This window comes from Rhodococcus sp. Leaf233 (genome assembly GCF_001426165.1).
Classification (GTDB): domain Bacteria; phylum Actinomycetota; class Actinomycetes; order Mycobacteriales; family Mycobacteriaceae; genus Rhodococcoides; species Rhodococcoides fascians.
Genome location: NZ_LMRO01000008.1, coordinates 339,644 through 397,314 on the forward strand (window position 1 = coordinate 339,644; position 57,671 = coordinate 397,314).

At 64.6% G+C, this 57,671-nt stretch carries 53 protein-coding genes, 1 tRNA gene and 1 other RNA gene (2 of these 55 running past the window's edge); 25 read left to right on the top strand and 30 right to left on the bottom strand.

All coding sequences use genetic code 11. The features are described from left to right. The 6 genes from ASH04_RS09535 to aceE all read right to left on the bottom strand — a co-directional run. On the bottom strand, positions 1-1,263 hold the 5' portion of the coding sequence (locus ASH04_RS09535) for an acyl-CoA carboxylase subunit beta (RefSeq protein WP_057473382.1). 171 nt of this gene lie to the left of the window's left edge; the window shows 1,263 of its 1,434 coding nt (coding positions 1-1,263); its start codon is at positions 1,261-1,263; the stop codon falls past the left edge of the window. 132 nt (positions 1,264-1,395) lie between these two features. Continuing rightward, positions 1,396-2,646: a KasA/KasB family beta-ketoacyl-ACP synthase gene (locus ASH04_RS09540; protein WP_027497449.1), complete on the bottom strand. Its 1,251-nt coding sequence runs from the start codon at positions 2,644-2,646 to the stop codon at positions 1,396-1,398. 8 nt (positions 2,647-2,654) lie between these two features. Further along, positions 2,655-2,999 (bottom strand): meromycolate extension acyl carrier protein AcpM, encoded by a 345-nt coding sequence (acpM, locus tag ASH04_RS09545; protein ID WP_045841363.1) that lies wholly within the window; start codon positions 2,997-2,999, stop codon positions 2,655-2,657. Positions 3,000-3,087: 88 nt separating this feature from the next. Beyond that, positions 3,088-3,996 (bottom strand): ACP S-malonyltransferase, encoded by a 909-nt coding sequence (locus ASH04_RS09550; RefSeq protein ID WP_032390974.1) that lies wholly within the window; start codon positions 3,994-3,996, stop codon positions 3,088-3,090. A 128-nt stretch (positions 3,997-4,124) separates the two neighbouring features. Then, the gene (locus tag ASH04_RS09555; protein WP_228139233.1) at positions 4,125-5,549 is read right to left on the bottom strand and encodes a PucR family transcriptional regulator; all 1,425 of its coding nucleotides are present in this window, start codon (positions 5,547-5,549) and stop codon (positions 4,125-4,127) included. Between the two features lie 87 nt (positions 5,550-5,636). Next, entirely contained in the window at positions 5,637-8,471 is a 2,835-nt protein-coding gene (gene aceE / locus ASH04_RS09560) for a pyruvate dehydrogenase (acetyl-transferring), homodimeric type (protein WP_032374556.1), read from the bottom strand. Between the two features lie 256 nt (positions 8,472-8,727). Between aceE and ASH04_RS09565 the strand changes: the two genes are divergently transcribed. The 3 genes from ASH04_RS09565 (at position 8,728) to ASH04_RS09575 (ending at position 9,805) form a co-directional block, all read left to right on the top strand. Then, positions 8,728-9,150 (top strand): DUF3052 domain-containing protein, encoded by a 423-nt coding sequence (locus ASH04_RS09565; RefSeq protein ID WP_027497444.1) that lies wholly within the window; start codon positions 8,728-8,730, stop codon positions 9,148-9,150. A 31-nt stretch (positions 9,151-9,181) separates the two neighbouring features. After that, a complete protein-coding gene (locus ASH04_RS09570) occupies positions 9,182-9,643 on the top strand; it encodes a peroxiredoxin (RefSeq protein WP_027497443.1) in 462 nt (153 codons plus the stop codon). Between the two features lie 87 nt (positions 9,644-9,730). Then, positions 9,731-9,805 (top strand) — tRNA-Val (locus ASH04_RS09575). Here the strand turns inward: ASH04_RS09575 and ASH04_RS09580 are convergent. Further along, positions 9,806-11,197: an LLM class flavin-dependent oxidoreductase gene (locus ASH04_RS09580; RefSeq protein WP_057473383.1), complete on the bottom strand. Its 1,392-nt coding sequence runs from the start codon at positions 11,195-11,197 to the stop codon at positions 9,806-9,808. It lies immediately after the preceding tRNA gene. Positions 11,198-11,367: 170 nt separating this feature from the next. On the opposite strand from ASH04_RS09580, the gene ASH04_RS09585 reads away from it, so the two are divergent. The 4 genes from ASH04_RS09585 to ASH04_RS09600 all read left to right on the top strand — a co-directional run bounded on the left by ASH04_RS09585 (position 11,368) and on the right by ASH04_RS09600 (position 14,758). Beyond that, on the top strand, positions 11,368-12,375 hold the full coding sequence (locus tag ASH04_RS09585; protein WP_057473384.1) for a methionine ABC transporter ATP-binding protein: 1,008 nt from the start codon (positions 11,368-11,370) through the stop codon (positions 12,373-12,375). Continuing rightward, positions 12,372-13,076: a methionine ABC transporter permease gene (locus ASH04_RS09590; RefSeq protein ID WP_057473385.1), complete on the top strand. Its 705-nt coding sequence runs from the start codon at positions 12,372-12,374 to the stop codon at positions 13,074-13,076. The genes ASH04_RS09585 and ASH04_RS09590 overlap by 4 nt, the downstream gene beginning before the upstream one ends. 26 nt (positions 13,077-13,102) lie before the next feature. Next, a complete protein-coding gene (locus ASH04_RS09595; RefSeq protein WP_032390981.1) occupies positions 13,103-13,990 on the top strand; it encodes a MetQ/NlpA family ABC transporter substrate-binding protein in 888 nt (295 codons plus the stop codon). 96 nt (positions 13,991-14,086) lie between these two features. Continuing rightward, positions 14,087-14,758 carry a nitroreductase gene (locus tag ASH04_RS09600; protein ID WP_057473386.1) on the top strand — a complete coding sequence of 224 codons (672 nt, stop codon included), beginning with the start codon at positions 14,087-14,089 and terminating at the stop codon, positions 14,756-14,758. Positions 14,759-14,770: 12 nt separating this feature from the next. Here the strand turns inward: ASH04_RS09600 and ASH04_RS09605 are convergent, their stop codons facing one another. Further along, the gene (locus tag ASH04_RS09605; RefSeq protein ID WP_057473387.1) at positions 14,771-15,712 is read right to left on the bottom strand and encodes an NAD(P)/FAD-dependent oxidoreductase; all 942 of its coding nucleotides are present in this window, start codon (positions 15,710-15,712) and stop codon (positions 14,771-14,773) included. A 113-nt stretch (positions 15,713-15,825) separates the two neighbouring features. On the opposite strand from ASH04_RS09605, the gene ASH04_RS09610 reads away from it, so the two are divergent. Then, a complete protein-coding gene (locus ASH04_RS09610) occupies positions 15,826-17,235 on the top strand; it encodes an amino acid permease (RefSeq protein ID WP_057473388.1) in 1,410 nt (469 codons plus the stop codon). Here the strand turns inward: ASH04_RS09610 and ASH04_RS09615 are convergent. Continuing rightward, a complete protein-coding gene (locus ASH04_RS09615; protein ID WP_057473389.1) occupies positions 17,232-18,398 on the bottom strand; it encodes an iron-containing alcohol dehydrogenase in 1,167 nt (388 codons plus the stop codon). The genes ASH04_RS09610 and ASH04_RS09615 overlap by 4 nt on opposite strands. An 82-nt stretch (positions 18,399-18,480) precedes the next feature. Continuing rightward, positions 18,481-19,974 carry a CoA-acylating methylmalonate-semialdehyde dehydrogenase gene (locus tag ASH04_RS09620; protein ID WP_057473476.1) on the bottom strand — a complete coding sequence of 498 codons (1,494 nt, stop codon included), beginning with the start codon at positions 19,972-19,974 and terminating at the stop codon, positions 18,481-18,483. Positions 19,975-20,085: 111 nt separating this feature from the next. Between ASH04_RS09620 and ASH04_RS09625 the strand changes: the two genes are divergently transcribed. From ASH04_RS09625 to ASH04_RS09630, 3 genes are all read left to right on the top strand, one after another. After that, positions 20,086-20,988, top strand: coding sequence for a LysR family transcriptional regulator (locus tag ASH04_RS09625; RefSeq protein WP_057473390.1), 903 nt, complete (start codon positions 20,086-20,088; stop codon positions 20,986-20,988). A 200-nt stretch (positions 20,989-21,188) separates the two neighbouring features. Further along, a complete protein-coding gene (locus ASH04_RS27440) occupies positions 21,189-21,314 on the top strand; it encodes a hypothetical protein (protein WP_255032530.1) in 126 nt (41 codons plus the stop codon). A gap of 47 nt (positions 21,315-21,361) precedes the next feature. Continuing rightward, positions 21,362-22,330: a cobalamin biosynthesis protein gene (locus tag ASH04_RS09630; RefSeq protein WP_057473391.1), complete on the top strand. Its 969-nt coding sequence runs from the start codon at positions 21,362-21,364 to the stop codon at positions 22,328-22,330. Here ASH04_RS09630 and ASH04_RS09635 read toward each other — a convergent pair. Genes ASH04_RS09635 through ASH04_RS09645 form a run of 3 tightly spaced genes read right to left on the bottom strand, consistent with a single transcriptional unit; the run spans position 22,271 to position 24,357 of the window. Further along, positions 22,271-23,176, bottom strand: a complete 906-nt coding sequence (locus ASH04_RS09635; protein WP_057473392.1) for an SURF1 family cytochrome oxidase biogenesis protein — start codon at positions 23,174-23,176, stop codon at positions 22,271-22,273. The genes ASH04_RS09630 and ASH04_RS09635 overlap by 60 nt on opposite strands. An 18-nt stretch (positions 23,177-23,194) precedes the next feature. Beyond that, positions 23,195-23,668, bottom strand: a complete 474-nt coding sequence (locus ASH04_RS09640) for a low molecular weight protein-tyrosine-phosphatase (protein ID WP_200937304.1) — start codon at positions 23,666-23,668, stop codon at positions 23,195-23,197. Further along, positions 23,665-24,357 (bottom strand): HAD-IA family hydrolase, encoded by a 693-nt coding sequence (locus ASH04_RS09645; protein ID WP_057473393.1) that lies wholly within the window; start codon positions 24,355-24,357, stop codon positions 23,665-23,667. The genes ASH04_RS09640 and ASH04_RS09645 overlap by 4 nt, the downstream gene beginning before the upstream one ends. A 42-nt stretch (positions 24,358-24,399) precedes the next feature. Here ASH04_RS09645 and cobC point away from each other — a divergent pair, with 42 nt between their 5' ends. From cobC to ASH04_RS09665, 4 genes are all read left to right on the top strand, one after another. Beyond that, on the top strand, positions 24,400-25,437 hold the full coding sequence (gene cobC, locus ASH04_RS09650) for an Rv2231c family pyridoxal phosphate-dependent protein CobC (protein WP_032406726.1): 1,038 nt from the start codon (positions 24,400-24,402) through the stop codon (positions 25,435-25,437). 14 nt (positions 25,438-25,451) lie between these two features. Beyond that, entirely contained in the window at positions 25,452-26,573 is a 1,122-nt protein-coding gene (locus tag ASH04_RS09655) for a Nif3-like dinuclear metal center hexameric protein (protein ID WP_032406725.1), read from the top strand. A 106-nt stretch (positions 26,574-26,679) separates the two neighbouring features. Then, positions 26,680-27,417: a zinc ribbon domain-containing protein gene (locus ASH04_RS09660; protein ID WP_027497425.1), complete on the top strand. Its 738-nt coding sequence runs from the start codon at positions 26,680-26,682 to the stop codon at positions 27,415-27,417. Next, positions 27,414-28,526 (top strand): bifunctional RNase H/acid phosphatase, encoded by a 1,113-nt coding sequence (locus ASH04_RS09665; RefSeq protein ID WP_235579976.1) that lies wholly within the window; start codon positions 27,414-27,416, stop codon positions 28,524-28,526. The genes ASH04_RS09660 and ASH04_RS09665 overlap by 4 nt, the downstream gene beginning before the upstream one ends. Positions 28,527-28,545: 19 nt before the next feature. Here ASH04_RS09665 and ASH04_RS09670 read toward each other — a convergent pair whose 3' ends face one another. Beyond that, positions 28,546-29,796 carry an SLC13 family permease gene (locus tag ASH04_RS09670; RefSeq protein WP_057473395.1) on the bottom strand — a complete coding sequence of 417 codons (1,251 nt, stop codon included), beginning with the start codon at positions 29,794-29,796 and terminating at the stop codon, positions 28,546-28,548. Beyond that, on the bottom strand, positions 29,793-30,317 hold the full coding sequence (locus tag ASH04_RS09675; RefSeq protein WP_057473396.1) for a DUF1697 domain-containing protein: 525 nt from the start codon (positions 30,315-30,317) through the stop codon (positions 29,793-29,795). The genes ASH04_RS09670 and ASH04_RS09675 overlap by 4 nt, the downstream gene beginning before the upstream one ends. An 89-nt stretch (positions 30,318-30,406) precedes the next feature. Here ASH04_RS09675 and ASH04_RS09680 point away from each other — a divergent pair, with 89 nt between their 5' ends. The 5 genes from ASH04_RS09680 (at position 30,407) to ASH04_RS09695 (ending at position 34,522) form a co-directional block, all read left to right on the top strand. Then, positions 30,407-30,967, top strand: coding sequence for a TetR/AcrR family transcriptional regulator (locus tag ASH04_RS09680; RefSeq protein WP_057473478.1), 561 nt, complete (start codon positions 30,407-30,409; stop codon positions 30,965-30,967). A gap of 29 nt (positions 30,968-30,996) precedes the next feature. Beyond that, positions 30,997-32,367, top strand: a complete 1,371-nt coding sequence (locus tag ASH04_RS09685; protein ID WP_057473479.1) for an MFS transporter — start codon at positions 30,997-30,999, stop codon at positions 32,365-32,367. A gap of 25 nt (positions 32,368-32,392) precedes the next feature. Then, an RNA gene (gene rnpB / locus ASH04_RS10760) (RNase P RNA component class A) lies at positions 32,393-32,832 on the top strand. A 59-nt stretch (positions 32,833-32,891) separates the two neighbouring features. Further along, positions 32,892-33,074: a hypothetical protein gene (locus tag ASH04_RS09690; RefSeq protein ID WP_027497419.1), complete on the top strand. Its 183-nt coding sequence runs from the start codon at positions 32,892-32,894 to the stop codon at positions 33,072-33,074. A 2-nt stretch (positions 33,075-33,076) separates the two neighbouring features. Next, positions 33,077-34,522, top strand: coding sequence for an RNB domain-containing ribonuclease (locus tag ASH04_RS09695; protein ID WP_057473397.1), 1,446 nt, complete (start codon positions 33,077-33,079; stop codon positions 34,520-34,522). On the opposite strand, the gene pip is transcribed toward ASH04_RS09695, so the two are convergent. The 4 genes from pip to ASH04_RS09715 form a co-directional block, all read right to left on the bottom strand. After that, positions 34,512-35,468, bottom strand: coding sequence for a prolyl aminopeptidase (gene pip, locus ASH04_RS09700; RefSeq protein ID WP_057473398.1), 957 nt, complete (start codon positions 35,466-35,468; stop codon positions 34,512-34,514). The two genes, ASH04_RS09695 and pip, sit on opposite strands and share 11 nt — an antisense overlap. A gap of 1 nt (position 35,469) precedes the next feature. Continuing rightward, a complete protein-coding gene (locus tag ASH04_RS09705; protein WP_200937305.1) occupies positions 35,470-35,919 on the bottom strand; it encodes a hypothetical protein in 450 nt (149 codons plus the stop codon). A 41-nt stretch (positions 35,920-35,960) separates the two neighbouring features. Next, positions 35,961-36,812 carry a 3-methyl-2-oxobutanoate hydroxymethyltransferase gene (gene panB, locus ASH04_RS09710; protein WP_057473399.1) on the bottom strand — a complete coding sequence of 284 codons (852 nt, stop codon included), beginning with the start codon at positions 36,810-36,812 and terminating at the stop codon, positions 35,961-35,963. 143 nt (positions 36,813-36,955) lie between these two features. Next, a complete protein-coding gene (locus tag ASH04_RS09715) occupies positions 36,956-38,680 on the bottom strand; it encodes an NAD+ synthase (protein WP_057473400.1) in 1,725 nt (574 codons plus the stop codon). 83 nt (positions 38,681-38,763) lie between these two features. Between ASH04_RS09715 and ASH04_RS09720 the strand changes: the two genes are divergently transcribed. The 3 genes from ASH04_RS09720 to ASH04_RS09730 all read left to right on the top strand — a co-directional run bounded on the left by ASH04_RS09720 (position 38,764) and on the right by ASH04_RS09730 (position 44,961). Then, positions 38,764-40,329 (top strand): alpha/beta hydrolase, encoded by a 1,566-nt coding sequence (locus tag ASH04_RS09720; protein ID WP_057473481.1) that lies wholly within the window; start codon positions 38,764-38,766, stop codon positions 40,327-40,329. Between the two features lie 101 nt (positions 40,330-40,430). Further along, positions 40,431-41,771, top strand: a complete 1,341-nt coding sequence (gene glnA, locus ASH04_RS09725; RefSeq protein ID WP_027497412.1) for a type I glutamate--ammonia ligase — start codon at positions 40,431-40,433, stop codon at positions 41,769-41,771. Positions 41,772-41,913: 142 nt separating this feature from the next. Continuing rightward, positions 41,914-44,961, top strand: coding sequence for a bifunctional [glutamine synthetase] adenylyltransferase/[glutamine synthetase]-adenylyl-L-tyrosine phosphorylase (locus ASH04_RS09730; protein WP_057473401.1), 3,048 nt, complete (start codon positions 41,914-41,916; stop codon positions 44,959-44,961). On the opposite strand, the gene ASH04_RS09735 is transcribed toward ASH04_RS09730, so the two are convergent. From ASH04_RS09735 to glnA (ASH04_RS09755), 5 genes are all read right to left on the bottom strand, one after another. Then, positions 44,958-45,941, bottom strand: coding sequence for a glycine betaine ABC transporter substrate-binding protein (locus ASH04_RS09735; protein ID WP_027497410.1), 984 nt, complete (start codon positions 45,939-45,941; stop codon positions 44,958-44,960). The genes ASH04_RS09730 and ASH04_RS09735 overlap by 4 nt on opposite strands. Next, positions 45,941-46,726 carry an ABC transporter permease gene (locus ASH04_RS09740; RefSeq protein WP_027497409.1) on the bottom strand — a complete coding sequence of 262 codons (786 nt, stop codon included), beginning with the start codon at positions 46,724-46,726 and terminating at the stop codon, positions 45,941-45,943. Before ASH04_RS09740 ends, ASH04_RS09735 begins: the two co-directional genes overlap by 1 nt. Continuing rightward, positions 46,723-47,919, bottom strand: a complete 1,197-nt coding sequence (locus ASH04_RS09745; protein WP_027497408.1) for an ABC transporter ATP-binding protein — start codon at positions 47,917-47,919, stop codon at positions 46,723-46,725. Before ASH04_RS09745 ends, ASH04_RS09740 begins: the two co-directional genes overlap by 4 nt. Then, the gene (locus ASH04_RS09750; protein ID WP_027497407.1) at positions 47,912-48,562 is read right to left on the bottom strand and encodes an ABC transporter permease; all 651 of its coding nucleotides are present in this window, start codon (positions 48,560-48,562) and stop codon (positions 47,912-47,914) included. The genes ASH04_RS09745 and ASH04_RS09750 overlap by 8 nt, the downstream gene beginning before the upstream one ends. 207 nt (positions 48,563-48,769) lie before the next feature. Beyond that, positions 48,770-50,206 carry a type I glutamate--ammonia ligase gene (gene glnA / locus ASH04_RS09755; protein ID WP_032368128.1) on the bottom strand — a complete coding sequence of 479 codons (1,437 nt, stop codon included), beginning with the start codon at positions 50,204-50,206 and terminating at the stop codon, positions 48,770-48,772. 169 nt (positions 50,207-50,375) lie between these two features. Here glnA (ASH04_RS09755) and ASH04_RS09760 point away from each other — a divergent pair, with 169 nt between their 5' ends. Beyond that, complete coding sequence (locus tag ASH04_RS09760; protein ID WP_032368127.1) at positions 50,376-50,840, top strand: RDD family protein; 465 nt, start codon at positions 50,376-50,378, stop codon at positions 50,838-50,840. A 37-nt stretch (positions 50,841-50,877) separates the two neighbouring features. Here ASH04_RS09760 and ASH04_RS09765 read toward each other — a convergent pair whose 3' ends face one another. The 5 genes from ASH04_RS09765 to sucB form a co-directional block, all read right to left on the bottom strand. Then, complete coding sequence (locus tag ASH04_RS09765; RefSeq protein ID WP_027497404.1) at positions 50,878-51,633, bottom strand: DUF4191 domain-containing protein; 756 nt, start codon at positions 51,631-51,633, stop codon at positions 50,878-50,880. Positions 51,634-51,694: 61 nt separating this feature from the next. Continuing rightward, the gene (lipA, locus tag ASH04_RS09770; protein WP_176457962.1) at positions 51,695-52,708 is read right to left on the bottom strand and encodes a lipoyl synthase; all 1,014 of its coding nucleotides are present in this window, start codon (positions 52,706-52,708) and stop codon (positions 51,695-51,697) included. A 10-nt stretch (positions 52,709-52,718) separates the two neighbouring features. Next, entirely contained in the window at positions 52,719-53,510 is a 792-nt protein-coding gene (gene lipB, locus ASH04_RS09775) for a lipoyl(octanoyl) transferase LipB (RefSeq protein ID WP_057473402.1), read from the bottom strand. Positions 53,511-53,531: 21 nt separating this feature from the next. Beyond that, entirely contained in the window at positions 53,532-54,422 is an 891-nt protein-coding gene (locus ASH04_RS09780; protein WP_027497401.1) for a TIGR01777 family oxidoreductase, read from the bottom strand. Between the two features lie 149 nt (positions 54,423-54,571). Next, entirely contained in the window at positions 54,572-56,365 is a 1,794-nt protein-coding gene (gene sucB, locus ASH04_RS09785; protein ID WP_027497400.1) for a 2-oxoglutarate dehydrogenase, E2 component, dihydrolipoamide succinyltransferase, read from the bottom strand. Between the two features lie 378 nt (positions 56,366-56,743). Here sucB and ASH04_RS09790 point away from each other — a divergent pair, with 378 nt between their 5' ends. Continuing rightward, entirely contained in the window at positions 56,744-57,085 is a 342-nt protein-coding gene (locus ASH04_RS09790; protein WP_027497399.1) for a hypothetical protein, read from the top strand. Between the two features lie 49 nt (positions 57,086-57,134). Here ASH04_RS09790 and ASH04_RS09795 read toward each other — a convergent pair whose 3' ends face one another. After that, positions 57,135-57,671, bottom strand: the end of a protein-coding gene (locus tag ASH04_RS09795; RefSeq protein WP_027497398.1) for a leucyl aminopeptidase. It continues 987 nt past the right edge of the window; the window shows 537 of its 1,524 coding nt (coding positions 988-1,524); its start codon lies beyond the right edge, outside the window — the gene reads right to left on this strand; the stop codon is at positions 57,135-57,137.

Here is a 57,671-nt window from a genome sequence, read left to right on the forward strand (position 1 = left end):
CAGTGCCTCTCGCTCTTCCTCCGGTGCGGCGGCGAGCGCCTTCTTGTGCAGGATGCCGACGGCCGCCTTCGCGCCCATTACGGCGACCTCGGAGCCGGGCCAGGCGTAGACCGCGGTGGCACCGAGTGCGCGGGCATTCATCGCGATGTAGGCACCGCCGTAGATTTTGCGTGTGACCAGCGTGACGCGGGGGACGGTGGCCTCGGCGAACGCGTGCAGCAACTTCGCTCCGCGGCGAACGACGCCTTCCCATTCCATGCTGACGCCCGGCAGGTAGCCCGGCACATCGACGACCACAATGAGCGGTATACCGAAGGCGTCGCACAGGCGAACGAAACGCGCTGCCTTCTCGGCACTTTCGGAGTTCAGGCAACCTCCGAGTCGGATGGGGTTGTTGGCGATCACGCCGACGGTGCGGCCACTGATGCGGCCGAGACCGATGACGATGCTGCGAGCCCAGCCTCCCTGGAACTCCTCGAACGTCGATTCGCCTTCGACGTTGTCGAGCAGTTCGTGAATGATCGGGTGCACGTCGTAGGCACGACGGTTGGATTCGGGCATCAGTGCGCGTAGATCGGTGTCGCCGTGTTCTGCGGCGGCGATGTCGAACACGCCCTGCTCGCAGAACATCGACACCAGACGGCGGGCGCGGGTGAACGCGTCCATCTCGCTGTCGGCGACGATGTGGCAGACCCCGGACTTCTTGTGGTGCGTGTCGGGGCCCCCGAGCGACTCCATATCGACCTGTTCGCCGGTGACGCTGCGAACGACGTCGGGTCCGGTGACGAATACGCGTCCCTCGGGAGCCATGATGACGACGTCGGTCAAAGCGGGACCGTACGCTGCACCACCGGCTGCGAAACCGAGGACGACGGAAATCTGTGGGACGAGGCCGGACGCTCGCACCATGGCCTCGAAGACGAGTCCGACGGCATGGAGAGCCTCGACGCCCTCGGCGAGGCGAGCACCACCCGAGTGCCAGACGCCGACGATCGGGGCGCGCTGTTCGATGGCGGTGTCGATCGCGGCAACGATGTGCTTGCAGCCGTCCACCCCCATGGCACCGCCCATGACGGTGGCGTCGGAGCAGTAGGCGATGGTGTGGACGCCGTCGATTTCGCCCGATGCGGCCAGAATTCCCGACTTGTCCCGATCATGCAGGGGGACAGTGGTTCCGGCGTCGAAGAGCATTTCGAGGCGGGTGAGGGGGTCGCGCGGATCGGTGGAGGTGCCGGATCGTGTGACAGGGGCCAGAATGGTCATCGCGTTGTCCTTCTTCAGGGCCCCTGGCGGGGGCGAGGCCCGAGCCGGGGCCGTCCGTCGAAAGAACGGCCCCAGCTCGGATCATGCACTGCGAGAGCGGGATTCGCTGAGTCGAGAAGTCGACTCAGTGGATCACGCCTTACCGAAGGCGAGCGCTACGTTGTGCCCACCGAATCCGAACGAGTTGTTGATCGCGTAGTCGATCTGTCCGACGCGGGGCTCGCCCTTGACGACATCGAGATCGATTTCGGGATCCTGGTTCTCCAAATTCAGTGTGGGAGGGATGATTCCCTCTCGCACTGCCAGCACCGTCAGTACCGACTCGAGGGCGCCGACAGCGCCGATCGAGTGGCCCAGAGCGGATTTCGGTGCGTACACCGCTGCGTGATTTCCGACTGCCTTGTTGATCGCCAGCGCTTCGGCAGTGTCTCCGATGGGAGTTGCCGTTGCGTGGGCGTTCACGTGGGTGATGTCGGACTTCTGCAGGCCTGCGGTCTCGATGGCGCGCTGCATCGCACGCGCGGCACCCTTGCCCTCGGGGTCGGGGGCCACGAGGTGGAACCCGTCCGAGGTGATTCCGGCACCGAGCAGGCGGGCGTGGATCGTTGCGCCGCGTGCCTTGGCGTGCTCCTCGGTCTCGATGACCATGAGCGCACCCGCTTCACCGAAGACGAAGCCGTCACGATCCTTGTCGAACGGACGTGACGCACCCTTCGGGTTGTCGTTGTTGGTGCTCATCGCCCGCATCATGGAGAAGCTGGCGATCGGAACCGCGTCGATGTATCCCTCGACGCCGCCGGTGACGACCATGTCCGCGTCGCCCATCACGATCATCCGCCATGCATGCGCAATGGCTTCCGATCCCGAGGAGCAGGCGGAGACGGGCGTGATGACGCCGGCTTGTGCTTTGAGCTCGAGCCCGACGACCGCTGCTGGGCCGTTCGGCATGACCATCTGAACGGCGAGCGGGGACACCTTGCGGTAGCCGCCGGCCTTCATCTTGTCGTTGGCGTCGATGAGAGAATCGCCGCCACCGAGTCCGGTACCGATCGACACGCCGAGGCGGAGGGGATCGACGTCGGGCGAGCCGGCGTTCTTCCAGACCTCACGACCGAGCACCGTGGACAACTGCTCCACGTAGCTCAGGCGACGGATCTCGACCCGCGAGAGCAGACTCTGCGGGTTCACCGCGAGGTGTCCGCCGATCCGCACGGGCAGATCGTACTCGGTGACGAAATCGTCTTCCAGAGTGCCGATTCCGCTTTCGCCGTTCAGCAGACCCTTCCACGTGGCATCGACGTCACCCGCGAGTGACGTGGTCGCAGCAAGGCTGGTGACGACGACACTGGGGAAGCGTCCGTTGGCGGTGGATGGGTTGGTCATGGGTCGTGTCACTCGCTCGCGGAGTCGTCGAGCTTGGCCTTGATAGCTTCTGCGGCTTCGGGGTTCTCCGCTTCGAGCTTCTGGATGTAGTTGACGGCGTCGCCGACGGTGCGCAGACCTGCGAGGTCTTCGTCGGGGATCTTCACGCCGTACTTGTCCTCGGTCTGCACTGCGATCTCGACCATGGAGAGCGAGTCGATATCGAGGTCGTCCACGAAGGACTTCTCGATGGTCACCTCGGACGGTTCGATGCCCGTGACCTCCTCGATGATCTCTGCAAGTCCGGCGATGAGGTCTTCCTGGCTGGCCACTGTTGTGGCTCCCTTCTCTTCTGTGTCGAACGCCGAAGTCATGTGCTTCGAGACGCGGTTGTGCATTTCTGCCACTCGGGGAGTGGAAGTCGATCCGCAGTACCGAGACTGCGGTGTGAAGGTGACCGAGCTATCCGAGCTCGGCCAATGCGGAGATGTCCGCCGGTGTCTTCAGGCCGAGGTTGGGCACGCCGCGCAGTTCACGCTTGGCGATGCCGACCAGTGCGCCTGCCGGGGGCAGCTCCGCAAGTCCGGTGACCTGCGCGGTACGCAGGTATGCGCTGCACAGGTCCCACCGCACGGGGCGGGTGACCTGGGCAGCAAGTTTGGTGAGCGCATCGGTGCCCGATGCGACCGGCTGACCGTCCGAGTTGGACAGCAGGGTGTGCGTCGGCTCGGACGGGGTGATGGCGGCTGCGGCCGCGGCGACGGTGTCGCCTGCTGATGCCATGTACTTGGTGTGGAAGGCACCCGCGACCGGGAGTGCTCGGACCCGCGCCTTCTCGGGTGCGCTCTCGGCCAGTTCCGCCAACTTGGTCAGCAGACCTGCAGCAACGATCTGACCGGCAGCGTTGACGTTGGCCGGGGCGAGATCGAGTTCTTCGAGCCGGGCCAGAACTGCGGCTTCGTCGCCGCCGAGTACGGCGGACATGCCGGTCGGTTCGAGGGCGCAGGCCTTGGCCATCGCAGCACCGCGCACCGCCGCCAGAGATACCGCGTCGTCGGAGGAGATCACGCCGGCAATGGCAGCAGCCGCCAGCTCGCCGACCGAGTGGCCGGCCACGATGGCGTCGTCGGGGAACAGTCCACGCGAGGCGATTTCCTCGAAGGCCAGTAGGGCCGACGCCACGACCAGTGGCTGAGTCACCGCAGTGTCGGTGATTTCCTCGGCGGTGGCGGTGGTGCCGAGTCGCACGAGATCCAGGCCGGAGGCCTTGGACCACAAGGCCAGTCGATCGGCCGCGCCCGGGATTTCGAGCCAAGGCAGCAGCATGCCGGGAGTCTGGGAGCCCTGACCGGGCGCAAGCAACGCAATCACAGGGTTAAGAGAACACTGTCGGGCCCTCGATCAGTGATGTCGCGCTCGATGAACTCTCGACAAGCAATTTGTGGGAACCCTACAAATTGCCTCGTGGAGACCCGCTATCGCCGGAAGGCGGTTCGGCGTTACGTGACCACTTCACCAAATGTGACCTGTGTGACATATGGGGCTGGATATGTCGGTTCGTGATGCGTTCGAGCCAACCTACCTACCGTTGCCGCGACCCGAAGGACGTACGCGTCGCGCGGGTGAGTGGGATCACGACCGGTCACCTCAGCAATGCGCTTGAGCCGATACCGGACGGTATTTGGATGAACAAACAGCTGCCGAGCGCAGGTTTCCACGGCACCGCCGCAGTCGAGATACGCATCGAGCGTGTCGGCCAAACCCGAACCTGCCGCGGCCAACGGAACGACGACATGATCGTTGAGAGCCGAGATAGCTGCCCCGTCGTTCAGCAATGCTCGTTCGGGCAGCAACTCGCCGGCGTGAACCGGCCGCGGTGCGCCCCGCCAGCCCGCCACGGCCTGCATGCCGGCAAAGGCCTCCACCGCGCTCGAGTGCGCTGCGCCCAAGGTGCGGGTGGTGGGACCGATGACGACAGGGCCGTCGGAGAAGTTCTGCAACATGTCGTCGATGAACGCGTGATGCGCCGCGGTGTCGTCGAGCTGGCCACTGACCACCATCACCAATCGGGTCCCCTGAACAACCGCCAACGCAGCTCGACCGTGCTTCTGAGCGACGGAGTGCACGGTGCCCACGACGGATACGCCGCGGTCTTCCGGGGGAGTGCCCACCAATACCGTCGCGGGCGCAGTGGCGTCCCAGTTCAACGTGGCAGCACGGGAAAGCATGTCCGATCCCGTGTCGCCGCGGACGACGGCGTCGACGACGAGCGCTTCGAGGCGGGTGTCCCACGCCCCTCGTGACTCGGCTGCACTCGCGTACACGGACGCCGCTGCGAACCCCAGCTCGCGGCCGTACCGCAGCACGGCCTCGGTCAGCGCGACCAACTGCTGGTCGTTGCGGGCGAGCGCAGGGAGCCACTGCTCGAAGAACTCCATCGCCACCCGAACCATGTCGACGGTCTGACGCAATGTGAGGCGTCGGGCAAGGTCTTGCGGGATCACCTGAAAGGCGTCGAGGCTGAATCGAATGTCGCTGTTCGGGTTCTTGAGCCATTCGAGAAAGTTGTCGACGGCCGTCTGGATCAGCAGCTGGACGCTGGCCCGCTGGGCGGCGTCGAGATCGCCGAAGAACGGCAACTGGCCCTGCATCGTGGTCACTGCCTCGGTCGAGAGGCGGCCGGAGAACTGTTTGACGCGTCGCAACAGGGCGTCGGGCAGAGGGTCGCGCTTCTGGCGCGAAGGGGCCAACGAGTTGACCGGAAGGTGGACCTCGTTGTCGGTCGTGAGCGAATCACGGGTGGGGGAGTCACGGGCCGGGGAGTCACGAGCCAACGACTCACGCAACGCTTCACGGTAAGCGTCGCGCCGGGAGACATCACGCGCGGACGAACTGTCCGGTGAATCGGGTTTCGCATCGGACATAAGGAGAACCTACGCCCGACCCCCGCCCACCTCGCGCTGGACTCTCGTCGCGAGGTGGAACGGGGGTCGGCCGATCACGGCGAAGACCTACGCCGAGCCGGTATCGGCGTACGACGTCGGAGCTGCGGTGACGTCGTCGATCTTGTACTTCTCGGCAGCCTCGACGGCCTTGGACTTGTCGATCTCGCCCGATGCCGCGAGAGCGGACAGTGTGGCGACGACGATGGACTCGGCATCGACGTTGAACACCCGTCGTGCAGCCGGGCGGGTGTCGGAGAAGCCGAAGCCGTCGGTTCCGAGGGTGACGTAATCGCCCGGAACCCACTGGCGGATCTGATCCGGCACGGCGCGCATCCAGTCGGAGGACGCGATGACCGGGCCGTTGGCATCGGCCAGGGCCGAGGTGACGAACGGAACGCGCTTGTCGGCACCCGGGTTGCGCAGCGACTCCTTCTCGGCTTCGACGCCGTCGCGGCGCAGTTCGCCCCACGAGGTGACGGACCACACGGCCGAACGAACGCCCCACTCCTCGAACAGCAATTCACGTGCCTTGCGGGCCGAGACGATGCCGACGCCGGACGCGAGCAGCTGTGCCTCGGGTCCGTCGCCCTCCTGGGGTTCTGCGAACCGGTAGATGCCCTTGAGCAGCCCCTCGACGTCGAGGTTCTCGGGCTCGGCCGGCTGTACGTACGGCTCGTTGTACAGGGTGATGTAGTAGAAGATGTTCTCGCCGCCGAAACCAGGCAGCAACTCTCCGTCTGGGCCCTTGGTGCCGCCGTACATGCGACGCAGACCGTCCTTGACGATGTGCGCGATCTCGTAGGAGAACGCCGGGTCGTACGCCACCGCCGCGGGGTTGGTCGACGCCAGCAGCAGTGAGTGACCGTCGGCGTGCTGGAGACCCTCACCGGTCAGGGTGGTGCGACCTGCCGTGGCACCGAGCACGAACCCGCGGGCCATCTGGTCTGCTGCAGCCCAGAGACCGTCGCCGGTGCGCTGGAAGCCGAACATCGAGTAGAAGATGTACAGCGGGATCATGACCTCGCCGTGCGTCGCGTACGAGGTACCGACCGCGGTGAACGACGACGTGGAGCCTGCCTCGTTGATGCCCTCGTGCAGGATCTGACCGACCGAGCTCTCCTTGTAGGCGAGCATCAGTTCCGAGTCGACCGAGGTGTAGAGCTGGCCGTTGCGGTTGTAGATCTTCAGCGACGGGAACCACGAGTCCATACCGAACGTGCGAGCCTCGTCGGGAATGATCGGCACGATTCGGTGGCCGATCTCCTTGTCTCGCAACAGCTCCTTCATGACGCGCACGAGTGCCATCGTGGTGGCGACTTCCTGCTTGCCCGAGCCCTTGCGGAGCGTCTTGTAGGTGTCGTCGCCGGGCTGCGGCAGTGGCTTGACGTCCACGCGGCGCTCGGGGACGAATCCGCCGAGCTTGCTGCGACGATCGAGCATGTACTGGATCTCGGGAGCGTCCGCACCGGGGTGGTAGTACGGCGGCATGTACGGATCCTTCTCGAGCTCCTCGTCGGAGATCGGGATGTGCTGGAGATCGCGGAACGTCTTGAGATCGTCGAGCGTCAGCTTCTTCATCTGGTGCGTGGCATTACGGCCCTCGAAGTGCTTGCCCAGGGTGTAGCCCTTGATGGTGTGCGCCAGGATGACCGTCGGCTGGCCCTTGTGCGACATCGCAGCCGCGTAGGCAGCGTGCACCTTGCGGTAGTCGTGGCCGCCGCGCTTGAGGTTCCAGATCTCGTCGTCCGAGAGATCCTTGACGAGCTCCTTCGTTCGTGGGTCGCGGCCGAAGAAGTGATCGCGGACGTAGCTGCCGTCGTTGGCCTTGTAGGTCTGGAAGTCGCCGTCGGGCGTGGTGTTCATGAGGTTCACCAGTGCGCCGTCGCGGTCCTTGTGCAGCAGCGAGTCCCACTCGCGGCCCCAGACGACCTTGATGACGTTCCAGCCGGCTCCGCGGAAGAACGACTCCAGTTCCTGGATGATCTTGCCGTTGCCGCGCACCGGGCCGTCGAGACGCTGCAGGTTGCAGTTGACGACGAAGGTGAGGTTGTCGAGGCCCTCGGTGGCGGCCACGTGCGCGAGTCCACGCGATTCCGGCTCGTCCATCTCGCCGTCGCCGAGGTACGCCCACACGTGCTGATCGGAGGTGTCCTTGATGCCGCGGTCGTTCAGGTAGTGGTTGAAGCGCGCCTGGTAGATGGCGTTCATCGGACCGAGGCCCATCGACACCGTCGGGAACTCCCAGAAGTCCTGCATCAGCCGTGGGTGCGGGTACGACGGCAGTCCGCCGCCCTCGTTCACGTGGCTCGCTTCCTGGCGGAAGCCGTCCATGCGCTCGGCCGGGATGCGGCCTTCGAGGAACGCGCGGGCGTAGATGCCGGGGGAGGCGTGGCCCTGAATGAAAATGTGGTCGCCGCCGCCCGGGTGATCCTTGCCGCGGAAGAAGTGGTTGAAGCCGACCTCGTACAACGCAGCCGACGACGCGTAGGTCGAGATGTGGCCACCGACGCCGACGCCCGGACGCTGTGCGCGGTGCACCATGATCGCGGCATTCCAGCGGATCCAGGCGCGATAGCGGCGTTCCATCGACTCGTCGCCGGGGAACCACGGCTCGTTCTCGGTGGGAATCGTGTTGACGTAATCCGTCGATGTCAGCGACGGGAGCGCGACGCGGCGCTCGCCGGCGCGCTCGAGCAACCTGAGCATCAGGTAGCGAGCGCGGTTGGGTCCGGACCTCTCCAGCAAGCCGTCGAACGATTCGATCCATTCGTTGGTCTCGTCGTTGTCGATATCGGGCAGGTACGACGCGACACCCTCACGGATGACGCGGACCCGGCCGTCCGAGCCCTTCTTGCCTGCAGACGATGTGTTCTGCCGTTCGCCGCTGTTCACTTCGGACAACGTGTGCACTCCTCAATGTGGCGGACGCTCGGTGTGGCGCCCGGTCCGGTAGCTCGCCCCTGTGACGGCGATCTACATTCCTCGTTCTCGTGATTCCTCCCCAATCCTGCCGCATCTCGTCGGTTCTGGTAGTACAGAGGTCCGATACCCACCAGTAGAAATTTATGTACGCAATTTCGGCGCGGTCAGCTTGCGCGAACGGCTTCGACCCTGTTCGCTTTGTCTACTGCACCCACAATTCAAGGAGGTCACCACCGTGGTCGCCGCGGCGGACGCTCAGAACTACGCTCAGAAACTTGGCATCACTCGCGACATGGTCGTTCAAGAGCTGGGCTGGGACGAGGACACCGACGATGATCTGCGCGCCGACGTAGAAGATGCGATCGGTGGCGAGACCCTCGACGAGGATTCCGACGAGGTGATCGATGTCGTACTGCTGTGGTGGCGCGACGGAGACGGTGACCTGGTCGATGCACTCATGGATGCCATCGGTCCGCTCTCGGACGATGGCATCGTGTGGGTCCTCAGCCCCAAGACCGGCATGTCCGGTCATGTGGAGCCCAGCGAGATTGCCGAGTCCGCTCCGACAGCCGGGTTGACGCAGACCTCTGCGGCCAATCTCGGTGACTGGATCGGAAGTCGATTGGTTCAGCCCAAGACCCCTGCCAGCAAGCGGTAGGCCCATGCTCGACACAGGAAGACGGTTCTAGATGCCGATCGAGGTTGGCGCTGTTGCGCCCGACTTCACCCTCAAAGACCAGAACAACCAATTGGTCACCTTGTCGTCGTACCGGGACGTGAAGAACGTTCTGCTCGTGTTCTATCCACTGGCCTTCACCGGCACGTGTCAGGGCGAGCTGTGCCGAGTGCGCGACGAGCTACCGACATTCGAGAACGACGACACCGCGATCCTGGCGATCTCGGTAGGTCCGCCTCCGACCCACAAGATTTGGGCAGCAGAGCAGGGTTATACCTTTCCGCTGCTGTCCGACTTCTGGCCACACGGTGAAGTGGCTCAGGCGTACGGCGTGTTCAACGACAGCGCAGGATTCGCCAATCGTGGAACCTTCGTGGTCGACAAGTCCGGAATCATCAGATTCGCCGAAATGAACGGTCCCGGGGAAGCTCGAGACAGTTCATCGTGGGCTGAGGCACTCGCACAGGTGAGCTGACCTGCGGAATTGTAGTTAGACAGCAGACACGATAAATTTCTCCAAGCGTTCCGGTGGCCCGGGGATATCCCCAGGCCGCCGGTACTCGGGCGTATAGCTCAGCGGTAGAGCTCTGGTTTTACACACCAGCGGTCGGGGGTTCGAACCCCTCTGCGCCCACCATCACGAAATTCTCGCGGCTTCCCGAACCTCCCGCACGATCTGCTGCGCCCGGTGTTCTTCGGGCAGTCGATGACCCTTACCGAAGAGCTTGTGACGCAATGTGCCCGGTGTGTATTGGGTGCGATAGACACCCCGCCGCTGCAATTCTGGAACGACGAACCGAACGACATCCTCGAACGTTCCCGGGGTGATGGCGTACGCAAGGTTGAATCCGTCGACGTCGGTCTCGTCCACCCACTCCTGCAATTGGTCTGCGACTTCGCCGGGGGAGCCGACGATGCGCGGACCGGCACCGCCGATTCCGCCCCACTCGGCGATATCGCGGACCGTCCATTCCTTGCCGTCGGCCCCGATCGACTGGAACGACGCGACGAACGACTGAATCGCATTGCTCTCGACATTGCCGAGCGGCTCGTCGAGCGCATACCGCGACAGGTCGACTCCCATCCAACCCGACATGAACACCAACGCACCCTCGGCACTGGCATACGACCGATACTCGTCGTGCTTGGCGTGGGCGAGCTCTGATGTCTCGTCGGTGACGATGGTAAGCAACTGGTAGATCCGTGCCGAGTACGGATCGCGGCCGGCATCGCGCAAGGCTCGACGAATATTCGAAACCGTTTGCGCCAGAATCTCCTTGGTGGGTGCGCCGACGAAGATCGCCTCGGCATTCTGCGCCGCGAACCGCACGCCGCGTGGTGACGCGCCGGCCTGGAAGATCACCGGCGTCCGCTGCGGCGACGGCTCGGCCAGATGGATACCCGGCACTGTGAAGTGCTTGCCGCGGTGGCCGATTCGATGCACCTTGGTGGGGTCGGTGAACACGCCCGTTTCGCGATCACGGACCACCGCGTCGTCGTCCCACGATGCCTCCCACAGCTTGTAGAGCACCTCGAGGTATTCGTCGGCGTGGTCGTAACGATCGTCGTGTTTCAGCTGATCGTCGTGTCCCATGTTCTGCGCCGCCGACGGCAGATACCCGGTGACGACGTTCCACCCGATGCGGCCGTTGGTCAGATGATCGAGCGTGGAGAGTCTGCGTGCGAACGGATACGGATGCTCGAAACCGGTTCCCGCGGTGATGCCGAAGCCCAGATGCTCGGTAACGGCGGCCTGCGCGCTGACGAGCAGGAGTGGATCCGACACCGGAATCTGCGCTCCATGCCGGATGGCTGCGTCGTGATTGCCGCCGTACACGTCGTAGGTGCCGAGGACGTCGGCCACGAACAGTCCATCGAACAGCCCGCGCTCCAGCAGCTTCGCAAGATCGGTCCAGTAACCAAGTTCCTTGTACCGCCACGACTGATCGAGCGGATGACGCCACAGACCGGGGGACTGATGCGCGACGCAATTCATGTCGAAGGCATTGAAACGAATCTCGCGTGACACGGGGGAACTCCTTCGGCAGGACGACCTGTCTTGGATATCGACAGCGATGCGACGCTACCGACGACCCAGGCCGGTGGGAACAGTTCGGATCGTGATGAGTCGATAGCTGGTCATCGAGCCGCCGACACCTCAGTGTTGCGCCGTCACATCACTGAAAAGAGCGTCGGAGCATGATCGAAATAGCGCAGTTGACCAAGACCTACGGGACAGGGGAGAGCACAACCGTCGTACTCGACCGGCTGGATTTCTCGGTTCGGTCCGGCGAGATTCTCGCCGTGGTCGGCCCCAGCGGTGCGGGCAAGAGCACGCTGGCCCAGTGCATCAACCTGCTCACCCGGCCCACCTCGGGCTCGGTGATCGTCAACGGGGACGACCTGACGGCGTTGAATACCAAACAACTTCGGGTTGCGCGGCGGCGCATCGGCACGGTGTTTCAGTCTTCGAGTCTTCTCTCGCGTCGAACCGTGGCGGAGAACGTCGCCTTGCCATTGGACTTCCTCGGGGCCACGAAAGCCGAGACGGACAGGAGGGTGGGTGAGCTTCTCGACCGAGTGGGTTTGTCCGACAAAGCCGCTCGCTATCCCTTTCAACTCTCGGGCGGACAGCGGCAACGAGTGGGAATTGCGCGTGCGTTGGCGCTTCGACCGTCGGTGCTGCTCTCCGACGAGGCCACCTCCGGCTTGGATCCGCAGACCACCGAATCGGTGGTCGAGTTGCTGCGAGAACTGCGCCAGGACCTCGACCTAGCCATCGTGTTCATCACCCACGAAATGGATACCGTTCTGCGAGCCGCTGATTCGGTGGCCAGACTCGATCACGGACGCATCGTCGAATCGGGTCGGCTGGTCGACCTACTGACCGACCACACGTCGGCGCTCGGCAACGAGCTGCGCCCCAGGCGTGACGACGCACAGGCTGCAGCCGGCGACGTGCGCTGGTACGTCACCTACGACTCGCCCGACGTTCCGCAGGACTGGATCTCGCGGCTGGGCCAGGACCTGGGCGCACCGGTTGCGCTGTTGGGAGCCTCCGTTCAGGTAGTGGCCGGAGTGGCTGTCGGCAGTGCGTCGCTCGGCATCGGTGCCCACCTGAGTGGACGCGTCCCCGGTGCACTGAAAGCCCTGGGGTTGTCCGGATCTGCACAGACCGCGCAGCCGATCCTCGAGGCTGCGTCGTGATCGCAATCGTGGCCGCAAGCAACAAGGTTCCGGTCGACGAGCTGCCTGCTCTGCTCCTGCCTGCGCTCGGCGACACACTGACCATGGTCGGCATCGTGATGTTCATCGTGGTGCTCGTCGGTGTGCCGCTCGGAGCGGTGCTGTTCAACCTCGGCCCCGGCGGACTGTTCGAAAACCCGGTGTTCCATGCGCCGATCAGCTGGATCGTCAGCATCGGGCGGTCGTTGCCGTTCCTGATCTTGATGGCTGCGTTGGTTCCGGTCACTCGTTGGATCACCGGAACCAACATCGGTATTGCAGCCGCGGTGGTACCGATGTCGTTGGCGGGCATCGCATTCTTCACCCGCATCGTCGAGAACTCTCTCCGCTCGGTCCCGACGTCGGTGGTCGACGTCGCCCGGGCGTCCGGCGGTTCCACGCTGCAGGTGACCACCACACAATTGTCCGAGGCCGTGCCGTCGATCATCGGGGGCCTGACCATCAACGTCATCGCCATGATCGAATACTCGGCCATCGCCGGCACCATCGGAGCGGGCGGAATCGGTTATGTCGCAGTCACATACGGGTACCAAAGATTCGATCACACCGTCATGATCGCCACGATCGTCATCCTGATTCTCACTGTCGCCGTCGTGCAGCTCGTCGGCGATGCGCTCGTTCGCTTCACCACACCTCATCAGCGCGCATTGCGCACTGCTTGAACCACATTCGAAAGGTCTCATCCATCATGACAACGTCCACCGAAGCGCACGGCTTCGAGCTGAAGAACCGTCGGAAAGCGCCCTGGATCATTGGGGCCGTCGTGCTGCTGATCGCACTCGCCGTGGTTGTCCGCATCGCGTTCTTCGGCGACACGGCCTCGGCCAACGAAACCGAGGGCGCAACACTCGTCGTCGCCACTGCCGAAGGCAACGCATCCGAGCAGGCACTCGTTGAATTCGTCGCCGATCAGGTAGCTCCCAAGTATGGCATCACGGTTGCATTCCGCGGACTCGCCGACAGCAACACCATCAACCGCGCGGTGAGTGAGGGCGAGGTGGCCGCCACGGTGTACCAGCACAAGCTGTGGCTCGGACAGGTACTCGAATCCAACCCCGACTTCCAGGAAGAGGCCGCAACCCCGGTGTTCCGTTGGGGCTTCGGATTGTGGTCCGACAAGTACTCCGACCCAGCTCAACTGCCGGACGGCGCAACGGTCTCGCTCTACTCGGATCCCGCCAACGAAGCGCAGGGTCTGTGGGTACTCGAGCGAGCCGGTCTGATCACCCTCGACCCGGCGGTGGACAAGTCGACAGCCACCCAGAAGGACATCGTCGGTAACCCGAAAAACCTGAAGTTCACGTTGCTGGACTTCGCCGCGCAATCGCGCGCATTGCCGGATCTCGATGCAGCAGTGGGCTATACGGAGTACTACCTTGCGGCCGGAATTCCCGTCGAGAAGCAGATCTTCGCACCACCGGCACCGGACGAGTTCGCCGGCCAGCTCACGATCGGTAGCCGGTGGGCGGGCAGCGACAACATCAAGAACCTCGTCGCCGCGTTCAAGGACCCTGCGGTCCAGGAGTTCCTCGCCACCGACCCGCGGGTGAAGGACATCCTCCTGCCACTTCAGTAACGGCCTCGCGCCCGACGGTCCGACAGCGGACCGTCGGGCGCAGCGGTGGTGCTACGTTCGATCCGCACCCGACAGCGATGACACGAGGCGGACGACGTGACCCGGTACGAAGCATTGACCGAACTCCTCGACGAGCGGTACTCATGCCGGCAGTTCCTGCCGAAGCAGGTATCACGGGACGTGCTCGAACAGTTGTTGGCGGCCGCCCAGCGCACTCCATCGTGGTCGAACACCCAGTCGTGGCAAATAATCGTGACCGAGGGCGACGCCACGCGAAAGTTCTCCGAGGCCCTGGTGGAACATGTGGCGTCCGGTGTGCCGCAACCGGATTTTCCGTTTCCGGCCAACTACAACGCCTTGCACCGGGCACGTCGTCGTGAGTGTGGCGGTGCGCTCTACGAGAGCATCGGCGTGGTCAAGTCCGACACCGAGGCGACGACGCGTCAGTTCATTCGCAATTTCGAGCTGTTCGACGCCCCACACGCGGCAATCATCACCACCGATGCGGACCTGGGTGTGTACGGTGCCGTCGACTGTGGGCTGTATCTGCAGACGTTCCTGCTGGGGGCGCAGAGTCTCGGGCTCGGCGCGATAGCTCAGGCCGCGCTCGCCGCGTACTCGCCGTTCGTCCACGAATGGTTCGATATCCCGGATACCCGCCGGGTGGTAGCCGGCATCTCGTTCGGCTACCCCGACGAGAGCCACCCGATCAACGGATTCCGCACCAGCCGTGCACCGTTGAGCGAGACGGTGACATTTTTCTGCTGAGGTGTGACGGCGTCAGCTCTGGAGCCGACCAACCAGTTCCGTACCCAGATCCGTGCCCGATCGCCAAGCGCTTTCCACCCTGGGCGCGCCGGATTCACACCATTGATCGCCTGCAAATCCGACGAGCCGTCCGTCCCGCAGCTCGAGCGCAAAGGTGGAATCATGTTGCGCCGCAGGCTTCGCGAACGTCCAGCGATGGGCATGCGTCCAGTTGGGTGCCGTGGAGATTACCGACAGTTCGCGTAGCGCGTCGAGGACCGGGGCGATCACTGCGTCGGGATCGGCGAGGTGCTGCTGTGCCCGCTCGGGGGTCGTGTGAACCACCAGCACCGGCGCACCGTCACCCCGCCGGGCACCGTCGTCGACGACGAACGCGATATCGGGATGATCGTTGACGAAGGCCGCGTCGCGGAACGGCACATCCAACCCGTCGAATCCACATGCCACCGCGATGACCGGTTCGTAATCGACGGCGTCGGGGACTGTGGTCAGTCGAGTCGCTTGAGGATCGGGCATCGCAACCACGACGTGGCCGTCGGGTAGGCCGCTCAACTCGGAGGATCCTTCGATATCGAAGTCTCCCAGCAAGTCTCGCACCAGAGAACGAAGCCCGTGTGGCGTTGCCCAACGGACCGGCCCGGTGGTGGTGCACGGTTCGGTCTCGGGCTTGAGGATGCCGAAGGTGTTGGCCCACTGGCGCGCAAGGCCCCTCGACTCCCAGTCCGACACAACCGTCGCGAAATCCTGATCGCGGACGGTGAAGTAACCGGCACCCAGATCGACACGACGCCCGTGAAGCTGGGGGGAGGACATCCGTCCGCCCGGGGCACGTCCTCGATCGACGATGCGGAACGGGACGCCCGCCGCGCGCAGTACTCGGGCACAGGCGGCACCCGCGATACCCGCGCCGACGATGGTGATCGAGTCCGTGGTGCGCCCAGCATCGACAGTCATGTCGTCAGTATGCCCGGCAGGGGCCGTGCGTAAGCCCGCCATTTGTACTACTGATTGTCTGGACAATTCGGTCACCTGCTGCGAAGGGCCCGACCTTGTGCTGAACTGTTGAAATGGCAATTACGGATAAGCCAGATACCGGAGAGCACGGACTGGGAACCAGTCTCAAACCGCGACACGTGACGATGATCTCGATAGCCGGAGTGATCGGTGCCGGACTGTTCGTCGGCTCTGCCAACGCCATCGCCACCGCGGGACCTGCGGTGTTGTTGGCCTACTTCTTCGCCGGACTCCTCGTCATCTTGGTGATGCGCATGCTCGGGGAAATGGCCACCGCCAACCCCGACACAGGTTCGTTCTCGACGTATGCGACCCGGGCACTGGGACATTGGGCCGGCTTCTCCGTCGGTTGGTTGTACTGGTGGTTCTGGGTATTGGTGATCCCCGTCGAGGCGACCGCCGCTGCCGCCATCCTCACCAACTGGCTGGGCGGTGCCCAATGGATGTGGGCTCTGATCATCGTCGTCGCGCTCACCGCCACCAACTTGATCAGCGTCGGCAACTACGGCGAGTTCGAGTTCTGGTTCGCGTTGGTCAAGGTAGTGGCCATCGTCGCGTTCATCGGCCTCGGCATAGCCGCCATCCTGGGCTGGCTGCCGAACTCCGAAGTCAGTGGCGTGGACCAACTGTGGGCCTCGGGCGGCTTCATGCCGCTCGGCTTCGGCGCGGTGATCGCAGCCATGCTGACGACGATGTTCTCCTTCATGGGATCCGAGATCGTCACCATCGCTGCAGCCGAATCCAAGGATCCTGCAAAGGGCATCACCCGCGCGACCAATTCGGTGATCTGGCGTATCTCGATCTTCTACTTCGGATCGATCTTCGTCATCGTCGCGCTCGTCCCCTGGAACGAATTGGACCCGGCCACCGGCTCCTACCAGTATGTGTTGTCCAAGATGGGAATTCCCCACGCGGAGACCATCATGGACATCGTCATTCTGACTGCTGTCGCGTCGTGCCTGAATTCGGCGCTCTACACCGCCTCCCGCATGCTCTACTCGCTCGGTGATCGTGGCGATGCGCCGCGCGCAGTCAAGAAGATCACCGCCAACGGGGTGCCGTGGGTTGCCGTCATCGCCTCGATGGTTCTCGGCTTCCTTGCCGTCGTCGGAAACTACATTCTTCCCGAGAAGCTCTTCACCTACCTGCTCGCGACCACCGGTGCCGTGGCTCTATTCATCTACCTGGCCATCGCAAGCAGTCAACTGGTGCTGCGTCGCCAACTCGATCGCGACGGCGAGCGACCGGCCGTTCTGATGTGGCTCTATCCGTGGCTCACCTATTTGGCCATCGGATTCATCGTCTTCGTCTTGGTGATGATGGTGGTGCGGCCGGAGCAACGATCGTCGATCCTCCTCTCGGCGGTGCTGGCGGCGGTGACGGTGATCGGCGGAATCATCGTTCAACGCCGAAACACGCGGCGCGACAAGGTTGCCGCCCGCGTGTCCGGTGACTCGGCCTAGATCCCGGCGTACACCTGGCGGTACAGATCGACGATCTGCTCTGCCGTCGGGACGACCGGATTGTTACCGGGGCTGCCCGAGGCAAGGGCCTGCTCGGCCATCAACGGCAACAGGTCGTCCCACGTCGACTTGTCGATGCCGAACGTCTCAGGAGTGGGAACTTCGACCTCACGGCACAGCGTGACGATGGCGTCCTGCAATTTGCCACCTGCAACCGCGTCCGAATCGGCTTCCGATGCCGCACCGAGGGCGCGGGCGCAGTCGGCGTAGCGGGACTGGGCTCCGCCGATGGAGAAGGCTGTGACGGCAGGCAAGAGCATCGCATTGGACAATCCGTGTGCGACATGGAAATGCGCGCCGATCGGTCGACTCATCCCGTGGACCAGACAGACGCTGGCGTTGGAGAACGCCATTCCCGCCTGGGTGGACGCATGCATCATGGCCTCGCGTGCCTGCCGGTCTTCTCCGTCTCGATACGCCCGCAGCAGCGACGTTCCGATGGTGCGAATAGCGCTGAGCGCCAAACCGTCGGAGATGGGGTTGGCCTTCTTACTGACGTATGCCTCGATGGCGTGTGTCAGAGCGTCGACGCCGGTATCGGCAGTCAGACGTGCCGGCATCGACATCGTCAGCTCGAAGTCGATGATCGATGCGATCGGCAGAAAGGACAAGCCGGGGCACAGCATCTTCTCATCCGAGGCCACGTCGGTGATGATAGTGAACTGCGTTGCCTCCGAACCACTTCCCGCCGTTGTTGGAATTGCGATGATCGGAAGCGCCGGACCGGTGGAGAGCACCGGAGCCTTGAAGTCCCGCATCGTCCCGCCCTGCACCGCGAGGATGGCCAGCGCTTTGGCTGTGTCCATCGGACTGCCGCCGCCGAACCCGATGATGGAATCGGCCGAATGCTGCTGCACCGCTTCGAGACCGGCGATCAGCGAATCCGTCGTCGGATCGGGCACGGTGCCCGAGAACAGAGCAGGCGACTTACCGGCCTCGGTCATGATCGTCATCAGTCGATCGGCCGAGCCGTTGCCCGCCATGAACGCATCGGTGACGAGTAGGGGACGAGATACGGCCAGGTCGGTCAGTACCGTACCCAGCTCCTCGACGGCACCGCCGCCGAGTTTGAGAAAACGTGGAAAAGAGATATTGGCAACCATGGAGTGCTCCTTCGCGGTATCTCCATGTGCGTGGAACTTCGTAGTGGTCTACGAGTTTCCACGCACATGGGCTTTGTAGAACTCAGTTGTTTGCAGGAAAGCCGAGATCGATACCGCCGTGGCTGGGATCGAGCCAGCGACTGGTGACGGCTTTGCCTCGCGTGAAGAAGTGCACTCCTTCGGTGCCGTGAGCGTGGCTGTCGCCGAACAAACTGCTCTTCCAGCCGCCGAAACTGTAGTACGCCATGGGAACGGGAATCGGCACATTGACACCGACCATGCCGACCTCCACCTCGTTCTGGAACCGCCGTGCCGCCCCGCCGTCGTTGGTGAAGATCGCCGTGCCGTTGCCGTACGGATTGTCGTTGATCAGTGTGAGGGCTTCGTCGTAGGTGTCGACACGGACGACCGAGAGCACAGGACCGAAGATCTCGTCGGTGTAGATGCTCATGTCCGGTGTCACATGGTCGATGAGCGTGGGGCCGAGCCAGAATCCGTCCGCAGCCCCGTCGGGTTGGACGGTGCGGCCGTCGACGACGATCGTGGCGCCGGACGCCTCGCCTGCGTCGACATAGGACGCAACCTTGTCGCGGTGTACCCGGGTGACGAGCGGGCCCATGTCGGCGCCGCGGGTGCCGTCGCCGGTGACCAGTGGTGTGGTGCGTTCGGCGATCTTGGCGACGAGCTCGTCGGCGATCTTCCCGACGGCCACGAGAGCGGAGATGGCCATGCATCGCTCACCCGCCGAGCCGAAGCCGGCGTTGACCATGGCGTCCGCGGCCAGGTCGAGATCTGCATCGGGGAGGACGACGGCATGGTTCTTGGCACCGCCGAGGGCCTGAACACGCTTGCCGTTGGCGGTGCCTGTCGAGTAGACGTACTGGGCGATGGGCGTCGATCCGACGAAGGAGATCGACTTGATCTTCTTGTTCTCGAGCAGTTCGTCGACGGCCTCCTTGTCTCCCTGCAGCACGTTGAACACGCCGTCGGGCAGGCCTGCCTCGGCCCAGAGCCGCGCGAGCCAGATGCTGGCACTCGGGTCCTTCTCCGACGGCTTGAGCACGACGGTGTTACCGGCGGCGATGGCGATGGGGAAGAACCACATCGGCACCATGGCAGGGAAATTGAAGGGGGAGATGATGGCCACCGGCCCGAGCGGCTGACGAATGGAATAGACGTCCACTCCGGTGGACGCATTCTCGGTGTAGCTGCCCTTCAGTAGATGGGCTATGCCACAGGCGAATTCGACCACTTCCTGGCCGCGAGAAATCTCGCCGAGGGCGTCCGAGAGCACCTTGCCGTGCTCGGCCGTGATGATCTCGGCCAGCTCGTTCTTCTTCGCGTTGAGCAGTTCTCGGAAGGAGAAGAGGATCGAGGTGCGCTTGGCCAGGGAGGTGTCGCGCCACGCGGGAAAGGCAGCTGCGGCGGCGTCGATGACGGCGCGGGCATCGCTCCGATCGGCGAGCGTGAGCGTGCCGGTGACCTCCCCGGTGGCGGGGTTGGTGACCGGTGACGTCCGATCGGAAGATCCGGAAAAAGTCTTACCATCGAGCCAGTGTGAGATGACGTCGGTCAACGTTCGTTCCTTCCATCGGTGTGTCTCGAGTCTCACTTGAATCGATGCACATGTCAAAGGCCAAAATCGCAGATTGCCGTGCATAAATGCACAGGGGGATAGGCTGGGCGAGTGTTCAACCCAGACCACCTCCGCTATTTCCTCGAAGTGTCGAGAACGGGACGTCTGACCGATGCGTCGCGAACGCTCGGCGTGGACCACACCACGGTCGGTCGACGCATCACGGCCCTCGAGAAGTCCGCAGGGCAACGACTTTTCGACCGAACCCCGACGGGGTGGCGATTGACCGAGGCGGGGCGCAGGTTGGTCGGGTACGCCGAAACCGTGGAGTCCACGCTGATCGCTGCCTTCGAGGATCAGACATCCGATACCGGATCGCTGCGAGGGACAGTGCGCATCGCGGCCCCGGACGGGTTCGGTGCCTTCGTTCTCACGCCGAAGCTGGGTGCGCTTCGTGACAAGCACCCCGATCTGGATATCGAACTCGTCACCGCCACCGAGCACAACTCGTTGGCCACCAGGGAATTCGACATTGCCATCACGTTGGAACGGCCGTCGCCCAGGTTGGTGGTGGCCCGGCAATTGGCGACCTACACCCTGGCGCTCTATGCCGCCGAGCGATACCTGGCTGCGCAGCCGACGATCGACTCGGTCGACGGTTTGCGTGGGCACACCTTGATCTCCTACGTGGATGCGCTGCTCGACGTTGCGCCGCTGCGCATCCTGGATTCGATTCTGCCCGACGGTCGGGCGCAGATTCAGACCAACAACATCACCGGCCAGTGGATCGCGGCGCGGTCCGGGGTGGGAATTGCGCCGTTGCCCAGCTACATCGGCGAACCGGACGACACGTTGATTCCGGTGTTGCCGGACCTCGTTTCGGTCGAACGCACCTACTGGACGGTGATTCCGCGGGAGCTGACGGGGTTGGCGCGGGTGAAGGTGGTGGACGACTTCATCGGATCGGTCGTTGCCGAGGAGCCGCACATGCATGCGGTGCCCGGCGGTCGATAGTCGCGGTCACTAAATGCACGAGATCGTCGGTGGCCGTTGAATTTTGGACGTTCGATGTGTCCGGCGTCTCGTGACGACAGACACACGTGACGCCGACCTCAAAGCAGTGGAAATCGCCCTACCGGCGGGTAACAATCTGTTACGGAACACGTCGGCCACGGCACCGCTGCGGCAGGCCCACAACGATTCTTGGGGGAATCATGACCATGTTCGTAGTAGCAGCAATCGGTTTCGTCGGTATGGCCATCGCCTTGCTCAACGACGGAAGCGACATCGACTTCAGGAGCCGTCAGCTCTCCGGCGCGTACAACCGGCGCTGGGCCTGACTCGTACCGATTCCGCACACCGGATGGCCGGTGGATAGATTCGTGCGATGTGGACACACCCCCGAGCGATCGGATTGCTGGTCGGATACGGCCTGGATCGAGTGTTCACAGACCCACAGCGCTGGCATCCGGTAGCAGGATTCGGATCGGCTGCCCTTCGCGTCGAGGCTCGGCTCTACCGCGACAACAGGTTTGCGGGTGTCATCCATACCGCCGTACTGGTCGGGGGCGTCACCGCACTCGGAATCGCGTCCACGCGAGCAGTGTCGCGTCTCGGCCCACCGGCTGAGGCCGCTCTGGTGGCTACCGCGACGTGGGCCGCGCTGGGCGGAACATCGCTGTCGGTAGTAGGTCGCTCGATGGCCGATCGCCTCGACCGAGACGACCTGCCCGGCGCACGCGCATTGCTCCCGTCACTGTGCGGACGTGACCCGGCATTCCTCGACTCCGACGGGCTGGCACGCGCGGCACTCGAATCCATCGCCGAGAACACATCCGACGCGACGGTCGGTGTCGTGGTGTGGGGAGCCCTGGCCGGCGTACCGGGAATCCTGGCGTACCGAGCCAGCAACACACTCGATGCAATGGTGGGATACCGGTCTCCGAAATACCTACGGTTCGGGTGGGCCGCCGCACGCCTCGACGACGCGCTGAACCTGTTGCCTGCACGAGTCACGGGTGCGGCGACCGTTCTCGCGGCACCGCTGGTGCAGGGTTCTGCTGCACACGCGCTACGGGTGTGGCGACGCGACGCGTCCCGTCATCCCAGCCCCAATGCGGGGGTGCCCGAGGCCGCGTCGGCGGGTGCGCTCGGACTACAACTCGGTGGGCGCACTCAATACCGGCACGGCGTGGAGATCAGGCCGACACTCGGGGACGGTCGAGCGCCCACGGCACGGGACGTTCGGCGAGCAGTCGTGCTGTCGACACGGGTGCAAGAGTTCGCGACGGGTGCGTCAGCGGTTCTTGCCGTATCGATCGGCCAAGCGAGGATCCGTCGGCGTTCTCGCCTGTGATGCCGCGCGGGCCCTGGCCCGCTTCTCGCGTCGGGTCGGAAGAGTGAATTCTTCCTCGTCGTCCGGCGCGGAATCGTCGTCGGACGTCGGGTCGGACTGATCGGCCATCTCGGTTCGAGACATGCGTCGCTCCCGCAGCTCGGCGCGGACGAAATAGGCAAGACCCAACGGTGCCATGATGCCGAACGCCAGCCACTGCAGCCCGTAGGACAGATAGGGGCCCGCGTCGGTCTGCGGTAGTTCGATGAGGCCGAGGCCACCGGGCTGACCGTCGTCGAGCTGCAGGTACCCGTCGATCGCGTCGACGCCGACCGCTGCGCCGATCTGCTCCGGGTTGATGTTGTACACCTGCAGGCGGCCGTCCTCCTGGATCGGCTCACGTGATGTTCCTTCGGCCTGACGAACGCGGGCATCGAGAGTGACCGGGCCTGTCGGAGCTGCCGCGAACTCGGGCGGTCGCGTTCCCTCCACCGGGAGCACGTATCCGCGGTTGACGAGAACAGTAGGACCATCGTCGATGACGAACGGAGTGATGACCTCGTACGCGGGCTGCTCACGAATGCTGCGCAGCCGCACCAGGGCGTCGGAATTCTCCACGTAACTGCCCTGCGCGATCACCCGCCGCCATTCGTCGTCGGCCGCGAATCCGTTTCCGGTGAGAACGTCGGTGATCGGCACCGGATCTGCCCCGACCGATCGGGTGATCAAGTCGTTGCGCGCTGAAGTCGAGGTGTTCTTGCCCAGCTGCCACGGAGCGAGCACGCTGAAGCACAAGAATGCGAACGCAAGCGCGACGGCGGCCAGCACCAACCACTTCGGACGCAGCAAGAACCGTAACTTCTCCACCCCACCACGGTAGCCGGGTCAGGCGGTCAGCCGAGACCGCGCCCAATCGATCAAGCCGGGCACGGCATCCTCGATCTGTTCTCGCACCTCGGTGAACGCAGAATCCGACGAGTAGTAGGGATCCGCCACCGACGCGTCGTCGGCATCGGGATCGAACGAACGCAGCAGCTGCACCCGATCGGCCGGTGCACCCAACTGCAGTAGAGATCGAGCGTGGCCGGTGTCGAGAGCAACGATCAGATCGGCAGCGAGGTGGTCCGGTCCCACCTGGTTCGCTTCGTGCTCGCTCTCGTAGCCGTGCGCATCGAGTTCCGCGACCGTCCGCGGGTCTGCCCCTTCGCCGACATGCCACCCGTCGATTCCCGCGCTCGATACGCGGACAGCGTCACCCAGACCCGCCTCGCGTAGGTGTGCGGCGAACACCTTCTCGGCCATCGGTGATCGACAGATGTTTCCGGTGCACACGAACGTCACATGCAGTGGCTCGCTCACCGCGACGCCTGCGTGTTCTGCTCGAGCACGACGGCCAGTTCGTCCATGTCCGACGCGGTGAACGCTGCGTCGTCGCTTTCACCGTCGATGCCGTAGCCCCATTCCACGTAGACCGCCGGAATTCCGAACCGGGCCGCGCCGTGCACATCGTGGTCGCGGTCGCCGATCATGATCACGCCTGCGGTGCCGCCGTCTGCGGATTCGACGGGATCGATGCCGAGATTGGTCAACGAGTGCGCGATGACGTCGGATTTCGCACGTCGCGACCCGTCGTTGCTGGCACCGCCGATGAAGTCGAAGTACCGGGACAACCCGAAGTGGTCGAGAATTCGGACGGCGAAGCGCTCCGACTTGGACGTCGCCACGCCCAGCCGAACACCGCGATCCCGCAATCGCGTCAGCACCGTCTCGATGCCGTCGAACGCGGTGTTCTCGGCCCAACCCCGCTCGTCGTAGCGGTCGAAGTAGGCGGCGAGCGCGCGCTGAGCTGCCTCCTCGTCCAGGCCCATCGAGCGCAGCGTGTCGATCAGCGGTGGACCGACGACGAGAGAGAGTTGCTGTTCGGTCGGTTCGGGAGCGCCGACCGAGGCCAGCGCGTGGCGAAATCCTGCGTGAATTCCCGGTGCGGAATCGGTCAACGTTCCGTCGAGATCGAACAGGACAACGGATGCGGGCAGAGCGGCAGACATGGCCTGAGCCTATCGGTGCACGTGACGGCTAGGCTCGTCGCGATGTCCGATACAGCGTCCGGCCCCGATGCATTTCTCCGTCATCACGGAGATCTCGAGGTCGGCTCGGGCCTCGTCGACTTCGCCGTCAACGTGCGCGGTGATGGCCCGCCCCCGTGGCTTCGTGATCGGCTCGCTGCAGCCCTGAACTCGCTCGGTTCGTATCCATCGGGGGCAGCCGAGCGGGCGGCTCGGGAGCAGGTCGCCGCACACCACGGACGCTCGCCGGACGAGGTACTGCTGCTCGGTGGCGGAGCCGAAGGATTCGCGATGCTGCCGCGGCTCGAGCCGGCCCTCGTGGCAACCGTGCACCCGTCGTTCACCGAGCCCGACTGGGTGCTCGAGCAGGCCGGCATTCCCGTGCATCGGGTGTTACTCCAGCCGCCGTTTCTGCTCGATCGGGGCCTGGTGCCCGAGGCCGCCGACATGGTGATCGTCGGCAATCCCACCAATCCGACGTCGGTGCTGCATCCCCGAGAAGTAGTACTCGGTCTGCGTAGGCCCGGCCGCACGGTCGTGGTCGACGAAGCATTCGCCGACGCAGTGACGGGAGCAGGAGAGTCGGTCTCCTCGGACAGCGTCGCGGACGTGCTGGTACTCCGAAGCCTGACGAAGACGTGGGCATTGGCGGGGTTGCGGTGCGGCTACGCTCTGGCCCATCCCGACGTACTCGAACGAATGCAGCGGGGCCGTGCGCACTGGCCCCTGGGCACTCTGCAGCTCGAAGCAATCCGCGCCTGTACCGAGCCGTTCGCGGTCGAGCAGGCCCGAGCCGAAGCGCTGCGTATCGACGCCGAACGTGACGCCATGATCGCGAGACTGACCGCACTCGGTCTCGACATTGCCGGACCGGCGCGAGCGCCGTTTCTTCTGGCGCGGGTCGACGGTGCCGACGGGATCCGAGAACGCCTGCGCACGAAGGGAATTGCGGTTCGGCGCGGCGACACGTTTCCCGGACTGGATCGCAACTACCTACGCGTCGCCGTACGGGACTCGGCACACGTCGACATACTGGTGCATGCGTTGAACACCGTTCTGTGAGGAGAGCAATCGACATGGCAGTGACTCTGGCGAACGTCATCGAGGTTCTCGACAAGGCATACCCGCCTCGATTGGCCGAGAGCTGGGACTCGGTGGGATTGGTATGCGGAGATCCGGAATCCGAAGTGCGACAAGTGCTCTACGCCGTCGACGTCACCCCGGCCGTCGTGGACGAGGCCATCTCCTGGGGTGCCGACCTCATCGTCGCCCATCACCCTCTGCTGCTCAAAGGAGTCGATTCGGTTGCGGCCGACACCGCCAAAGGCTCGGTGATCCACCGCCTGATCAAGGCCGACTGCGCGCTGTTCACCGCCCATACCAACGCCGACTCGGCCGATCCCGGTGTCTCCGACGCACTCGCGTCGGCCCTCGGTGTGATCGACACCAGGCCACTCGATCCCATTCCTGCTCCGGCGCACGACAAATGGGTCGTATTCGTGCCGTCCGCCGACACTGCGGCGGTGCGCCAGGCGCTGTTCGACGCCGGAGCCGGTGAGATCGGCGACTACAGCGAAGCGAGTTGGCACACCGAGGGGCTGGGCCAATTCCGGCCGCAGCCCGGTGCTCATCCGACGCTCGGTGTCGTCGGCGAAGTCCACACCGTGACCGAGGACCGAATCGAGGTGGTGGCATCTCGGGCCGACCGCGCGCGGATGCAGTCCGCGCTCAGACGTGCGCATCCGTACGAGGAGCCCGCGTTCGATGTCTTCGAGTCCGCGGCCCTACCGTCGTGCACCGGTCTGGGGCGGATCGGACGCTTGCCTGATCCGATGACCCTCGCCGAGTTCACCGATGTCGTCCGAGACGCTCTGCCGGCCACCAGCTGGGGAGTGCGAGCAGCGGGTGATCCGGACGCGACGGTGTCGATCGTCGCCCTGTGCGGGGGAGCAGGGGACTCGTTCCTCGCAACCGTCGCGCGGACCGACGCCGACGTTTATGTCACGTCCGATCTCAGGCATCATCCCGTCGACGAGCACCTGAGGGCGGGTGGGCCCGCGGTGATCGACACGGCCCACTGGGCCTCGGAGTTCCCGTGGTGTGCTCAGGCGAGGAGCATCGTGGACGCCGAATTCGGCGACACGGACGGCTGGAGCAGCAGGGTCAGCGATGTCCGTACCGACCCGTGGACGCTGTGACCGACGAACCCCGCGACCGGGGGACTGGACGGATCCGGCTCGGTACGTTCTGCGCAGCCGGTAGGGTAATCGGAATCAACTTCCATAGTCGCAGGAGTCATCAAGCGTGAACGTCGATCCCAAAGTCCAGGCCTCGCTACTCGAATTGGCCGGTGTGGATACCGAACTCTCGCAGATCGCCCATCGCCGAAAGACCCTCCCCGAGCAGCAGGAGGTCGACAAACTCGAGGCCGAGCGCATCACCCGCAAGGATGCTGCCGTCACGGTGCAGATCTCGATGGACGACCTCGATCGCGACATCCGCAAGCTCGAGGGCGAAGTCGATGCCGTTCGCCAGCGTGAGGCGCGCGACAAGAAGATGCTCGAGAGCGGCACGATTGCGCCCAAGCAGATGACCGAGCTGCAGCACGAGCTCGGCAGTCTCGAACGGCGGCAGAGCATCCTCGAGGAAGAACTGCTCGAAGTCATGGAACAGCGCGAGGCCAGCGAGCGCGATTACGAACACGCCGGAGCGCAGTTGACGCAGATCGAGGACGAAATGGTCGACGCCGGTCGTCGCCGCGACGACGCTGTCGCAGATCTGGACGTCGCCGAGAAGCGGAGCGCCGAGCGTCGCGAGGCATTGATCTCGGGTATGCCGGCCGATCTGCTGGCGCTGTACGAGAAGCAACGCGCACTGACCGGTCGAGGCGCAGCATTGCTGCAGGCCCGCCGATGCGGCGCATGCCGAATCGAGCTCGACCGCAACGAAATTGCGAGCATCGCCAACAAACCTGCCGACGCTCTGGTTCGTTGCTCGGAATGCAACGCAATCCTGGTGCGCACCAAGGAGTCCGGAATTTGAGTGCCGCGCAACGGGTCGTCGTCGAAGCCGACGGCGGCTCCCGCGGCAACCCGGGTCCCGCCGGATACGGAGCCGTGGTGTTCACAGCAGATCGCAGCGAGGTGTTGGCCGAACGCCGGGAGGCGCTGGGAATCGCAACGAACAACGTGGCCGAGTACAGGGGCCTCATCGCTGCGTTGACGGCGGCCGCGGACGTCGGTGCCCGTGAGGTCGACGTTCGGATGGACTCCAAACTCGTCGTCGAACAGATGTCGGGACGCTGGAAGGTGAAGCATCCCGACATGATTCCGCTCAATCGCCGAGCGGCGGAGCTTGTTCGGACGTTCGATCACGTCACCTTTCAATGGATTCCGCGGGAGCAGAACTCACACGCCGACGGTTTGGCGAACGAGGCGATGGATGCCGCGGCCAAGGGGATCGACCTTCCTGATCTGCCCGATTCCGAACCGGCCGCGAAGCAACCCGCGGCGGCCCCCGGGTGGACCGGTGCAGTGGGCGACCCCACCCGAATGTTGTTGTTGCGCCACGGCCAGACCGCGCTGTCGGTCGACCGGCGATACTCCGGCCGCGGAAATCCGGAACTGACCGAGCTGGGGGTTCGACAGGCCACCGCTGCAGCGGCACGGCTCGGCGGACACGACGACATCGCAGCGATCGTCTCGTCCCCCCTCGGCCGCGCCCGACAGACTGCCGACGCCGCGGCAGGTGCACTCGGACTCGACGTGACCACCGTCGACGATCTGACCGAAACGGACTTCGGCGACTGGGAAGGTCTGACCTTCGCGGAGGCGAAAGACCGCTATCCCGAACAACATCGGGCCTGGCTGGGTGACACCTCGGTGGCCCCGCCCAACGGTGAGAGTTTCGACGCAGTGCGCACTCGAATCGAAGCGGCACGCGATCGATTGATCGGAGAGTACGCGGGCAAGACGATCGTCGTCGTGACACACGTGACGCCGATCAAAACACTGCTGCAACTGGCACTGGACGTCGGACCGTCACTGCTCTACCGAATGCACCTGGACCTCGCGTCGCTGAGCATCGCCGAGTTCTACCCCGACGGCGGGGCATCGGTGAAATTGGTCAACGACACGTCTCACCTGACCTGATCCTGCGGAGGTGCGGGTCTCAGATCTGCAGCGCCAGCCACAAGCCTGCCACTGCACCGACGATGGTCAACGGAGTCGTGATGACGCCGAGAATGGTGAACGTCCTCAGATCCGCCGGCTCGTCGTTGGCCGATGCGACGCGTCGCCACAACATGATCGCCAGTGAACCGACGTAGGTGAGGTTGGGGCCGAGATTGACCCCGATCACCATGGCCAGCAACAACGCCGGGGGAGCGTCCGCGCCGAAGGCCGCCAGGAGCAGCAACGTTGCGGGCAGGTTGTTGACGATGTTCGACGCCACCGCCGCAATGGCAGCCGCCGCCAGTAAGGACACAAAGGTGGTGTCGGACGGCAGAATTCGCGCCAGCCAGTCGCCGATCGGGCCCGTCGTCACGCCGAGCACGACGATGCCGAGAAGGAAGACGAAGCCACAGAACGGCAGATCGGCACCGCGCAGAATCGCGCGAGGTGTGGTGTGGCGAGCTCGAAGTGCTGGGATCGCCATAGCCGCCGACCCCACGGCAGCCACCCAGAACGGTTCGATATCGAATAGTCCTGCCACGGCGAAGCCGATCAATGTCGCGCCGAGGATGACGAGTGTGCTTCGCGGTGCTGGGACGTCGTCAGTGCTGTGTTCGGTCGCGGAGTCCGTCGGTGTCGCAGTGCGGGTCAGATCCTTGCGGAAGAAGATCAGGAACACCGCCAGTTCGATGGCGACCGCGAAAATCCACGGTAGCGCCATCAGTGCGGTGAAGTGAAGGAAGGTCAGGCCCGTCGCAGCGAAGGCCAGCAGGTTGGTCAGATTCGACACCGGCAGCAAGGTCGACGCCGAATTGGACAGGTGCGCAGTGGCGTAACTGTGTGGACGCGGCGACATCCCCAGGATCCGAGCGGCACCGATGATGGCCGGTGTCAGCAGAACAACGGTCGCGTCGAGGCTCAGTACGGCTGTGGTGGCCGCGGCAGCGGCGAACACGAGGGTCAGCAGTCTGCGGGGGCTGCCCTTGGATCCGCGGCGTAGCTTCGCCGCGATCCAGGTGAACACACCGAGGGCATCCGACAGATGCGCCAGGATCAGGATGAACGCCAGAAAGATGACGGTGGGTGCGAGTTCGAGTACCTGCTCACGGGCGGCGTCGAGGCTGACGAGGCCGACGAGAAGAACAACTGCGGCCGCTGGAAGTGCAGCAACGATCTCCGGAAGACCGCGCGGGCGAACGATGGCGAAGACGAGAACGGCGGCGACCAATGCCGCAGCGAGAACGGTCACGCGAGAATCTTCACGAGAGTGCGGACGTTCCGCGTGGTGGTCGTGGCCTTGTACTTCGCCTTCGCCGTGGCTTTTCCGAACCTACTGTCGGTGGTGTTGCCCTTGCGCACCTCCCAGTAGAGCACGCTGTTCCCCTCGGCAATCCTCTCGAGATCGGGGTCGAGTTCCACTGCAAGAGCGGACAATTCGGTCAAATGGCTATCGTCGTTACCGAACACCACATAAGGATGCCAGCCCTCCCGTTCGGCGTCGAACGGGTAGGACTCCACTATCGCCCTCAGTGTCGGGACGTCGAGTACGACAACCCAGGCTCGGTAGCCGAACGCCTCGGCGAGCGTGCTCTCCACCTGTGCTTTCAGGACGGCGGCCGCCAGCGGCGACTGCAGCAGTACGTTGCCGGTCGCCAGAATCGTGCGGACATTCGTGAAGCCGGCCGAGGCCAGAGCTGCGCGGAGGTCGACCATCTTGATGTTGATGCCGCCGACGTTGATGCCGCGCAGCAGCACAACCCATTCACTCATGGAAAGAACTGTAGTGAAGCGCACGAGAACAACCATTGAAGTCAGTAGTTAGTAACCAGTAACTTGGCGGCATGGCGCAGAGAGGACGGATGACAGGCACGGAACGACGGCAGCAAATACTGCGGATAGCGGCAGACGAATTCGCATCGTCCGGACTGCACGGCGGTTCGACCGACAGGATCGCCCGCGAAGCAGGGATCACCCAGGCCTACATCTTTCGAATATTCGGAACCAAGAAGGCACTCTTCTCCGAGCTGGTGGTCGCGTCGTTCGACCGTGTGGCGGATGGAATGCGCGCGGCCGCAGGTACTGCCACCGGTCAGCAAGCCTTGGCCTCGATGGGGGAGTGCTATTACGCCATGCTCGAGGATCGAACCTCACTCCTGCTGCAGCTGCAGGGGATCGCCGCGTGTGGCGACGAAGAGGTGCGCGACGCCGTTCGAGAGGCGTTCGGCCGGATGTGGAACACCGTCGTAGAGGTCACCGGTCTCGATGCGGTGACCGTCAAAGCGTTTCTGGCGTTCGGCATGCTGCTCAACAGTGGCGCGGCCCTGCAGATTCATGACGTTGACCAACCCTGGGCGAACGGAGTGGGCACTCGTATCCACGCCGGATTGTTCGACCACATCACGAGCGAGACGAACCGTTGATCTCCGGCTCCGAGCACGACGAATCACGAATGCTCGTGCCTTCTCTGTTGTTCGTCGGAGTCGTCGTCGCCGCTGTCGGTAGCCTCGGGGCCCCGCTGATCACCAGCGTCGCAACAACTTTCGACGTCTCCCTCTCCAGTGCACAATGGACGTTGACGTTGGCTTTGTTGACCGGTGCCGTCACGACACCGGTTCTGGGCCGCCTCGGATCGGGTCCGCATCGACGGGCAGCAATCCTCGGGACACTGGGCGTCGTCTCGGCCGGAGGCATTCTGACCGCACTGCCGCTGTCCTTCTCCTGGCTGCTCCTCGGCCGGGCAGCCCAGGGAGTGGGACTGGCCCTGACTTCGATGCTGATGGGTGTGGTGCGAGATCATCTGTCCGACAAGCGGTCCGGATCGACCATCGCTTTGTTGTCGGTCGCGTCTACTGCGGGTGTCGGTGTGGGCTATCCCTTGTCGGGGTTTCTGGCCGAGCACGGCGGTCTCCGGCTCGCATACGGATTCGGTGCTGTGATGACGGTCATGGCGTTTGCCGTTGCTCTGCGAGTTGTTCCTGCCTCGACGCGCAAGCGCGCGACCCGCATCGACGTTCCGGGTGCGGTGCTGCTGGCGCTCCCTCTCACCCTGGTGCTCGTTCTCATCAGTGAGACCGCGCTGTGGACGAGCCGCCCTTGGACGGCGGGGGTGCTGGCTGCAATCGCGGTCGTCGCTGCGGGCATATGGGTACGCGTCGAACTGAGAAGCTCGGCACCGCTCGTCGATCTTCGGTTGTTTCGTCACAGGGCTGTGGTCGGAGCGAACGGCGCAATGTTGCTCGGCGGCATCGGAATGTATCTGCTGCTGACCCTCGCTACGCGCTACGCGCAGACGCCTTCCGGTGCCGGATACGGTTTCGGCCTCGACGTGTTCGAGGCGGGCCTCGTCCTGGTTCCGTTCTCGGTGTTCGGATTTCTCGCCGGCAAGCTGGTATCCAGAGTGCTGCGTCGGGTGGGGGCAGGCAGCGCGCTGACGGTCAGCGCGCTGATCGTTCTGGTGGCTCTCGCCTTGTTCGCCGGTACCCGCGCCGGCATCGTTGAACTCTGTGCGGTGATGGCGATTCTGGGTTTCGGAGTCGGAAGCTTTTCGGCCGCGCTGCCGGCCGTCGTGCTGCCGGTGGTGCCCTCCGCGGAGACCTCGAGCGTCATGAGTATCAACCAGGTGGTGCGCAGTGTCGGATTCTCTTTCGGAAGCGCGATCGGTGGTCTGGTACTCGCCGCCGGAACGAGTCCGGGCTCCACCTTCCCCGGAGAGGATGCCTACACGTCCGCCGCCTGGGTGGGGGTGATCGTCACCGCTGCCGCGGCCATCGTGAGTGCCTCTGTTCATCATGGCCGGGCAATCGCCGGGCATCCGACGTGAGGCGGGTAGAGTACGCAATCGCGAACGAGTTGGCTGGACGGCTGCGGCTCGAAGTACCGACGGACAGGTTCCGTTGCGCTTCGGGCCGAGGAAAGTCCGGACTCCACAGAGCAGGGCGGTTGTTAACGGCAACCCGAGGTGACTCGCGGGACAGTGCCACAGAAAACAGACCGCCTGCGGTTCGGTTCTTCGGGATCGAAGCGCAGGTCAGGGTGAAACGGTGCGGTAAGAGCGCACCAGCATCCCAGGTGACTGGGGTGGCTAGGTAAACCCCGCCCGGAGCAAGGTCGAAGGCTGCACCGCGCAAGGGGTGCAGCTGCGCAGGTGCTCGAGGGCTGCTCGCCCGAGCCTGCGGGTGGACTGCTCGAGGTACCCGGCAACGGTGTGCCCAGATGGATGGTCGTCTATTCGATCTCGCGAGAGCGGGTCGATGCACAGGATCCGGCTTACAGGCCGACTCGTTCGCACTCCAATTTCTCGCGCGGTACACCTGCGGCGTGGCTGTATGGGGCACACTGGAAGTCATGACCGACGACGACAGCTCCTGGTACTACGACATCAGCACCAAGCAGGTTGTGCAGGGCAAGGAGACCAATGCCCTCGACCGCATGGGTCCGTATCCGGACAAGGCCACCGCAGAGCAGGCGCTGAAGATCGCAGCCGCCCGCAACAAGGCCGCCGACTCCGACGACGACTGGAACAACTGACGGTGCTGCTCACCCGGCTGAGGGCTCCGAACTTCGATTTCGAGTCCATCAGATCCGAGTTCGGTCTGTCCGATGTCTTCGACGCAGACGTGATGCGCGAAGCGATCGAAGCCCGAGACCTGCACGCCGACAGCAGAATCGACCGCACCGACATTCCTTTCGTCACCATCGACCCACCCGGCTCGAAGGACCTCGACCAAGCCGTACACATCGAGAAGACGGCCAACGGCTTGGTGGTGCACTACGCGATCGCCGACGTGGGTGCGCTGGTGATGCCGGGGGGAGCGCTCGACGTGGAAACCCGCCGACGCGGCCAGACGTACTATCTCCCCGACGGATCTGTTCCGTTGCACCCACGTGAGTTGTCGGAGGGCTCGGGCAGCCTGTTGGAGGGACAGACTCGCTGCGCTGCACTGTGGACCATCGAACTCGACGACGTCGGTGAAGCCGCGGCGTGGACCGTCACCCGGGCGCTCGTGCGATCGACCGCGCGTCTCGATTACGCGGGAGTGCAAGCGGACTTCAACGCCGGCACACCGCACCCGTCGATCGCTGCCCTTGCCGAATTCGGACACCTACGGGCGGAGGCAGCCAGACGTCGAGGAGCCATCGACATCACGCTCCCCGAGCAGGAAGTGGTTCCGGACGGCCGCGGTTGGCGAATCGTTCTGCAACCGCGAACAGCAGTCGACGGCTGGAACGCCGAGGTGTCCTTGCTGACGGGCATGTGCGCAGCCAGAATCATGCTCGACGCCGGAATCGGCATCGTACGCACGCTTCCGCCCGCACCGCCCGAGGCCGTCGAGACCCTGAAGAAGACCGCGAACGCACTCGGAATCGAGTGGCCCGCCGGAGCATCCGCCGGCGCGGTACTCGCCGGCCTGCCCACCGACGAACCGTCGACCCTGGCGATGATGACTCAGGCCACGGGATTGCTTCGGGGAGCGGACTATTCGGCGTTCGACAGTCGGACCCCGAACTCGACCATCGATGCACCCGGCACCGACGATTCCGTCGAACACTCGGGTATCGGAGCGCCGTACGCCCATGTGACGGCCCCGTTGCGACGGCTGTCGGATCGGTTCGCCACCGAGGTGTGTCTGGCCGTGGTCGCCGGTGTGCCCGTCCCCGAGTGGGCGGCGCAGGCGCTGCCGGAGCTACCGGCGATCATGCGTGGATCGGATTCTGCAGCATCGAAAGTGGACCGAGCCTGCATCGATCTGACCGAAGCGCACGTGCTCGAAGATCGCGTAGGTCATACGTTCGACGCAGTGGTGCTGCGCGGTGCCGAGGGCAAGCGCGACGCCGAGGTGCTCGTGTCCGAACCGATAGTCATGGGCAAGTGCGACGGCGAGCCGCCTGCGGGGGAGTCGGTGCAGGTCCGATTGACTCGGGCCGACACCGACTCGCGCACAGTCCGATTCGACTATCCGCCTGTCACGGCCTGAAGCGGTCGGTAGCCTCGACCAGGTGGTGGACGATGCCCGGCTCGGCCGCAGAATGGCCGGCATCGTCGACGATCACCAGATCTGCACTCGGCCAGGCCTTGTGCAGTGCCCACGCGCTCGTGGCCGGGCACACCACGTCGTAGCGGCCCTGCACGATCACACCAGGAATACCGTCGAGCAGGTGCGCGTCGCGTAGCAACTGGTTCTCTTCGAGGAAGCACCCGTTGCGGAAGTAGTGATTCTCGATTCCGGCGAAGGCGCGAGCGAAACGCGCATCCGAATTATGCTGTACAGCATCGGGTTTCGGGAGCAGGTAACTCGTCGCTGCCTCCCACGACGACCACGCCACCGCGGCCCGGGTCGCGGCAGCGTCGTCCTCGGACATCAGCTGTCGGTGATATGCCTCGACCAGATCCCCGTCTCGTTCGCCTTCCGGAATGGGGGCGAGAAACTCCTCCCACAGGTCCGGGAAGATGTGTCCGGCACCGCCGCGGTAGTACCAGTCGATCTCCGACGGCCGGACGAGGAAGATTCCTCGGAGCACGAGTCCTCGTACCCTCTCGCGATGCGTCTGTGCGTAGGCCAGCGACAACGTGGAGCCCCAGGATCCGCCGAACACCAACCAGGTGTCGATGTTCAGGTGCTCGCGGAGTTTTTCCATGTCGGAGATCAAGCGATCGGTGGTGTTGACCGACAGATCTGCCCCGTCGGCAATATGTGGGGTCGACAGCCCGCAGCCTCGCTGATCGAACAACACGATGCGGTAGACCTGCGGATCGAAGTAGCGACGCTGCAGCGGATTGGTGGCACCGCCGGGACCGCCGTGCACGAACACCACTGGTTCGCCATCGGGGTTGCCGGAGATCTCCCAGTAGATCTGCTGCCCTTCGCCGACGTCGAGGTGACCGGTCTCCACGGGCTCGTTCTCCGGGTACAGGGTGCGCATCCTAGAAACCGACCAGACCGGAGGCCAGATCCGGGATGTCGAGGGAGCGGATGGCCTCGTCCCGCACGTCCGAGCACGTTTCCTTCGTGATGTCGTCGACGAGCGCGCGATTCTGCACCACCTGGAGATTGATGACGCCGCTCTGCGCAGCCCAGGTCTGCACCAGAATGTTCAGACCGCCGCGACCGAGAGTGGGGCCCTGCACGCGCCAATTCGACAGCTGCGCCTCGAGATCGGTGCACAGCTGCTGCTTCTGGGCATCGGTGACAGCTGCTCCCGCAGGAGTCGTCGTCGCCACCGTCGTGCTCGGAGCGGTCGTCGTGGTCGACGACGAACCCGTATTGGTCGTGTCGGTGCTGCATGCCCCCGCTACGGCGAGAAGCGCAGCCGCACCGGCCAGTGCGACTGCGCTTCGTCCTGCAATGGACGTCGTACCCCGTCTGATTGTCATGGCCCGAGTGTGCCATCCGAACCGGGATCAGACGACGACGGTCAGTAGCTGTGTTCGGGTCCGGGGAAGACTCCCGAGCGCACCGCGGACATGTACGTGGTGGCTGCGGTGCGCAGCGAATCGCCCACGTCGGCGAACTTCTTGACGAACTTGGCGGTCTTGCCGTTGGTGTATCCGGCCATGTCCTGCCACACGAGAACCTGAGCGTCGCATTCGTTGCCCGCTCCGATTCCGACCGTCGGGATCGTGAGCTTGCGGGTGACCTGGCCGGCGATGTCGGCGGGGACCATCTCCATGACGACGGCGAAGGCACCTGCCTCCTGTACGGCGATGGCGTCGGCGACGAGTTGTTCGGACGCGTCACCGCGACCCTGAACGCGGAATCCGCCGAGAGTGTTGACGCTCTGCGGGGTGAATCCCACATGAGCCATGACGGGGATACCGGCAGCGGTGATGGCGGCGATCTGCGGTGCGACCCGCTCGCCGCCCTCGAGCTTCACCGCGCCCGCGAGGCCTTCCTTCATGAAACGAACAGCGGTTTCGAGTGCCTGCTGCGGTGAGGCTTCGTAGGTACCGAAGGGCAGATCTGCGACGACGAGCGCGTGCGGTGCGCCGCGTACCACTCCACGTACGAGAGGAAGCAATTCGTCCACGGTGATCGGCACGGTGGTGTCGTAGCCGTACACGACGTTGGCCGCAGAGTCACCGACGAGAAGCACAGGCACGCCGGCTTCCTCGAAGATGCGGGCACTGGAGTAGTCGTACGCAGTGAGCATTCCCCAACGCTCACCCTCTGCTTTCATCTGCAGCAGATGGTGGGTACGGGTCTTGCGGGTCAGCGCGGTCGCCGGAGATTCGGTTGAGGAACCGCCGTACACAGCATTTTCGGACATCTTTGTCCCTTTCTGGTCCTCGAGGCCCGCGCGGCGGGTCCCCGGGATGGGGTGTGATGACGTCCCCAGTCTGCCACCGCCCTTCCGTCGCAGGAATGCTGGTAGGGAGTGCAATTTGTCACAGTCACGGCAACAGCTGATCGTCACATCGGGGGCTCGTACGCGCCCCTCCCGACCGTGATCGGCATCCGGCGATCGCGTCCGAACGCCCGCGAGGTGACCTTGGTGCCGATCGGATACTGCCGCCGCTTGTATTCCGCCATGTCCACCTTGCGCACGGCGTCCGCCACGACGGACGCGTCGAAACCCGCCGCGACGATGTCTGCGACGCCCTGATCGTGGTCGACGTACCGAAACAGGATGGCGTCGAGGGTGTCGTAGTCGGGCAGTGAATCGGTATCGAGCTGACCCGGCCGAAGCTCGGCCGAGGGCGGCTTGTCGATGCTCGATTCGGGGATCGGCGGGACGTCTCCGCGGTCGATCGCGGACTCGTTGCGCCAGCGCGCCAATCCCCAGACCAGCGTCTTGGGCACGTCCTTGATCGGTGCGAAGCCGCCGACCGCGTCGCCGAAGATCGTCGAATAACCCACCGCCAGTTCGGACTTGTTCCCGGTGGCAAGGACCAGATGACCGAAGGTGTTGGACAGCGCCATCAACACGATTCCCCGGCATCTCGCCTGGACGTTCTCCTCGGCCACGCCGGTCAGGTGCAGCTGGTCGACGAAGCCGGCGACCAGCTGGGAAATCGGTTCGGTTCGAAAGTGAATGCCGGTGCGCGCGGCGAGATCCTCGGCATCGATGCGCGAATGCTCCGAGGAGAACTCCGAGGGCATCGACACTGCGTACACCGCGTCAGCGCCGAGGGCATCGACGGCGATGGTGGCGGCGACCGCCGAATCGATTCCACCGGACAGACCGAGGGTGACCGAACGAAAGCCGTTCTTGTGCACGTAATCTCGTAACCCGGTCACCAACGCGCCCCACACCTGTTCCTCGACGCCCAGGGGCTGAGCCAGGGACGGCTCGGTGCGCTGCCAGCCGCTGATCGCGACGTCGGGCAGAGCGACGCGATCGATGGTCCAGCCCGCCACCGCGGGGGAGTCCGCGACCGGATCCGTGGGGGCATCCACGTCGACGATCAGCAAGTGCTCGACGAATTGCGGAGCCCGGCCCCACGTCGAGCCGTCGGGACCGAGCACGAGACTTCCCCCGTCGAACACCAGCTCGTCCTGACCGCCGACCGCGTTCACGTACGCGATGGGGGTCCCGATCTCGGTGGCTCGGCGCTGGACGAGAGAGTGGCGAATCGTGTCCTTCCCCTGCTCGAAGGGGCTCGCGTTGAGGCACAGCAGCAGATCGACTCCGGCCGAGGCGTAGGCGGCCACGGATCCGCCGGGTTGCCAGATGTCCTCGCACACAACGAGTCCGAGTCGCACGCCGTTGACCGTCACGATGCTCAACCGGGAGCCGGGCGCGAAATAACGTGCCTCGTCGAACACCCGGTAGGTGGGCAGTGAATGCTTGTCGTACCGAGTTGCGACCCGGCCGTCGACGATCACCGCCGCGCTGTTTCTCGAGCCCTCGACATCGCGGTCGAGATACCCGACCACGACGATGCGGTCGCCGCACCCCGCTCGGTCCAGGGACTCCGCCAGCCCCGTCAGTGCCCGCGCCGATGCCGCGGCGAACGACGGATTCAGCGCCAAATCCTCGACCGGATACCCGGTCAGGGCCATCTCCGGAAACACGACCACGTTGGCACCGTCATGGGCGGCACGGACGGTCCATTCGACGATCGCCGCCGCATTCGCTCCGAGATCGCCGACGACGGGATTGATCTGGGCGAGGGCGAGTCTGAGGGCCTGCACCGTGTAGACGCTAGTGCTCGACGGCCGTCCCTGCCGGGCAGCGAGAATGGAGTGTGGCGGGAAAGACCTGGCACGATCGACTCATGAGAACGCGCACCACGACGTCGGTCGTGGCACTGTCCGCAGTCGCCCTCGTCCTCGCCGGCTGCTCCGCGCCCGGGCCCGGTGCCGACCCCGATCCGTCCACCGCGTCCGACTCCACGTTCTCGGCTCCGGCCGGTCCTGTTCCTGCTGGGCTCGAGGCGTTCTACACCCAGAATCTGCAGTGGGAATCGTGCGAGTCCTACAACACCGATGGGTCCGAACTCGGCGACACAGTCCAGTGCGCCCGAGTGACCGTGCCACTCGACTACGCCGATCCGGGCGGCAAGACCATCGAGATCGCGATCTCTCGGACACAGGCGACGGGGGAGAAGATCGGGTCGATCCTGATGAACCCGGGCGGTCCGGGATCGTCGGGGCTCTATCTCGCCGAGCAAGCCGACGGCACCCCGATCGCCGACCGGTTCGACCGCATCGGATTCGACCCACGTGGGATCGGGGCCTCCGAACCCGAAGTGCGCTGCCTGACGTCCGAGGGAGTCGACGACGAGCGTCGGGAACCGGACGTCGACGTCAGCCCGGAAGGGATCGCCGCCACCGAAGCCGATCATCGTGACTACGCGGCGCAATGTGTCGAACGCACCGGTGCCGACGTGCTCGAACACGTCGGCACCCGCGAAGTCGTCCGCGACATGGATGTCATCCGCGCAGTGTTGGGCGACGAGAAGCTCACGTACGTCGGGTACTCGTACGGGACACGCATCGGTACCGCCTACGCCGAGGCGTTCCCGTCGAACGTCCGGGCCATGGTGCTCGACGGAGCACTCGATCCCGACCAATCGCCCGTCGACGAGGCCGTCGCCCAGGGTGCGGCGTTCCAGACTTCGTTCGACCAGTTCGCTGCGGACTGCACGCAGACGGACACCTGTCCGCTCGGAACCGATCCGTCCCAGGCCGTGGCGCAGTTCCGGACATTGGTCGACCCGCTGGTCGACACGCCCGCCGACACCACCGATCCGCGCGGACTGAGCTACGACGACGCGATCACCGGAGCGCAACAGGCGCTGTACTCACCGCAGCTCTGGAGATTGCTGCGCGCCGGACTGAGCGAACTGCGAGAGGGCAGGGGAGACACGCTGCTGCGCCTCGCCGACACCTACTCCGGACGGCTCGAGGACGGTAGCTACACCAACATCGACGACGCGTTCAACGCCGTCCGATGCGTCGACGGCCCGCCGACCACCGACCGGGGGGAGGCCGACGAGGCCGACGCCAGGTTCCGAGCGGCAGCGCCGTACCTCGACGACGGCCGCTCCACCGGGAACGCGCCGCTGGATCTGTGTGCCTTCTGGCCGGTGCCGAACACCAGTGAGCCCCACATCGTGGAGGTGGAGGGGCTGCCCACGCTGGTGGTGGTCTCGACGACGAACGATCCGGCGACGCCCTACCAAGCGGGCGTCGAACTGGCCGACCAGCTGCGCGGCGACCTGGTCACCTACAACGGCACCCAACACACGGTGGCGTTCTCGGGAGTCGAGTGCATCGACGATCCGCTGACGAACTACCTCGTGGACCTCGCCCCACCAGGCGAAGGGCTGGTCTGCTGACACGTACCTCACCGGGCGCGCGGTGAGCGGAGAGTTCCACGAAGTGAGACTGAATTCACGATGTAACACAGATTTAACTCCGTTTGCTTACTCTCGCGTTCATGGATCGTCAAAAGGAATTCGTGCTCCGGACTCTCGAAGAGCGCGACATTCGTTTCGTCCGCCTCTGGTTCACCGACGTCCTCGGGTACCTCAAATCGGTGGCCATCGCGCCCGCTGAACTCGAAGGTGCATTCGACGAGGGAATCGGCTTCGACGGCAGCGCCATCGAAGGATTCGCCCGCGTCTCCGAGGCCGACACCGTCGCCAAGCCGGATCCGTCGACGTTCCAGATTCTGCCGTGGTCGACCAGCAAGGGTCACCAGCACTCTGCCCGCATGTTCTGCGACATCGCCATGCCCGACGGCTCGCCGTCCTGGGCCGATTCGCGCCACGTGCTGCGTCGCCAGCTGAGCAAGGCTGCCGACCTCGGATTCAGCTGCTACGTGCACCCCGAGATCGAATTCTTCTTGCTCAAAGACGCTCCCCAGGACGGCTCACCGCCGACCCCGGCAGACAACGGCGGCTACTTCGACCAGGCCGTGCACGACTCGGCTCCGAACTTCCGCAGGCATGCCATCGACGCGCTCGAGTCGATGGGCATCTCGGTCGAGTTCAGCCACCACGAGGCAGCGCCGGGCCAGCAGGAGATCGATCTGCGGTACGCGGACGCACTGTCCATGGCCGACAACATCATGACCTTCCGCTACGTGGTCAAGGAAGTCGCCATCGAAGAGGGCGTGCGCGCGACGTTCATGCCCAAACCGTTCAGCGACCAGGCCGGCTCGGCGATGCACACGCACATGAGTTTGTTCGAGGGCGACGCCAACGCCTTCCACAACCCGGACGATCCGATGCAGCTGTCCGAAACCGGCAAGTCCTTCATCGCCGGCATCCTCGAGCACGCCAACGAGATCAGTGCCGTGACCAACCAGTGGGTCAACTCGTACAAGCGTCTCGTGCGTGGTGGCGAAGCCCCGACCGCTGCATCCTGGGGACCGGCCAACCGGTCGGCATTGATTCGTGTGCCCATGTACACCCCGAACAAGGCGTCGTCGCGACGCGTCGAGATTCGTAGCCCCGATTCGGCCTGCAACCCGTATCTCGCGTTCGCGGTGCTGCTCGCGGCAGGCCTGCGCGGAATCGAGAAGGGGTACACCCTTCCTCCCGAGGCCGAGGAAGATGTGTGGGCATTGACCTCCGCGGAGCGTCGCGCCATGGGCTACAAGGAACTGCCGGGCAACCTCGACCAAGCGCTCAACGCGATGGAGGGTTCCGAGCTGGTCGCAGAAGCACTGGGCGAGCACGTGTTCGACTTCTTCTTGCGCAACAAGCGTCGCGAGTGGGAGGAATACCGCAGCCACGTCACGCCGTACGAGCTGAGGGCGTACCTCGGTTTGTAGAGCAGCGGGGTCTGTAACAACCCACCGCTGCCATGGGCTACGTTCTAGTCGATCCCGAATGTAGGTTCGATGCCGGCGTGGGCACCCTCGCGTCGCATTACTGACGACGAGGTATATCTGTGGCACCCCGAGGTGGATTCTGATGGTGCGTCCTCCCACTTCCAGGTCGGTCGTACCCGGACCTGGCCGCCTCGGTCTCGTCGAGGAGACTGCGCCGTCCGATCTGCGCACCCTGGGCTGGACGGGCGAAGAGAGTCTGGAGCTGCTGTGGTCGCTCTCGCGTGCCCCCAATGCCGATCTCGCACTGCGCACGCTGGTGCGCATGTACGAGATGCTCGGCAGTGGCTGGGCCGAATTCGACGCCGCACTGCGTAACGACAAGGGATTCCGCGGCCGCCTCCTGGGACTCGTCGGCGCGTCCAGTGCGCTCGCCGACCACCTCGTTGCCGACGACACCACCTGGCGGTTGTTACTGACCGCGGAAGGTCAGAGCAGCGGAGTGTCGGCGAAGATCCAGTTGCCCAGCAAGGCAACGCTGGTCGCAGAACTGCTCGAGGCCGTCGGGGCCGAGCCGGAGACCGGGCCCAATGCCGCACCCGATCTGTACCGGGCGTCCGTCACCGGCCCGCCCGCCGTGATCGCCCTGCGCAAGAAGTACCGCGACCAGATCATGGTGTTGGCCGCCTACGACCTCGCCGCGACCGTCGAGAACGAACCGGTTCTGCCGTACACGGTGGTGGGAGCTCAACTGTCCGACATGGCAGACGCGGCGCTCACTGCGGCTCTGTCGGTGGCGGTGGCGACCGTGTGTCCCGATGCCCCGTGTCCGACGCGGCTGGCCGTCATCGCCATGGGCAAATGCGGTGCGCGCGAACTCAATTACGTATCGGACGTCGATGTCGTGTTCGTCGCCGAGCCGGCGGACTCACAGGCGAGTCGGATCGCCGGCGAGATGATGCGCATCGGGTCCTCGGCGTTCTTCGAGGTCGACGCTGCGCTTCGCCCCGAAGGTAAGCGCGGCGAGCTGGTTCGCACGCTCGACTCGCACGTGGCCTACTACAAGCGCTGGGCCAAGACGTGGGAGTTCCAGGCCCTGCTCAAGGCTCGGCCGATGACCGGCGATATCGCCCTCGGCAACGATTACGTCGATGCCGTCAATCCGATGGTGTGGCTGGCCAGTCAGCGTGAGGACTTCGTGCCCGAGGTCCGCGCGATGCGGCGACGGGTCGAGGAGATGGTGCCGACCGAGCTGCGCGAACGGGAGATCAAACTCGGACGCGGCAGTCTGCGCGACGTCGAATTTGCCGTCCAGCTCCTGCAATTGGTGCACGGCAGAACAGACGAGTCGTTGCGCGTACTGGGCACGACCGATGCACTGACGGCTCTGACCGAGGGCGGGTACGTCGGCCGTGACGACGCCGCGAACCTGACCGCGTCCTACGAATTCTTGAGATTGATCGAGCACCGACTGCAGTTGCAGCGGATGCGTCGCACACACACCCTGCCTCCACCGGACGACGAGGAAGGTCTGCGGTGGCTCGCGCGTTCCGCGCACATGCGCCCCGACGGTAACCGCGATGCGCTCGGTGTGCTGAACGCCGAGATCAAGCGCAACGCGCAGCGCATCCGTCGGCTGCACGCCAAGCTCTTCTACCGACCGTTGCTCGACTCGGTGGTCAAATTCGACTCGGAGACAGTGCGTTTGACCCCCGACGCGGCGACGCGTCAGCTTGCCGCGCTCGGGTACGCGACGCCGCAGAATGCGTTGGGCCACCTGCGAGCGCTGGTCGGTTCCGGTACCCGCCGCGGTCAGATTCAGGCCGTGCTGCTGCCGACGTTGCTCGAATGGCTCGCCGACACACCGGATCCCGACGCCGGACTGCTGAACTACCGACGGCTCTCGGAATCGGCCGGCGAGCAGACGTGGTTCCTGCGAGTGCTGCGCGACGAGGGTGCGGTGGCCCAGCGGCTGATGATCGTCCTCGGATCCTCGGCGTACGTGCCGGATCTGCTGATCAAGGCCCCCGAGGTCATCAGGTTGTTCGCCGACGGGCCGACCGGCCCGCGCCTGCTGGACGCCGAACCCGAAGAGACCTACCGCGCCATCCTGTCGTCCTCGGCTCGCTACGAGGACCCGGTTCGGGCGATCAATGCCGCCAGGGCGCTGCGCCGCCACGAACTGGCCCGGGTGGCGTCGGCAGACATCCTCGGCATGCTCGACGTCCCTCAGGTCTGCCGGGCGTTGTCCTCGGTGTGGGCCGCAGTGATCAACGCGGCATTGGCGGCCGCTGTGCGGGCGAGTGAGAAGGAGCGTGGCGAACCGGCACCGGCGACGCTGGCCGTCATCGGCATGGGACGCCTCGGCGGCGGCGAACTCGGCTACGGAAGCGACGCCGACGTGCTGTTCGTCTGCGAACCGGTGGACGGCATCGACGAGACCGTTGCGGTCAAGTGGGCCAACACCATTGCCGATCGCATCCGGAAACTGCTTGGAGCGCCGAGCACCGACCCGCCTCTCGAAGTCGACACCGGCCTCCGCCCGGAAGGTCGCAACGGCCCGGTGGTGCGCACGCTGTCGTCCTACGCCGCGTACTACGCCCAGTGGGCGCAGGCCTGGGAGGTACAAGCTCTGCTGCGTGCGCATCAGGTGGCGGGAGATCAGGACCTGGGCATCCGCTTCCTGCTGATGGCCGACAAGGTTCGCTACCCCGAGGGTGGAGTGTCCGCCGACGCCGTCCGTGAGATTCGGCGTATCAAGGCGCGGATCGACTCCGAGCGTCTCCCCAAGGGAGCCGACCCGGCCACCCACACCAAGCTCGGACGCGGGGGACTGGCGGACATCGAGTGGACCGTACAGCTCATCCAGCTCCGCTACGCACACAAGGTCGAGTCACTGCACAACACCTCGACGCTACAAACTCTCGACGCGATCGGCGCAGCCGAGCTGATGAGTGAGACCGACATCGAGCTGCTGCGCGAAGCGTGGATCCTGGCGACCAAAGCGCGCAACGCGCTCGTCCTGGTTCGCGGTAAGCCGACCGACCAACTGCCGAGACCGGGTGCCGTCCTGTCCGCCGTCGCACAGGTGGCGGGGTGGGAGAACGGCGACGCCGGGGCATTCCTCGACAACTACCTGCGCGTCACGCGTCGGGCCAAGGCGGTCGTGGAGAGGACGTTCGGCGGGCTCTAGTCGCTGCCCGCGGTGACGAAGCCCTGCTCGACCATCCAGTCACGTGCTACGTCCGCGGGTTCCCGGCCGTCGATGTCGACCTGCTTGTTCAACTCCGAGATCGCTTCGTTGGTGAGCGCAGCGGAAATGGGCGCGGTGACCTCGGCTATCTCCGGATAGCGATCGGCGATCTCCTGCCGCACGACGACAGTCGCGTTGTATCGCGGGAAGAACGCCTTGTCGTCCTCGACCACGGTCAGGTTCAGGCCCTTGATTCGGCCGTCGGTGGTGAACACCTCACCGAATCGGCACTGCGAACCGTCCGCGGTTGCCTGGTAGATGACGCCGGTCTGCAGAATCTGCACCGAGATGGCGTTGGCGTCGAAACCGTACGTGGCGGCGAGGCCGGGGAGTCCGTCCTGGCGACTGTTGAACTCGGTCTCGACGCACAGCGACGCGGCGGCGGGATCTCGGTTCACCAGAGCGGCGTAGTCCGACAGCGTGCGCACACCGGTCTCCTGCGCGACCTGCTGATTCATGGCCAGCGCGTAGGTGTTGTCCATCGGCGCGGGATTGACCCAGTCGATGCCGTTGGCCTTGTCGGCGTCGCGCACTGCCTCGAACTGTTCCGTGGCATCGGGAATGGGCTTCTCGTTGCCCAGGTAGTTGATCCACCCGGTTCCGGTGTATTCGTAGGCGAGGTCCACCTGGCCGTTCTGCATCGCGAGTCGAACGCTCTGCGAGCCCACGATGTTGGTGAGGTCTCGAACGTCGGCACCGGCTGCGCTCAGCGCGAATTCGAGGATGTAGCCGAGGATGATCTGCTCGGTGAAGTCCTTCGATCCGACGGTGAACTCGGCACCTTCCAGCCCCTCGAGCGGAGTGATGCTGCCGGCCTCGACCGACAACGGCATCGCGCCGCCGGACTGCAATCCGCACCCCGTCAGCGCGAGAACGGTGGTGGCGCACAGCGCTGCGAGTCGTCGGGTGGTGCGCCGCATCAGCGGAGTCCTTTCGGTCCGAGGTAGGCCTCGGCGAGTGCGCCCAGCCAATCCACCAACAGCGCGAGTGCTACCGCGAGAACGGCACCCACGACGAGAATGAGTGGTTGGTTGAGCTTGTAGCCGGTGTCGATCAGAACGCCGAGCCCGCCTGCTCCGACGAGAAAGCTCAGAGTTGCGGTGCCGACGGCGAGCACGAGCGAGGTGCGCAGACCCGCCAGGATGAACGGAACCGCGAGCGGAAATTCGATGCGGCGCAGAATGCCCATGTTCGACATGCCCTGTCCGCGAGCGGCATCGATGTAGTTCGGCTCGACTGTCTGAAAGCCCAACATGGTGTTGCGCAGAACGGGGAGCAACGAATAGAACGCGATCGGGAGAACGCCGGTCCAGAAACCCGTTGCGCCCGTCCACAGGAACAACAACACCAGCAAGCCGACGGCCGGTGCGGCCTGCCCGATGTTCGCGATACCGATGAACAGTGGTGCAGCTTTGCGATACCCGTTGCGAGTCAGCAGAATTCCCAGAGGCACGGCGATGACGAGCACCAACGCGGTGACGACGAAGGTGATCAGCACATGCTCGAGAACCCTGGTGGAGATCGTGCTGATGTTGATCGTCTCGGCCTGCGTCGCGGTGAGGTCTCTGGTCAACGCGTAGACCAACAGAATCGCCACGATCACCAGCACCAGGGCCGGCTGGATGAGAAGACGAATTCGCTCGGCGCGCTTGGCAGTACGCGCGGCGTCCTTGGTCTCGTCGCCGGTATCGGCGAGTGTCGTCACGACGGAGTCCCAGCAGCTTCGCGCGGCTCGTCGTGATCGTTCGCGTGTTGCGACCGCAACGACTTGATGGTGTCGATCAGCACGTCGATGGTCACGGTGCCGACGTACTCGCCGCGATTGCCGGTGACGGTCGCCGTCGCATTGCCCTCGGACAGTAGAGCTTCCAGAGCATCCTGCAGGGTCGACTGGGTCGACACCAGTTCTCCCATCGGCACCCCGACGTCACGGAGGCTCCCCACACCCGCGAGGTGGCGTCGATCCGTCCACCGAATCGGGCGTCTACGGGAATCGACGATGATTCCCCAGGCTTCGGGATCCGATCCCAGCGCGGAGTTCATCGACTCCACCGAGTCGTCCTCGCCGAACACCGGCACGTCGGACAGCTCGATGTCGCGTACTCGCATCAACGTCAGCTGCTTCAACGCGGCTCCGGCTCCGACGAACCCGGCCACGGTGTCGTCGGCCGGGTTGGCGAGCACCGCCTCGGGGGTGTCGTACTGGAGGATCGTGGACTGGTTACCGAGCACGGCGATGCGGTCACCGAGCTTGACCGCCTCGTCGAAATCGTGCGTGACGAAAACGATGGTCTTGCCCAATTCTGCTTGCAGACGCATCAATTCGTCCTGCAGCAACCCGCGGGTGATGGGGTCGACGGCACCGAACGGTTCGTCCATCAACAGCACCGGGGGATCGGCGGCAAGAGCGCGTGCGACTCCGACGCGTTGCTGCTGACCGCCGGAGAGCTGCCGCGGATAACGCTGGCGATAGACCGCCGGATCGAGGCCGACGAGGTCCAGCATCTCGTCCGTGCGGTCGTCGATTCGCTTCTTGTTCCACCCGATGAGACCCGGCACCATCCCGACGTTCTGCGCAATCGTCATGTGCGGGAACAGGCCTGCCTGCTGAATGGAATAACCGATGGTGCGGCGCAACTCGTTCGGATCGATCGACAGTGCGTCCTTGCCACCGATCGTGATGCGGCCCGATGTCGGCTCGATCAGACGGTTGATCATGCGCATCGTCGTCGTCTTGCCGCAACCGGACGGCCCGACGAGTACGACGACCTCGCCCGCGGGGATGGTCATCGACACGTTGTCGACGGCAGCGAGCTTCTGCCCCGGGTAGCTCTTGGTCACGTTCTCGAGCACGATTTCCGCGCCGGAGACATTCGATGTACGGGTCGAGTCACTCACGGATACCCCTCGAGGTGGTCAGTTTGCCGATCAACACGTAGATCCCATCGAGGATCAACGCCAGCAGGACGATCAGGACAGTGCCGGTCAGAGCCTGCGGTAGAGCTGTGGGGCTACCCACGCGGGCGAGGCCCGAGAAGAGGAGGTTGCCGAGTCCGGGACCCTTGGCGTACGCGGCGATGGCGAGAATGCCCATGGCCATCTGCGTACTGACGCGCATGCCGGTGAGGATCGACGGCCACGCGAGTGGGATCTCGATGCGGCGCAACACCAGAGCGCGGCTCATTCCGATTCCGCGAGCCGCGTCGGCAACGGCCGGATCGACGGCTGCCAAGCCCACCACGGTGTTGCGGATGATGGGGAGAAGCGAGTACAGAACGAGTGCTGTCACAGTGGGTTTGACGCCCAGACCCAGCACCGGAATGAGAACTCCGAGCAGTGCGAACGACGGGATGGTGAGAACCGTACTCGCCAGGGCCGTCGCGACTGCGGAGCCCGCAGGGCTTCGGTACACGAGCACACCGATCGCCACCCCGATGACGGTTGCAATGACGACACATTGAATGACGGCCGACACGTGGAGATACGAATCGATCGCCAACTGCCTTCGCCGCCCGACAATGAAGTCCCACAGAGCGTCCATGCAGTTGTAGTCCTCTGTTCGGCTGAGCGCGGATGCTTTTCTGTACCCCGTCGTTACCCATTCAAACGTCAGGTGAACCCTTTTGCAGCGAAACGACGAAATGGCTTCGGCGACAAGCCCATTCGAACCGCGAACGCCCGACCGGGTCAGCCCGGTCGGGCGTTCGTGGACTATCGACGGGTCACCGACGAAAGATGACCCGAGAACTCACACGTCGTAGTAGAGCGAGAACTCGTACGGGTGCGGACGCAGGTTGACCGGAGCGATCTCCTGCTCACGCTTGAGCGAGATCCACGTCTCGATGAGGTCGGTGGTGAAGACGCCACCCTCGGTGAGGTAGTCGTGGTCGGCCTCGAGACGGTCGATGACCGCGTTGAGCGAGGTGGGTGCCTGAGGAATGTTCTTGGCTTCCTCGGGCGGCAACTCGTAGAGGTCCTTGTCGACCGGAGCCATCGGCTCGATCTTGTTCTTGATTCCGTCCAGGCCCGCCATCATCTGAGCGGCGAAGTTCAGGTACGGGTTGCCCGAGGAGTCCGGCGCGCGGAACTCGAGGCGCTTGGCCTTCGGGTTGTTACCGGTGATCGGGATGCGCACTGCCGCAGAGCGGTTGCGCTGGCTGTAGACCAGGTTGATGGGGGCTTCGTAGCCCGGCACCAGGCGGTGGTACGAGTTGATCGTCGGGTTCGTGAAGGCCAACAGCGACGGAGCGTGGTGCAGAATGCCGCCGATGTAGTGACGTGCCAGATCGGACAGTCCGGCGTATCCGGCCTCGTCGTGGAAGAGGGGCTTACCGTCCTTCCACAGCGACTGGTGCACGTGCATGCCCGAGCCGTTGTCGCCGAACAGTGGCTTCGGCATGAAGGTTGCCGACTTGCCGTTCTGCCAGGCGGTGTTCTTGACGATGTACTTGAACAGCTGCAGATCGTCCGCCGCGCGGAGCAGCGTGTTGAACTTGTAGTTGATCTCTTGCTGACCGCCGGTGCCGACCTCGTGGTGGGCACGCTCGAGCTCGAAGCCTGCGTTCTGCAGGTTGGTCGAGATCTGGTCGCGCAGGTCGACGTAGTGGTCGTACGGCGCGACGGGGAAGTAACCGCCCTTGAAGCGAACCTTGTAGCCGAGGTTGGGGCTGCCATCGGCTTCGGTCTCGGCTCCGGTGTTCCACCAACCCGAGGACGAGTCGACCTCGTAGAACGCGCCGTTGGCCTGCGAATCGAAGCGAACCGAATCGAAGATGTAGAACTCGGCCTCGGCACCGAAGTACGCGGTGTCGGCAATGCCGGTGCTGGCCAAGTACTCCTCGGCCTTACGAGCAACGTTGCGCGGATCGCGGCTGTAGGCCTCACGCGTGAACGGGTCGTGGACGAAGAAGTCGATGTTCAGCGTCTTGGCGTTGCGGAACGGGTCGACCTGAGCGGTGGCGTAGTCCGGCAGCAGGATCATGTCGGACTCGTGGATCGACTGGAAGCCGCGGACGGACGAGCCGTCGAACGCGAGGCCGTCTTCCAGGGTGTCGGCCGTGAACGCCTTGGCAGCGATGGAGAAGTGCTGCTGTGCACCCGGCAGATCCGTGAATCGGATGTCGACGTATTCGATTCCTTCATCTGCGATGAACTTGATGACCTCTTGGGCCGTGGAAAACGCCACGCTTTTGCTCCTTAGTTGAGAGTCCGTCGAACTGACGGTATGGACTCGGTGTTGCCCGCCCGTCAAGCTCGTGTTTCGCCCGTGTTACACGTCGTGGTTCACGGTTGGCACGAACAACAGTACGTCCACCCGTTTTTCCGCGCGCCCGACCGCGCCTATCCTGGGAATCATGGCACGAATGACAGGGTCCTGGTTGTCCGGACCGGCGGCCGCGAACCCACGACCGCCGCAGAACTTCCGTGGGGAACAACTCGGTCTGCCCGCGCAGGGCGTCGGCGCACTCGCCGGAACCGGTCGCAGAGTCCTGGCGTTGCTGCTGGACTGGACGATGGCCACCGGTGTGGCGTCGCTGATTCTCGGCGGTTACACCACCAGCGGACTGATCTCGACGATCGTGCTGGCCGTGTGGTTCGTCGTAGGAATCGCGAGCGTCTCGCTGTTCTCGTTCACCCCGGGGCAGTTCATCGTGGGAGTGCAGGTGGGACGCATCGACGCCCATGCGCGAGTCGGTTTCGTCCGGGCATTGGTGCGGCAGCTCATTCTGCTGTTCGTCGTCCCGGCCGTGATCACCGACATGGACGGCCGGGGAATGCACGACCGCGCAACGGGAACAGCCCTGCTGCGGACCCGCTGAGGGGTCGACGCACCAGGGCTGTCGGTCGAAATACGGGTCAGCGACGCTTCATGGTCCGCTGAACGCCCTTCATCTTGGCCCCACCGGGAATCGGTCCCTTGGGCATTGCCGGGCCACCCTTGGTTCCCAACGCGGCCAGCCGGGACTCGATGGTGTCCATCCGCTTGCCGTCGATGTTCTTCGGCAGCTTCGACAGGTACTTCTGCAGACCCGACAGTGGAATCTGGTTCTCCCCGTTGCCGACGATGATGTCGTAGATCGGAGTATCGCCCACCAGCCGGGCGGTCTTCTTCTTCTCCTGGGCCAGCAGGGTCTTCACACGCTGCGGCGCACCCTCGGCCACGAGTATCACTCCGGGCTTCCCGATCACCCGGTGCACGGCGTCGAGATGAGTGGTGCCTGCGATCGCATTGGTGACACGCCACGATCCCTGAAGATTGTCCAGGGCCCACGCCGCAGCACCGGCCTGACCGTCGGCCTTCTTGTACACGGACTTCTGAACCCGCCGGCCGAAGATGATGAACGCGACCAGCACGCCCAGCAGGAGACCGATGGGGAGAAGGAACCACTGGAAGCCGAAGGCCAGACCGATCAGGAAGCCGATCAGCCCGAGACCGACCACCGCTCCGATCATCAGCGGAAGGAGAGCCTTGTCGTCCTTACGCTGCATCTGGAACGCCTGCCACAACTGGCTGCGCCGTTCCTTCGATGCCTGCTTGCGGGCTGCCTTGGCAGCCGCCTTTGCTTCCTTGCTGGGCTTTGCCGCTTTGCCAGCTTTACTGCCGTTCGCCATACCTCACAGGATACGGCCTGTGCCGACGCTCACGTGCATCGCGCTACGTCGAGTGGATCGATCAGCGAGGAGCCAGCCGAGCCATCAACGAGCTGGCCTCCTGAGAAGCTTCGCCGCCGTCGGTGAGGTGGCTCATGCTCTCGGGCAGTTCGCGACCGTGGTGTGCCATGGCCTGCGCGTAGAGGCGTCCGGCGCGGTACGAGGAGCGGACCAACGGGCCGGCCAGCACGCCGGCGAACCCGACCTCGGTGGCGTAGTCGGAGTGCTCGACGAACTCCTCCGGCTTGACCCACCGCTCGACGGGGTGGTGCCGCGGTGACGGTCGCAGGTACTGGGTGATCGTCAGGATGTCGCAGCCCGCCTCGTGCAGGTCGCGAATCGCTTCCTGGACTTCCTCGGGAGTCTCGCCCATGCCGAGAATGAGATTCGACTTGGTGACCAGACCGTCGTCACGCGCTGCGGTGATGACGTCCATCGACCGCTGGTACCGGAATGCGGGACGGATGCGCTTGAAGATGCGCGGCACGGTCTCGACGTTGTGGGCCAACACCTCCGGGCGGGAGGAGAACACCTCGGCCAGCTGATCGGGCTTGGCGTTGAAGTCGGGGATCAGCAGTTCGACGCCGGTGTTGGGGTTGAGCTTCTTGATGTACCGGACGGTCTCTGCGTACAGCCACGCACCACCGTCTTCGAGATCGTCGCGGGCGACCCCGGTGATAGTGGAGTACCGCAGCCCCATGGCCTGCACACTCTCCGCCACGCGGCGAGGCTCGTCGCGATCGAGATCCTCGGGCTTGCCGGTATCGATCTGGCAGAAATCGCATCGACGGGTGCATTGTTCGCCGCCGATGAGGAAGGTCGCCTCGCGATCTTCCCAGCATTCGTAGATATTCGGGCAGCCGGCTTCCTCGCACACCGTGTGCAGACCCTCACGCTTCACAAGACCTTTGAGCTCGGTGTATTCCGGGCCCATCTTGGCTTTGGTCTTGATCCAGCTGGGTTTGCGTTCGATGGGGGTCTCCGCATTTCGGATCTCGAGGCGGAGCAGCTTGCGTCCTTCTGGGGCCACAGTCACCTCAGCAATGCTACGCGCCGAACCGAACCGTCGTGAATTGCGGGTTGACCGTGGCGGTAGTGATCTCCGGGCGCCCGAGCTCGTGGTCTCTGACCGGCATCGATCCGTCCAATGCGGCCAGAACTGCCGTCGTGACCGACTCGAGTACCTCGTCGACCGTCACGTCTCGTCCCAGCTCGAGCGACAGCGACGTCACACCGGCATCGGCGATTCCGCAGGGCACGATCGCGTCGAAGCCCGTCATTGCCGAATTGCAGTTGAGGGAGAAGCCGTGCAGGGTCACGCCGCGCTGAACTCGCACGCCGATGGCCGCGATCTTGCGTTCGGGTAGAAGCACGCCGTCGCGAACCTCGGACGCGAGCCACACCCCGGACCTGCCGTCCACCCGCCCGCACGCGATGCCGTGATCGGACACCACGGAAATCAGCGCTTCCTCGATCCGGCGGACGTACTTGACGACATCGATCGGCTGCGCCAGCGCGACGATGGGGTAGCCGACCAGTTGGCCTGGCCCGTGCCAAGTGATCTTGCCGCCGCGGTCCACCTCGACCACAGGGGTACCGTCGCGCGGCATGTCCTCTTCCGAGGTGCGCCGCCCCGCGGTGTACACGGAAGGGTGCTCGAGCAACAGCAACGTATCCGGGCCCCGATTGTCGGCGCGGGCGTCGGCCAGTTCCCGCTGGAGAGCCCACGCCTGGGTGTACTCGACGGTGCCCAGTTCTCGCACCACGACCGGTTCGCGGCTCGCCCGGGCCGAGTCGGTGCCGGTGGCCTGATTCGACGGGGCGTTCACGTCACTCATGAACCGAAACGCTACGCCGGGTCATGAGCCGACAGCCACCCGCAGTGCTTCGCCCACGGTGTTGTGCTCGAAGGTGTAGCCGGCGTCCTCGAGTGCCTTCGGAATGGCTCGCGGCCCGGTGAGGATCGCCTCCTCGGCAAACTCTCCGATGACCGCCTTCAGGGCGAACCCGGGCACCACCCATGGTGCCGGACGATGCACCGCTCGGGACATCGCACTGTTGAACTGGGCGTTGGTCACCGGCGTCGGCCCGACCATGTTGACCGGTCCGCGCAACGCATCGTTCTCGATACCGTGGACGATGGCACCGATTTCGTCTTCCAACGAGATCCATGGAAAGTATTGACGGCCACTGCCCAATCGACCACCGAGCGCGAACAGGTACAGCGGGCGAAGCTTGCCCAGCATTCCGCCGCGCTGTGACAACACCACACCGCTGCGCAACAGGATCGTACGAACTCCGGCCTCCGACGCCGCAGCCGTGGCGTTCTCCCAGTCTCGGCACACCTCGGCAAGAAATCCGTCTCCTACCGGAGCAGTCTCGTCGACCACGCGGTCGCCGGTGTCACCGTAGAAATTGACGCCGCTGGCATTGATCAGGGTGGGGACACCCGCGTCGGCCGCCGCCGACGCGATCACCTCGGTCGGCGCTATGCGACTGTCGCGTACCAGTTGTTTGTACGCACCGGACCATCTCTTGTCGCCGATGCCGACACCACACAGATTGACGACCGCATCGGCACCGGCCAGCACAGCGGGGTCGATACTGCCGTGCGACGGGTCCCACTGCGACTCGTCCGGTCCCGCCGGTGAGCGTCGGACCAGTCTGGTGACGTCGTGGCTGCGGCCGCGCAGAGCTGCAACGAGAGCTGTGCCGATCAAGCCTGATGAACCTGCAATGACTACGCGCATGTGAACGAAAGCCTCCTTGACGCACTCCGGGGCACCATTCGCGAACGAATGATGCCCCGGATGCTCTGTCCGTGCCCCTGGTGAACGAGACCCCGATGCGAATGTTTCGCGCTCCTACGAGAATACGTGGCGCGACACTCGCCGGTTGTCTACAGACCCAGATCGGCCTCGAACGATGCCACTTCGAGACGCTGCTTGATGGTCGTCAGGAAGCGTCCTGCGTCGGCTCCGTCCACCAACCGGTGGTCGTAGGTGAGCGGCAGGTAGCACATCGAGCGAACACCGATCGACTCGTTGCCCGAGTCGTCCTTGACGACGACGGGACGCTTGACGATCGCACCCGTACCCAGCATGGCCGCCTGCGGCGGAACCAGGATCGGGGTGTCGAACAGCGCGCCCTGGCTGCCGATGTTGGTGATCGTGAACGTGCCACCGGACAGCTCGTCGGGCTTGAGCCCACCCGAACGGGCGCGAGTGGCGATGTCGTTGATCGCGCGTGCCAGTCCGGCCAGCGACAGGTCGCCGGCATTGTGGATGACGGGGGAGAGCAGGCCCTGCTCGGTGTCCACCGCGATGCCCAGGTGGACATCGGCGTGGTACGTGATCTCCTTCGCGTCCTCGTTGATGCTGGCGTTGACGTTCGGGTGAGCCTTGAGTGCTTCCACGACCGCCTTCGCGAAGAACGGCAGGTACGTCAGGTTGACGCCCTCGTTCTCGGCGAACTTCGCCTTCGCCTTGGTACGCAGGCCGGCGATCTTCGTCACGTCGACCTCGAAGGTCTGCGTCAGCTGAGCAGAAGTCTGCAGCGACTCACGCGTCTTCTTCGCGGTGATCTGACGAATTCGGTTGATCTTCTGCGTGGTGCCGCGCAGGTGTGCGAGCTCGGGACGAACTCCCGCGGTCGCCGGTGCTGCGGGCTTCGACGCTGCGGTGGGTGCCGCGGCCTCAGCCGGAGCAGCGGGAGCCTTCTTGGCCTCGGCTGCAGCGAGAACGTCCTGCTTGCGGATGCGTCCACCCACGCCGGTGCCCTTGACGGACGACAGATCGACGTCGTTGTCCGACGCCAACTTGCGGACCAAGGGAGTCACGTACGGGCTCGAATCGCCCGACGGTGCCGATTCCTTCGCGGGAGCGGCCTTGGGGGCTTCCTGCTTCGGCTCAGGCTTCGGCTCGGCCTTGGGAGCTTCCTTCTTGGGGGCTTCCTGCTTCGGCTCGGGCTTCGGCTCTTCCTTGGGCTCTTCGGCCTTCGGAGCCTCGGGCTCCGGACTTGCCTCGGGCTCGGGGGCCTTCTCGGCGGGTGAGCCGGAACCGATGACTGCAAGCTGGCCGCCGACGGCCACGGTGTCGTCTTCCTCGGCGGAGATCTCGAGCAGGGTGCCTGCGACCGGAGACGGGATCTCGGTGTCGACCTTGTCGGTGGACACCTCGAGCAGCGGCTCGTCCACTGCAACCTCGTCGCCGACGGCCTTGAGCCAGCGCGTCACGGTGCCCTCGGTGACGGACTCACCCAACTCGGGCATCGTCACCGGGGTGCCGGATCCGGACGAGTCGGAGGAGCTGGAAGAGGCACTCGCTGCGGGAGCTTCCTGCTCGGCCTGCGGCTCGGGCTCGGCTGCGGGAGTGGGCTCCTCGGCAGGCTCTTCCGGTGCCGATTCCTCGGCGGGAGCGGCATCCTCGGCGGGTGCGTCGGACGAGGAGGACTCGTCCGCGTCACCGATCTGAGCGAGCTCGCCACCGATCTCGACGGTGTCGTCTTCCTGAGCGACGATCTTGGTGAGAACACCGGCAGCAGGCGACGGGATCTCGGTATCGACCTTGTCCGTGGAGACTTCGAGCAATGGCTCGTCGACTTCGACGGTGTCGCCTTCTTGTTTGAGCCACCTCGTGACAGTTCCCTCGGTGACACTCTCACCGAGAGCTGGCATCTGGACGGAGAAGGCCATGTCTGTTGACTCCTCGACAGTTGTATGCGGGTGATGTAGTTCTTACGACTTGTGGTCGCAGACCATTGTGCTGGCGGAACAGGGTTCATGGACGAGAGTTGGGTGATTCGGTTCGACGGAGGCACCGGTGCGATCGACACTCACCGAGCACGTTCGGCTCGATCCAGCGCCCACGTCGACACTCCCTCTCGGCAACTCACTTACTCACTTCACGAGCCTTGGTTCACAATCAAGAGAGCTGAACCCTCTAATGTCATCCTTCCATTGATGTCGCCTCGCCGTTCCCCTAGGGCGTGCAACACGCCTGTCGAACTGGTGGGTAACAAAGATCCGGCACCGAAACTCGGACTTCGCCGGCCGTACGAAAGAGGAGTTCGCGTGGGATTGTTCGATCGATTCAAGTCGAGCGGTGGGGGCGCGAAACGGGCACCCGAAGGCTCGGTTGCCCAGTACCTGGCCGATTGGACCTCGACACGAATCGGCGTCGAGGCCTACGTGGAACCCAAAACGACGGTCACGCCGCTCACGGTGGTTCTGGTCGCGAACGACGGTGAGTGGACGCGTCGACCGCTCGATGAAAAATATGTACGAAAGATCGGATCGGACCTGAAGATTCCGGTGTACGACGTCCGCAAGACGGGCTATCCGCAGCGGATGCGTGATCACGACGCTCGGCAGAAGCTGATTCGGCAGCGCGAACAACAGCAGCGCGACAGCTGACGCCGTCCGTGCGCGAGGGCATGGGGCCTCGCGCACGGACGGGAGACGATCAGCCGTTGTCGGCGATGTCCTCGAGAACCGCGAACATGGTTCGGACCGGAACCCCGGTGCCGCCCTTGCCGGTGTAGCCGAACGGACCACCGGTGTTGTATGCCGGGCCCGCGACATCGATGTGAGCCCATTCCACGCCCTCGGCGACGAATTCCTTCAGGAACAGAGCGGCCGCGAGCATGCCACCTGCTCGACCGTTGGTGACGTTCGCGAGATCTGCGATCTTGGAGTCGAGTTCGCGGCGAATCTCCTTCGGCAACGGCATGGCCCATCCGTTCTCGCCGATCGCCTGCGAGATTGCTGCGACGCGGTCGCGGAAGTCGTCGGTACCCATCACGCCGGGAGTCCTGTTGCCGAGTGCGACGACCTGAGCGCCCGTCAGCGTCGCGGTGTCGATCAGGTAGTCCGGATCGTCCTCGCAGGCCCGCACGATCGCGTCGGCGAGTACCAAGCGGCCCTCGGCGTCGGTATTGATCACCTCGACGGTGATGCCGCCGTACTGGGTGAGCACATCGCCGGGGCGCTGAGCGGTGCC

What these genes read in the sequence shown, in the direction of transcription:
- ASH04_RS09540 (WP_027497449.1), bottom strand. Translation starts at nt 2,646, where the DNA reads ATGACCAACCCATCCACCGCCAACGGACGCTTCCCCAGTGTCGTCGTC.
- acpM (WP_045841363.1), bottom strand. Translation starts at nt 2,999, where the DNA reads ATGACTTCGGCGTTCGACACAGAAGAGAAGGGAGCCACAACAGTGGCC.
- ASH04_RS09555 (WP_228139233.1), bottom strand. Translation starts at nt 5,549, where the DNA reads ATGTCCGATGCGAAACCCGATTCACCGGACAGTTCGTCCGCGCGTGAT.
- ASH04_RS09570 (WP_027497443.1), top strand. Translation starts at nt 9,182, where the DNA reads ATGCCGATCGAGGTTGGCGCTGTTGCGCCCGACTTCACCCTCAAAGAC.
- ASH04_RS09585 (WP_057473384.1), top strand. Translation starts at nt 11,368, where the DNA reads ATGATCGAAATAGCGCAGTTGACCAAGACCTACGGGACAGGGGAGAGC.
- ASH04_RS09595 (WP_032390981.1), top strand. Translation starts at nt 13,103, where the DNA reads ATGACAACGTCCACCGAAGCGCACGGCTTCGAGCTGAAGAACCGTCGG.
- ASH04_RS09605 (WP_057473387.1), bottom strand. Translation starts at nt 15,712, where the DNA reads ATGACTGTCGATGCTGGGCGCACCACGGACTCGATCACCATCGTCGGC.
- ASH04_RS09610 (WP_057473388.1), top strand. Translation starts at nt 15,826, where the DNA reads ATGGCAATTACGGATAAGCCAGATACCGGAGAGCACGGACTGGGAACC.
- ASH04_RS09615 (WP_057473389.1), bottom strand. Translation starts at nt 18,398, where the DNA reads ATGGTTGCCAATATCTCTTTTCCACGTTTTCTCAAACTCGGCGGCGGT.
- ASH04_RS27440 (WP_255032530.1), top strand. Translation starts at nt 21,189, where the DNA reads ATGACCATGTTCGTAGTAGCAGCAATCGGTTTCGTCGGTATGGCCATC.
- ASH04_RS09630 (WP_057473391.1), top strand. Translation starts at nt 21,362, where the DNA reads ATGTGGACACACCCCCGAGCGATCGGATTGCTGGTCGGATACGGCCTG.
- ASH04_RS09645 (WP_057473393.1), bottom strand. Translation starts at nt 24,357, where the DNA reads ATGTCTGCCGCTCTGCCCGCATCCGTTGTCCTGTTCGATCTCGACGGA.
- cobC (WP_032406726.1), top strand. Translation starts at nt 24,400, where the DNA reads ATGTCCGATACAGCGTCCGGCCCCGATGCATTTCTCCGTCATCACGGA.
- ASH04_RS09655 (WP_032406725.1), top strand. Translation starts at nt 25,452, where the DNA reads ATGGCAGTGACTCTGGCGAACGTCATCGAGGTTCTCGACAAGGCATAC.
- ASH04_RS09675 (WP_057473396.1), bottom strand. Translation starts at nt 30,317, where the DNA reads ATGAGTGAATGGGTTGTGCTGCTGCGCGGCATCAACGTCGGCGGCATC.
- ASH04_RS09680 (WP_057473478.1), top strand. Translation starts at nt 30,407, where the DNA reads ATGACAGGCACGGAACGACGGCAGCAAATACTGCGGATAGCGGCAGAC.
- ASH04_RS09685 (WP_057473479.1), top strand. Translation starts at nt 30,997, where the DNA reads ATGCTCGTGCCTTCTCTGTTGTTCGTCGGAGTCGTCGTCGCCGCTGTC.
- ASH04_RS09690 (WP_027497419.1), top strand. Translation starts at nt 32,892, where the DNA reads ATGACCGACGACGACAGCTCCTGGTACTACGACATCAGCACCAAGCAG.
- pip (WP_057473398.1), bottom strand. Translation starts at nt 35,468, where the DNA reads ATGCGCACCCTGTACCCGGAGAACGAGCCCGTGGAGACCGGTCACCTC.
- ASH04_RS09705 (WP_200937305.1), bottom strand. Translation starts at nt 35,919, where the DNA reads ATGACAATCAGACGGGGTACGACGTCCATTGCAGGACGAAGCGCAGTC.
- panB (WP_057473399.1), bottom strand. Translation starts at nt 36,812, where the DNA reads ATGTCCGAAAATGCTGTGTACGGCGGTTCCTCAACCGAATCTCCGGCG.
- ASH04_RS09720 (WP_057473481.1), top strand. Translation starts at nt 38,764, where the DNA reads ATGAGAACGCGCACCACGACGTCGGTCGTGGCACTGTCCGCAGTCGCC.
- glnA (WP_027497412.1), top strand. Translation starts at nt 40,431, where the DNA reads ATGGATCGTCAAAAGGAATTCGTGCTCCGGACTCTCGAAGAGCGCGAC.
- ASH04_RS09730 (WP_057473401.1), top strand. Translation starts at nt 41,914, where the DNA reads ATGGTGCGTCCTCCCACTTCCAGGTCGGTCGTACCCGGACCTGGCCGC.
- ASH04_RS09735 (WP_027497410.1), bottom strand. Translation starts at nt 45,941, where the DNA reads ATGCGGCGCACCACCCGACGACTCGCAGCGCTGTGCGCCACCACCGTT.
- ASH04_RS09750 (WP_027497407.1), bottom strand. Translation starts at nt 48,562, where the DNA reads ATGGACGCTCTGTGGGACTTCATTGTCGGGCGGCGAAGGCAGTTGGCG.
- ASH04_RS09760 (WP_032368127.1), top strand. Translation starts at nt 50,376, where the DNA reads ATGGCACGAATGACAGGGTCCTGGTTGTCCGGACCGGCGGCCGCGAAC.
- ASH04_RS09765 (WP_027497404.1), bottom strand. Translation starts at nt 51,633, where the DNA reads ATGGCGAACGGCAGTAAAGCTGGCAAAGCGGCAAAGCCCAGCAAGGAA.
- lipB (WP_057473402.1), bottom strand. Translation starts at nt 53,510, where the DNA reads ATGAGTGACGTGAACGCCCCGTCGAATCAGGCCACCGGCACCGACTCG.
- ASH04_RS09780 (WP_027497401.1), bottom strand. Translation starts at nt 54,422, where the DNA reads ATGCGCGTAGTCATTGCAGGTTCATCAGGCTTGATCGGCACAGCTCTC.
- sucB (WP_027497400.1), bottom strand. Translation starts at nt 56,365, where the DNA reads ATGGCCTTCTCCGTCCAGATGCCAGCTCTCGGTGAGAGTGTCACCGAG.